The sequence below is a fragment of the Streptomyces sp. NPDC014733 genome, from assembly GCF_043083385.1.
Classification (GTDB): Bacteria; Actinomycetota; Actinomycetes; order Streptomycetales; family Streptomycetaceae; genus Streptomyces.
The window spans coordinates 1-57671 of sequence record NZ_JBIBYO010000016.1 but is presented as its reverse complement, the minus strand read 5'-3'; the positions used below and the strand labels follow the sequence as shown (position 1 = coordinate 57671).

The following is a 57671-nucleotide window of genomic DNA, read 5'->3' as shown; positions in this document are numbered from 1 at the left end:
AGGCCGGCACCACCGTCGCCGCCGCCCTGCTGCTCACCGGCATCCTGCTCTTCGCCGCCCAGCGCCGCACCGAACCACCGGTCACCGCGCCCGACCCGGCCGGCGCCCGCCCGGCCCGCTCCCCGCTCCGTACGCCGGGCCTGCCGCCGCTGCTGGCGGTCTTCACCGCGACCGGCGCGGTCTTCGGCTCGATGGAGGTGGTCACCGTCGCATACGCCGACGGGCACGGCGCGCGGTCCGCCGCCGGGGCGATGCTGGCGCTCCAGGCGGCCGGGTCCTGCGTCGCGGGGCTGCTGTGCGGGCTGCGGCCGCCCGCCGGGAACCCGCGCCGTCGGCTGGTGGCCGCGCTCACCGCGATGGCCGCGCTGCTGACGGCGGTGCCGCTCGCCGCCGCCACCGGACGGCTGCCGCTCGTCGCCGCGGCGCTCCTCGTCGCCGGGATGGCCACCGCCCCCGCCATGATCGCCGGAATGGCGCTGCTGACGGCCCGGACGCCGGCGGCGCGGCTGAACGAGGGGATGACGCTGGCGGTGACGGCGCTGCTGACCGGCATCGCGGCGGGCTCGGCGACCGGCGGCCGCACCGTGGACCTGCTGCCGCCCGGCGCCGCGGGCCCGTACGCCGTACCCGTCGCGGCGGCGGCGCTCGCCCTGGCGGTGGCGCTGGTGACGCTGCGGTCCCCGACTCCGGCGGCCGGGGAAACGACTCAGGCCCCGGCGTCCTGACGGACATCCGGGGCCTGGGCCTCACATGGGAATTGTGGAGATGGCGGGAATCGAACCCGCGTCCAACGGTGCGGAATCAGGGCTTCTCCGAGTGCAGTCCGCTGCGATTTTCTCGGCCCCGGAGATCACGCGGACAAGTCTCCGACGGGCTCAGTCACTGTTTGATTTCCTTCTGACCCCCGTGACCGGGATCAGAAGTTTAGTTCCCTAGCTGATGCCAGGATCCGGGTCGGGAACATCCCCGGGCTGACACTTCGCAGGTCGCTACTTAGGCAGCGAGGGCGAAGGAATCGCGCTTGGTGTTGGCGATTATTGGTTGCGACACATGGTTTACGAGATCATTGCCGCTTCCTCGACTCGCTTCCCCTGCTTCGACATCCGCTGTCGAAACCGATCATCCCCATGTTGTTTTTTCAAAAGCACCGCGCCCCGCCCGACGGAAGCCGGACGACGGTCACGGGACCGCACACCCTCCTTGGGGTGCGTGGCCATCGTACGTGAACAACGCGCGACGGTGCCAGCGTATTCCGGGGCCGGCGGCGGGCGGCCGTCCCAGGTCGTCAGCCGCGCTGGCGACGGCGCGCCGCGGAGACCGCGCGCTCCGCCTCACGGCGGTCCTGCTGCTCACGGAGCGTCTGCCGCTTGTCGTACTCCTTCTTGCCCTTGGCGAGCGCGATCTCGACCTTCGCCCGGCCGTCCTTGTTGAAGTAGAGCGCCAGCGGCACGACCGTATGACCGGATTCCTGGCTCTTCGCGTCCAGCTTGTCGATCTCCGCGCGGTGCATCAGCAGCTTCCGCTTCCGGCGCGCCGCATGGTTGGTCCAGGTGCCCTGTGCGTATTCGGGAATGTGCACGTTGTGCAGCCACGCCTCACCGCCGTCGATGTGGACGAAACCGTCGACGAGCGAGGCGCGGCCCTGCCGGAGCGACTTCACCTCGGTACCGCTCAGCACCAGACCGCACTCATAGGTGTCCAGAATGTGGTAATCGTGGCGCGCTTTCTTGTGCTGCGCGACGAGCTTGCGCCCGGGATCCTTGTCCTTGTTCTTTTGCTTAGCCATAGTGCGGCCATTTTCGCACTACGCCCCGGTGCCGAGGCCACTCAATACCGTGACGGCCCGCGCGGTCGCCCCGTCGTCGACCCTGAGGTCCGGTGTGATGCCGTGCCCGTCGACCGTCCGCCCGGCCGGGGTGCGGTAATGGCCGACGGTCAGCTCCGCGACCGACCCGTCCGCCAGTGTGCTCGGCATCTGCACCGACCCCTTCCCGAAGGTCGGCGCGCCGACGATCACCGCCCGGCCGCGGTCCTGGAGCGCCCCGGCCAGCAGCTCGGCCGCGCTCATCGTGCCGCCGTCGACGATCACCACCAGCGGCACCCGGGTGTTCCCGCCGCCGCCCGCGTACAGCGCCCGCTGCCGGCCGTGCACGTCGTATGTGGCGACCAGCCCGCCGTCGAGGAAGGCGGAGGCGGCGGCGGTGGCCTCGTCGACCAGGCCGCCGGTGTTGCCGCGCAGGTCCAGCAGGAGCCCGGCACCCGGCGGTGCGGCGCGCACCGCGTCCCGGATCGCCGCGCCGCTGCCCTTCGTGAACGCCCCGACCCGGATCCGCACCGGGCCCGACGCCCCGGCCGGGCGGTCCGTGGTGACGTCCTGGCTGCGCAGCCGGGCGCGGTGGACGGTCGCGGTCCACTTCCGGGCGCCACGCTGGAACGCCAGCTCGACGGGGGTGCCGACGCGGCCCCGGCCGACCGTGCCGTCGCCGCGCAGCAGGGCGACCACCTCGGTGACCGGGCGCCCCCGGACCGGACGGCCGTCGACCGCCACCAGCCGGTCCCCCCGGGCGGTCCCGGCGCGGTCGGCCGGGCCGCCGGAACGCACCCGCGAGACCTCCATCCGGCCGCCGCGCACCTGCCGCAGCCAGAGCCCGACGCCGACGTAGTCCCCGTCGAGCTGCCGCTGGAAGTCCTCGAACTCCCCCGCGGTGTAGATCGTCGACCAGCGGTCCCCGCTGCGGCTGACCACCTCGGCCGCCGCCTGCGCCCCGGACTTCCCGGCGGCCATCGCCTCGGCCGCCGCCTTCTCGACCGCCGCCCGGTCGGCCGTACGGGTGCCGGTCGCGGCGGACGGCCGGGGGCGGGGGTGCGCGGTGTGGCCGGCGTGCCAGCTGCCCGCGGCGGCGCCGGTCGCCAGGACGGTCGCGAGAGTCAACGCCAGCGCCGTACCGCGACGGATGCGGCGGGGCCTGACGGACAGACACGGGCGCAACATGGCGGTGAGTCTAGGCGACACAAAGGCGCCGCACGGTGAGTTGACCGTACGGCGCCTGGTGTCAGGGGTGGCGGGATGTCACACCTTGAGGTACTTACGCAGAGCGAAGAACGCGGCGAAGGCGGGCATCACCAGGCCGATGAGGAGGATCAGCGGCAGCACGGAAACGACCGAATCCCAGCCGATGAACTCGACGACCTTGATCTTCTCCGCCAGCCAGTTGTTGATCAGGGCGTACTTGCCGCCGACGATCAGCACACAGGCGAACGCGGCGCCGATCAGACCCGCGATGGCCGCCTCCATGATGAACGGCATCTGGATGTAGAAGCTGGAGGCACCGACCAGCCGCATGATGCCGGTCTCCCGGCGGCGGCTGAACGCCGACACCCGCACGGTGTTGACGATCAGCAGCAGCGCGACGACCAGCATCAGCCCCATGACGCAGAGCGCCGCGATCCGCATGCCGTCGAGGAGGTTGAACAGCGGCTCGACGGTGTCGCGTTGGTCCTGGACCTCCTGGACACCGGGCCGCTCCGAGAACGCCGACTTGATGACCTCGTACTTCGTCGGGTCCTTCAGCTTGACCCGGAAGGACTCCGGCAGCTGGTCGGGCGTCACCAGACCGGCGACGGGCGTGTCGCCGAACTGCTGCTTGTAGTGCTTGTACGCCTGGTCGCTGGACTCGTAGAGGACCGGCTTCTGCACGATCGGCAGCCGCTCCAGGTCCGCTTTGATCTCCGCCTTCTGCTGCTCCGTCGCGGCGCCCTTGGCGCAGTTGGCGCCGGAGGGGTCGTTCTTGTTGCAGAAGAAGATGGAGACGTTGACCTTGTCGTACCAGTAGCCCTTCATGGTGTCGACCTGGTCGCTCATCAGCAGCGAGGCGCCGAACAGACCGAGCGAGAGGGCTACGGAGACGATGACGGCGAAGGTCATCGTGAGGTTACGGCGGAGACCGACGCCGATCTCCGACAGGACGAACTGGGCGCGCATCGCGTCCTTTCAGTGCTGGTAGCCGTAAACGCCGCGCGACTGGTCGCGTACGAGCCGGCCCTTCTCGAGTTCCATGACCCGCTTGCGCATCTGGTCGACGATCTGCTGATCGTGGGTGGCCATGACCACCGTCGTACCGGTCCGGTTGATGCGGTCCAGCAGCTTCATGATGCCGACGGAGGTCTGCGGGTCGAGGTTGCCGGTCGGCTCGTCCGCGATGAGGAGCATGGGGCGGTTGACGAAGGCCCGCGCGATGGCGACACGCTGCTGCTCACCGCCGGACAGCTCGCCCGGCATACGGTCCTCCTTGCCGCCCAGACCGACGAGTTCGAGGACTTCGGGGACCGTCTTGCGGATCTGGCCGCGCGGCTTGCCGATGACTTCGAGGGCGAAGGCGACGTTCTGGCCGACCGTCTTGTTGGGAAGGAGCCGGAAGTCCTGGAAGACGGTGCCCAACTGGCGGCGCATCTGCGGCACCTTCCAGTTGGACAGCTTCGCGAGGTCCTTCCCCAGTACGTGCACGGCACCGTGGCTGGCGCGCTCCTCGCGCAACAGCAGCCGCAGGAAGGTGGACTTACCGGAGCCCGAGGAGCCCACCAGGAAGACGAACTCGCCACGCTCGATCTCCAGGGAGACATCCCTGAGTGCGGGGCGGTTCTGCTTCGGGTAAGTCTTGGAGACGTTGTCGAATCGGATCACAGATGCACCACGGTCGACCTGGGTAGGGGCACGGGTTGCCGGGTTGCGGCTCCCGTCGGTGTGCGTGACCCTACGCGAACCTCATTCGGCGGCGTAGTCAGCATCCGCGGTTGGTGCGTTTGCTCACGGCGCCTACGGGACAAAACCAGTCCATTCCGGCGGGACGCGCCGTTCGGTGACCGAGCTGGCACAGTGGTAGAGGGAACACTCACGCCCCCGGGAACGTTGGGGCGGAGGAAGAAGGAGGTCGCATGACGTACGACCGATTGGTGTGCGCCAACTGCGCGGCCCCTGTGAACGAGGGCCGCTGCCCCGTGTGCCGCGCCAGCCGGGAGCGGCTCCAGCAGCAGAGCCTGTTCGCCCAGGTCAACCCGGCACTGCTGGTGGCGCTGCTGGTGGCCCTCGTCGCGGTGGGGCTGCTGCTGCACCAGGCCGTCTGAGACGGCGGGGTGCTCGCGCCCGGAGCGCGGTGACGCCGGGTGAGGTGTCCGATACGGCCCGAGGGCCCGGTGCGCGGTTGCGCTCCGGGCCCTCGGTCGTGGTGCGGGGATCGGCGTCAGGCCGCGGCCGCGCCGCCACCGTTCTTGTTGATCAGGCGGGGCATCAGGCGGAAGCCGATACCACCGGCGATCATCGTCGCGGCGCCCACGAGCAGGAAGGTGGTGCCGGAGGCACCGGTCTCGGCCAGCTCGCCGCCCTTGGGCTGCTGCTTGGCCGGGCCGGGGGTGTCCCCGATCTGCTCGTTGGCCTGGCCCGGCTGCTCGATCGGCTTGCTGCCGGCGTTGTCCGTGCCGGTGCCGTCGCCGCCGGTGGAGCCACCGTTGCCGTGACCGCCGGTGCTGCCACCGTTGCCGTGGCCGCCGGTGGAGCCGCCGTTGTCGTGGCCACCGTTGGAGCCGCCGTTGCCGTGACCACCGGTGGAGCCACCGTTGTCGTGGCCACCGTCGGTCGTACCACCATCGGTGGTGCCACCGTCAGTGGTGCCACCGTCGGTCGTACCGCCATCGGTGGTGCCACCGTCAGTGGTGCCGCCGTCGGTCGTACCACCGTCGGTGGTGCCACCGTCGGTCGTACCACCGTCCGTGGTGCCACCGTCGGTGGTCCCGCCGTCGGTCGTACCGCCATCGCTGGTGCCACCGTCGTCGCTGCCGCCGTCGGTACCGGCGATCGAGCCGCCGTCGGTGCCCGCGATGGAGCCGCCGTCGGAGCCGCCGCTGTCCTGGCCGCCGTCCTCGCCGCCGGTGGTGCCGCCGTTGTCGTCACCGCCGGTGGAACCGCCGCCGTCGTGGCAGAACAGGTGGAGGATGTCCAGCGGGTCACACTGCTTGTTGCTGCTCTGCGCCTCGGGCGTCGCCGCGGAGGCGGCGCCGGCGGCGGTGAGCGACGCACCGGCCGCGATCACCGCACCGGCCGCAATGCGCGCTACGCGCAGCCGCGTCTTCTTGGTCATATGTCTGCTACCCCCAGTAGCTGAACTCGTCATGGAGCACCGCTGTACGGGGGCGCGGACCGGGACGTATACGCATCCGGCACCGCCTCGGCGGGCCTGACGTCTCCCCGTTCGACGCACGCCCCGGACAGACGCATGCCGATCCCAGCCTTCCGAGTTCTCCCTGCATCGTCAAGGTCGAATAAAGTCCCGACGCCCGAAAGAGTAGGAATTGGGCGTTACATGGACGTACGACTGTGACCTAACCGGTGAAAGCAAAAACAACTGCCCTCCGAAGAGGAGCAGTTGTTTCTGCCTCGGAACACTGTGCGGCGGCGACGGCCGCGGGGTGCGGCGGAGCCGGTGAGCGGGGCGCGGTGCCCTACTTCCCGGCCTCCTGCTCCTGCTGCTTGCGCCAGCGGATGCCCGCTTCCAGGAAGCCGTCGATGTCACCGTCGAGGACCGCCGTCGGGTTGCCGACCTCGAACTCCGTCCGCAGGTCCTTGACCATCTGGTACGGGTGCAGGACGTACGAACGCATCTGGTTGCCCCAGGAGTTGCCGCCGTCGCCCTTGAGCGCGTCCATCTTCGCCTGCTCCTCCTGGCGGCGGCGCTCGAGGAGCTTCGCCTGGAGGACGTTCATCGCGGTCGCCTTGTTCTGGATCTGCGAGCGCTCGTTCTGGCAGGAGACGACGATGCCGGTGGGGATGTGCGTCAGGCGGACCGCGGAGTCCGTGGTGTTGACGCCCTGGCCACCGGGGCCGGAGGAGCGGTAGACATCGACCCGCAGCTCGGACTCGTCGATCTCGATGTGGTCGGTCTGCTCGACGACCGGCAGCACCTCGACGCCGGCGAACGACGTCTGGCGGCGGCCCTGGTTGTCGAACGGCGAGATGCGCACCAGGCGGTGGGTGCCCTGCTCGACCGAGAGGGTGCCGTAGGCGTACGGCACCTGGACGGCGAAGGTGGTCGACTTGATGCCGGCCTCTTCGGCGTACGAGGTCTCGTACAGCTCGGTCTTGTAGCCGTGGCGCTCGGCCCAGCGCAGATACATCCGCTGGAGCTTCTCGGCGAAGTCCGCGGCGTCGACGCCGCCGGCCTCGGCGCGGATGTTGACGACGGCCTCACGGGAGTCGTACTCGCCGGAGAGCAGGGTGCGGACCTCCAGCTCGTCGACCGCCTTGCGGACGGCGGTCAGCTCGCTCTCGGCCTCGGCGCGGGTGTCCTCGTCGCCCTCGTCCTCGGCCAGCTCGAAGAGGACCTCCAGGTCGTCGACGCGGCCGCGCAGCTCCTCGGCGCGGCGCAGCTGGCCCTGGAGGTACGAGAGCCGGCTGGTGATCTTCTGTGCGCTCTCCGGGTCGTCCCACAGGGACGGGGCCGCGGCCTGCTCCTCGAGCACGGCGATATCGGCCCTCATCTTGTCGAGGTCCAGGACGGCCTCGATCGACCCCATGGTCGAGGAGAGGGACTTCAGCTCTTCGGAAACATCGACGACTGCCACGCACCCAGCCTAACGGCTGCCGCCGACACTGTGCCCCGGCCCCGTCAGGGAGCGGCGGGATCGGGCTGCTCGACGCCGGGTCCCGCATCGCCCGGATCGGCGTCGCCCGAGGCCAGCCAGGTGCCCAGACCCACCGCGGCGACCAGCGCGGCGGCCGCGGCGCCGAGCCGGATCCGGCGGCGGCGCACCGCCTCCGGTGACGACCGGTGACGGGCCGACCCCGCACGGCGCTCGCCCGCCGCCCGGGGGGTGCGGGCGGTGCCGTGCGCGCCGCCGGCCAGCTCGTCCGGGCCGGGGACCCGCATGCTGGTGTGCGTCTCGCGGTTCGAGTCGGGCGCGGCGCCCTGGACGAGCGCGACGGAGCCGCGCGGCGGGGTGACCTCGCCGGTGGCTGCCGGTCCGGCGTCGGCGTCCTTGGGGGCGGGCTCGTCCTCGGCGCCGCCCGGGCCCTCCTCGTCCTCCGGCTCGTCGATGTCGAGGGGCGGCATCCCGGCGAGCCCCGGGAGCAGCTCACGCAGCCGGGCGGCCAGCTCGGGGGCGCGCAGCCGGGAGGCGGGCGCCTTGGCGAGGCACTGCAGGAGCAGCTGCCACAGCTCGTCCGGGATGCCGGGCAGCGGCGCCACCCGCTCGGTGACATGGCGGCGCAGCACGGCACCGGGGTGCCCGCCGCCGAACGGCGTGAACCCGGCCAGCAGCTCGTACAGGACGGTGGCCAGCGCGTAGACGTCGACGGAGGCGCGCGGCGGGAGACCCTCGATGATCTCGGGGGCGAGGTAGTCGGGGGTGCCGATGACCTTGGCCGAGCGGAGCGCGGCGGTGCCGGAGCCGGATGCGGGCTGCGGCAGGCGGCGCGGGGAGTCGACGAGGCGGGCGATGCCGAAGTCGGTGAGGAGTGCGGGGTGCGCGCCCCCGGGGCCGAGCGGGCCCTGCATGTCCAGGAGGACGTTCTCCGGCTTGACGTCGCGGTGGACGATCCGGGCGGCGTGCGCGGCGGCGAGGGCGTCGGCGACGTCGGCGGCGATGGCGACGGCGGCCTCCGGGGCCAGCCGGCGTTCGCGCTCCAGCCGGGTGCGCAGGTCGGTGCCGCGGACGAGGTCCATGACGAGGGCCAGGTCGTTGCCGTCGACCACCAGGTCGCGTACGCCGACGACCCGCGGGTGGTCCAGGCTCAGCAGCGCCGCCCGCTCCTGGACGAAGCGGCCGACCAGCTCCTGGTCGGAGGCGAGGTCCTCACGCAACAGCTTGATGGCCACGGCCCCGTCGGGGCCCTCGCCCAGCCATACCGTGCCCGCACTGCCGCGCCCCAGGATCTGGTGGGCGGTGTACCGGCTGCCGATCTTCCGTGCCAAGACTGCTCCGACGTGTCGGGCCCCCGAGCGTCCTGCGGGGGCTGAGGTTGACGACAAAGCTACGCGGACGGCGGGGCGTTCCGGGCCCGGGACGGTGGCAACCTTCCGTTCTGGGGGAGAAATCACCGCCGGAAGTCGACAAATCCACTGGCCGGCCCGGGGTGCGGCGCCCGGGGCGGCCGCCGCGGACAGCACGGTGCCCCGGGTGTGTCACCCGGGGCACCGTGCCGCCTCGTCCTCGGACGGCGGTGCTATCCGAGGCCGTTGATGAAGTCCTTGACGTCGTTGTAGGTCGTGCCGATCCAGTCGAAGAAGCCCTGGGTCGTGCCGATCCACTCCTGCGGGATCATCTGCCAGATCAGCCAGCCGGCCACGACGAGGATCACGAGGGTGAACAGGCAGCCCTTGAGGCAGCCGAGGCCCGGGATCCGCATCGGGTTGGCGCTGCGGCGGCGCGGCTCCCGGGGCGGGCGGGGCTCACGGGCCGGCGGGCGCTCCGGTTCGTAGCGCTGCGGCGGCGGCTCCTGGCGGCGCTGCGGGGCCGGCGGGCGCTGCTGCTGCGGGGGCTGCTGCTGCGCGTACGGCACCGGCTGCGGCGGGTACGGCTGCTGGTGCTGCGGCGGCTGCTGCGGGGCCGGGCGGCGCTGCGGGCGGCGGCGCAGCGGGTCCTCGCTCGGGTCGAGGTACTGGACCTGCGTCTGGTCGTTGCGGTCGCGTGCGGCCCGCATCTGGGACTCCCAGGGGTGCGGCCCGTCGGGCTCCTGGGGTCCGCCCGCGGGGGGTGCGCCGGGCATCGGCGGCACCGGCGGCATGGCGCGCGTCGGGGCGGGGCCGCCGGTCGCGGGCAGCACGCTGGTGGCGGCGGCCGGGTCGACGGCGGCGGCGCCGGTGGGCAACACCTGGGTGGGGTCCGCGTCGCCGTTGCCGCCTTCCGTGCCGGGGACCTGCGCCGGGGACGGGTCGGGGGCGAGCAGCGCGGCGACGCCGAGCGCCGCCTCGGCCTGCTCCGGGGTGGCGTGCGCGCCGACACCCGAGGCGACGGTGCGCAGCGCACGCGCGAGGTTCTCGGCGCTCGGCCGCTCCTCGGGGCGCTTGCGCAGACAGCGCTCGATGACCGTCCACAGCGGCTCGGGGACGGATCCGGGGCGCTGCGGCTCCTCGCTGAGGTGGCGGTGGAGCACCTCCAGGGCGGTCGAGCCGGCGAACGGCGGGCGGCCGGTGACCAGTTCGTAGAGGAGGATGCCGGCGCCGTAGATGTCGACGGCGGAGGTCTGCGGGCGGCCCTCGGCGGACTCCGGGGCGACGTAGGCGGGGGTGCCGACGAACTCGTGGGTGCGGGTCAGGCCCGGGGAGTCGGCGAGGCGGGCGATGCCGAAGTCGGTCAGCATCGGGTGCATCTCGCCGTCGCCGTCGGACCCGGAGAGCAGGACGTTGGCGGGCTTGAGGTCGCGGTGGACGACGCCGTCGGCGTGGCTGGCGGCGAGGGCGTCGGCGATCTGCGCGGTGAGCAGGGACGCGGCCACCGGGCTGAGCGGGCCGTTGTCCCGGAGGTAACGGTGCAGGTCGGGGCCGTCGACGAGATCCATGACCAGGGCCAGCAGATCGCCTTCGACCACGAGGTCGCGGGTGCGGACGATGTTGGGGTGGGTCAGACGGAGCAGGACGGAGCGCTCCCGCAGGAAGCGCATCACCACGTCCGCGTCGTTCGCCAGCTCCTCCTTGAGGACCTTGATCGCGACCGTCTCGCCGGGCTCACCGGCGACGGCCGCCTCGGCGCCCGCCGTCTCCCGCTGGCGCGCACGCCAGACGGTGCCCGTGGCGCCGCGTCCGAGCGGCTCCTCGAGCAGGTACTTGCTGCCTACCGGCCGCACGTCATGCGCTCCCTGGTCGGTGATCAACTGTTCCCGGTCCGCTGGGTCGTCCGCGGCCCGTCGCCCCACTGTAGTTGCCGCCGCTCCCGCGGTCCGCGTTGCGCTGCCGCGTCGCCCGTGGCGGGCCGGTCACGTGGTGGCTCGTGGGGAAGACGCGAGGTGGGGACGGATGGTTGCGCGGCGGGTCCGGGGGTGGCCGCGCCGTGGCGGGGGCGGTTTTCGGCCGGACCGGGCGGGCCGGGGCGGGGCCGGAGCCCGCCGTCATCCCCCGCCCACACGGCGTCACAGGCGCGCCGAGCAAGATCATTACGCCCCGGTCGGCGGACGGGATGTCGGTGGCAGGTGCGAGGATGCACCCAGCACACGTGCCGTGGGCGACGTTCCCGCCCGCGGCGTGACGGGTGGGACTTGTACGAGCCGATGCGCTCGGGCGTGGTGGGGGGTTGAGCGGACCCGTCACCGAACTCCCCGGGCAGAAGGGACCGTTGACGGCGATGCAGATCCGGCTGACCGTCCTGGGGCCGCGCGGCGGCCACCCCGCGCGCGCCTGTGACGTGCTCGTGACGGCCCCCGCCGGGACCGCGCTGGCGGCGGTGGCCACCTCGCTCGCGGCGGCGGTCGCCGGGCCCGGCGCGGACGCCGGCGGCGCGGTCGTGCTGTACGCCGGGGCCGAGCGGCTCGACCCGCAGCGGGCGGCGCTCGGCGAGCCGCCGCTGATCGACGGCGCGGTCCTCTCCCTCCAGTCCCCCGGCCCCGACCCCGCGCACGGCCTGCCGCACGGTCCGGCGCGGCTGCGGGTGGTCTCCGGGCCGGACGCGGGCGGTGTCCATCTGCTGCACGGCGGTCAGATCCGGGTGGGCCGCTCCGCCGACGCCGATGTGCCGCTGGACGACCCGGACGTCTCCCGGATGCACTGCGCGGTGGCGGTCGAGCCGGACGGCTCCGTCTTCGTCGCCGATCTGCGCTCCACCAACGGCACGACCGTGGACGGCGCCGAGGTCACCGGCGGCCCCGCGCGGCTGGGCCCGGGCGCCCTGCTGCGCGTCGGCGAGTCGGCGCTGCTCCTCCAGCCGCCGGGCGCCACCCCCGATCCCGCGCTGGCGACGACGCCGGACGGCGAGGGCCATCTGCGGCTGCGGCCGGGCTCCTCGTCCGGTCCCGCCGGTTCCGCCACGGGCGGGCAGGGTCCCGTGCTTCCCGGGGGCGGCACGGCACCGACGGTGTACGGCCGGGGCGCGGGCGCGCCCGCCCGGGGCGGCCACGGCGCGCCGGAGGTGTTCGTGCCCGGCAGCCGCAGCCCGGAGCCGGTGCCGTCCGCCGAGGCCCCGACCGGGTACGGCTACGACGCGTACGGCGTGCACCACCCCGGCGGCACGGCGCCCGAGGACGGGCCGGAGCGGTCCCGGCAGCGGCGGGACACCCCGTTGCACGGCACCCGCCCGGACGCCTTCGGCCCGTCGGACGCCACCGCGTCCGGTGAGGGCACCCACGGCGGGCAGCTGTCGCTGGCGCCGCCCGACGAGGCGGCGCGGCGGGCCGGGCGGCGCGGCGGGATCGGTGCCTGGGCGCGGCGGCTGGCCGGTGGCCGTCCGGCGGTGGACGGTCCGGAGGAGCCCGGCGCCCCGGAGCCGCTGCCGGGCGCCGAGGCCGCGGCGGAGCCCGTGCCCGCGGATCCCGGTGCGGCCGAGCGGTGGCCGGACGCCGCCGCGGTGCTGCTGACGGCGCTCGGCCCCGGACCGCGCCTGTGGGAGCGCGACCGGGACCATCCGGACGCGCTCACCGTCCGCCTGGGGACGGCCGCGCGCGCCGGTGGCCGGGTGGCGGAGCCGGTCGCCGTGGAGCTGCGGCGGGCCGGTTCGCTGGGGCTGGCCGGGCCGCGGGAGCGGCTGGCCGGGCTGGCGCGTTCGGCCCTGGCCCAGCTGGCCGCGCTGCACGCCCCCGGCGCCCTGGAGATCGTGCTGCTCAGCACGGACCGGGCGCGCACCGCCGAGGAGCGGGTCGCCGACTGGTCGTGGCTGGGCTGGCTGCCGCACGTCCGCCCGGCCCACGGTCAGGACTGCCGGCTGCTGCTGGCGTACGACAGGGAGCAGGCCGCGGCGCGTACGGCGGAGCTGGTGCGGCGGCTGGACGACGGGCCGCTGGGCCCGGGCTGGGCGAGCGCCGAGCGGGCGGAGATCGCCGCGGCGGCCGCGCAGCACCAGGGGCCGTTCACCGTGGTGCTGGTCGACGGCGATCTCGGGTCGTCGGCGCTGCGGGAGACCGCGGCGCGGCTGGCGGCCGGGGGTCCGGCGGCCGGTATCCACCTGCTGTGTCTGGCCGAGACGCCCGCGGCGTCCCCGGCGTTCCCGCTGGCCGCGACGTACGAGGCGGCCCGGGTGGCGTCGCCCGCGTTCGGGGAGTGCGGGGCGGTCGCGGTGCTCAGCGGCGATGTGGCGACGGCGCTGCGGGTGGTCCAGCCGGGTTCGGGTCCCAACGGCACGGTCGCCGCGCTGGACGCGGTCTCCGTCGCCTGGGCGGAGCGCCTCGCGCGGGCGCTGGCGCCGCTGCGCGAGACGGACGCGGCGGCCGGCGACCGGGCGGCGCCCCGGGTGGCGGCGCCGCTGCCGGATTCCTCCCGGCTGCTGGACGAGTTGGGGCTGGCTCGCGCCACCCCGGCGTCGCTGCTGGCCCGGTGGGCGGCGGCGCTCGACGGCGGGGCGTCCGGGGCGGCGGCGGTGCTCGGCGCCGGGCCGCACGGTCCGCTCGCCGCCGATCTCGCCGCCGACGGCAGTCATCTGCTGCTCGAAGGCGCGCCGGGCACCGGCAAGACGGAGCTGCTGCGGTCGCTGGCCGCCTCGCTGGCCGCCGCGGACCGGCCCGATCTGCTGTCGTTGGTGCTGGTGGACGGCGGCGGCACCGAGCGCGGCGAGGGCCTGCGGCTCTGCACCGAGCTGCCGCACGTCACCACGTATCTGGCGGCGTCGGATCCGGTACGGATGCGGGAGTTCGCGCAGGCGCTGTCGTCGGAGCTGAAGCGGCGCGCGGAGATCCTGGGCGGCACGCCGTTCGCCCAGTGGCGGGCGAAGCATCTGCCCGCGCCGCGGATCGTCGCGCAGCGCCGTACGCCCGAGGGCGCCGAGCCGGACCCGTCGCCCACCGGCACGCTGCGGCTGCGCTCGCGCGGCGGGGTGCCGTCCGGGGAGGCGGCGTCGGATGTGGCGCCGATGCCCCGGCTGTTCGTGCTGGTCGACGACTTCGACGCGCTGGTCGCGCCCGCGCTGGGCAGTACGGGCCGCCCGGCGGCGGGTTCGGTGGTGCGGGCCCTGGAGGCGGTGGCGCGGGCCGGTGCGGAGCTGGGCGTCCATCTGGTCGCCGCGACGGGTCATCCGGAGCGGACGGCGGAGACGGCGACCGGCGAACGGGCCGCGCTGCGGGTCGTGTTGGGTGAGCCGGAGGATCCGTCGGAGCCGGTCCCGCCGGGCCGCGGTGTGCTGCGCCGCACCCGCGACGGCTCGGCGACGCCGTTCCAGGCGGGCCGGGTGACCGGTCGGATACCACGTACGGCCACGCTCCGCCCGACGGTCGTCCCCCTGGAGTGGGCCCGGATGGGCGACCCGCCGGCCCGCCGCCCGCTGCGCGAACTGGGCAACGGCCCCACGGACCTGGCCCTCCTGGCCAGCGCCCTGCAACGCGCCGCCCAGTCCCTGGGGGCGGCGGAAGGGCCGCCGCTGGTGTGAGGCGCGGGCAGGGCTGCGCCCTGCCCGCGCCCGCCCGGCCCGGCGCGAGTGGGCGCGACTCCCCGCGCCGCTTTGGCCGGTGCGCCCGCGCTCGCCCGGCCCGGCGCGCAACGAGACTCAACACCCCCTCCCCTCAAGGGGGTTGAGGGAGAGGATGAGGCGACAGGCGGTCTCCCGGTCGACGGACCAGCCCGTGGACCGGCCCGTTGCCCGGCGTGACGTCGCCGCCGGGCGCGCCCCGGCCCACCGGTTCCGTACGCCCCATTTCTCGCCACCTTCCGTTCACTTCGCGCCGCCTACGATGACGGCCGCGTCGCGGCGGCGGGTTCCTGGCACCGCCGCGCGCCGCAGGCCGTAACGCCGTCGGAAACCCGACCGTCTGGAGACGGACCGCCCATGACTGCTCCCCTCGCGGACCACCGTGCACCGCTTCCGCGCCCCACCCGTCTCTCCGAGGTCAAGGGGTGGTTCTTCACCGCGGACCAGCTGCTCTTCGACTTCTTCCTCAGCCACCAGCGGACCGCGGGGCACCGCGGTGACCTGCTCGAACTCGGCGCCTATCTGGGCAAGAGCGCCATCTTCCTGGGCGCCCGGCTCGGGGACGGCGAGCGGTTCACCGTCTGCGACCTGTTCGACTCGCCCGCCGAGGACGCCTCGAACACCAAGGAGATGGCGAAGTCCTACGCCACGCTGACCCGCCGCGCCTTCGAGGCCAACTACCTCGCCTTCCACGACACGCTGCCGGACATCGTCCAGGGCCTCAGCTCGCGGGTGCGCGACCACGTCGCCGAGGGCAGTGTCCGCTTCGCCCACATCGACGCCTCGCATCTGTACGAGCACGTCCACGGCGACATCCTGGCCGTCCGCTCCCTGCTGACCGGCACCGGCGTCGTGGTGCTGGACGACTTCCGCGCCGAGCACTGCCCGGGGGTGGCCGCGGCGACCTGGCAGGCGGTGACCAACGAAGGGCTGCGCCCGGTGTGCATCACCGGCACCAAGTTCTACGGCACCTGGGGCGACCCGGAGCCGCTGCGGACGGCGCTGCTGGCGTGGCTGGCCGGGCGGGACGGCGTCTGGCACGAGGTGCAGCAGGTCAACGGCGCGCCGCTGATCCGGATCAGCGCGAAGGACGCGCGGGAGCCAGCGCATCCGGTCTCCCGGTACCGCCCGGCCCCGGGGACCCGGGAGGCCCGGGCGCCGGAGCACGTACCGGGGCCCGGGCGGCGGGGCCGGGCGCGGGGGCCGTTGCGGCGGCTGGCGGCGGACTGGCTGCCGCCGGCCGTCACCCGGGCGCTGGTGGCGGCGCGGCGGGAGCGGGCGGCGCGCCGCTGAGCGCCCCGGCGCGCCCCGGCCCGGCCCGGCGCGGCCCGGCGCGCCCCGGCCCGGCCCGGCCCGGCGCGCGCGGCCGTCCGCGCGCCCCTCCGGGGCCGGGGCGCGCCCTTCGGGCTCAGCCCGGCAGCCGCTCCATCGGCACCCGGGCGGCCAGCACGAACGCGTTGGCGCCCAGGACCTTCCCGGCGGGGCGGGGCAGCGGGAAGGAGTAGGTGCGGCGGACCGAGAGGCCGGCGGATTCGGCGTAGGCGCGCAACAGCGTGAAGTCGGTGAACCGTCCGGCGCCGCGGTGGCCGGCCTCCTGCGGGGTGATCAGCACGACGCCGCCGCCCGGCCGTACGTACGGCAGATAGGCCCGCAGCAGGCCCTCGACCTGTTCGTCGTCGAGGTGCTGGAGGACCTGCGCGGACAGCAGCGTGTCGAAGCCGCCGGGCCGGGCGTGGGCGCTGGTGAGGAAGGCGTCGGCGGTGTACGCGGTCAGGCCGCGGGCGCGGCAGATGTCGGCGGAGTGCGCATCGTGGGCGATCCCGACGCTGCCCGGCGCGCAACCGGCCAGGGTGTCGCCGGTGCCGCAGCCGATGTCCAGCACCCGCCCGGCGCCGATGCGGCGCAGCGCCCGGCGGTAGGGCGCGCGCGGCACACGCAGCCAGGGCAGCAGCGGCCGCGGGGTGTCCTGGGCGCGGGCCGGTGGGCCGGTGCGGACCGGCGGGGCGGCGTCCGCGGCGCGGCGGGAGGCCGGTGTCCGGCGGACGGCGGGAGCGGTGGGGGCGGCGGGGGTTTCGGTCCGTCCGGGCATCCCGGGCATCGAGGTCACCTTTCCCTGGGGACCCGGCGTGGACCGGGCCCGCTACGGCATCGGCTCCGGTCTACGGCATCGCCCCGGGCCACGGCACACACCACGCCGACCGGGGCCGGGCGGTCCCCGCCCTGGCGGCGTCGGGGCCCCGTGGGGGCGAAGGCGCCCGGGTCCGGCGGCGCCCGCGCCCCCGGACCCGCCGCACGCCGCCGGGGCCGGGCCCCGGGCGAGGGCTCTCCCGGCCACCGGCCCTCACCCTTTCAGCGCAGATCCGGTGACCGGGGCGGCGCCGGGTGAGTTGTCCACCTCAGTACCCGCCCCGGGGCCGGCGCGGGGGTTCCGGTGCCGGACCGCCCGGTTCCGGGCCGCCCGGGTTCCCCGTTCGGAAAGGCTTGGTCGCGCGCATGAAGCCACGGCTCACCGTCGTCGTCCCGGTGCACCGCACCGCAGGGCCCCTGCGGCACACCGAGGAGTGCCTGGAGTCGATCGCGGCGCAGACCCCGGCCACGCTCGACGTGGTGATGGTGGACGGCGCGCCCGAACCGGACGGGCCCGCTGCCGCGCTGGCCCGCCGGTTCACCGCCCGCGACCCGCGCTTCCGCCTGGTCCGCGCCGCCGGGGCGGGCCCCGGCGCGGCCCGTAACGCCGGGGCCCGGCACGCCTACCCGGACACGCCGTACCTCGCCTTCCCCGGGCCCGACGGCCTCCTGCTGCCGCGCGCGTACGAGGAGCTGCTCGCGCGGCTCGACGCGTCCGGCGCGGACCTGGCGACCGGCGGCGTCCGGCTGCTGGGGGCCGACGGGCGGCCCGCGGCGCGGCAACCGGCCGACCGGACCGGGGCGACGCGCACCCACATCGCCGAGGACCGGACGCTGCTGTCCGACACGGCCGCGGGCAACAAGGTGTTCCGGCGCGCCTTCTGGGACCGGCACCACCTCGCCTTCCCGGAGGGCGGCAGCTGCGACGACGCGGTGGTGACGGTGCCCGCGCACTTCCTCGCCGACGCCGTCGACGTGCTGCGCGCCCCCGTCTGCCGGCTGCGGACGCCCGGCGCCGGGGACCGGCCGCTGCCGGACGCGCGGACGGTCGCCGAGCGGTTCGCGGCGCTCGCGCGGATCGGTGAGTTCCTGGCCGATCCGGCGCGCACCCGCGGGGTGTCCTGCCGCGCGGAGTACGACCGGGCGCAGCTCACCGGGGGGCTGGACGATCTCCTCGACGCGCTGCCCGCCGCCGCGCCGGAGGTCCGCACCGCGTTCCTGGAGCACGCCCGCGGCTACCTCTCCCGGGTCGACCGGCAGCTGCCGGCGGCGCTCCCGGTGGAGCGGCGGATGCTCTGGTACCTCGTACGGGCCGGACGGGCGGAGGAGTTGCTGCGGCTGCTGGCGTACCGGCGGCGGCAGGAGGCGGCGTTCCTGGTGACCGGGGTGCCGCTGCGCCGCCGGGCCGCGCTGCCGCTGGACCCGCCGCTGCGGCTGCCGTCCGCCGTCACCCGGCTGGGCCGCGGCGACTTCCCCGTACGGGCCCGCGTCCAGGAGGCGGTCTGGCGCGACGGGCTGCTGTTCCTACGGGGCTACGCGTACATCCGCAACCTCGGCGCGCCGCACCGGCACAGCTATCTGGGGACGCTGGTGCTGGCGCAGGGGCGGCGGCGGATCGTGCTGCCGCTGCGACCGGTGGAGTCGGTCGCCGCGACCGCCGAATCCGGTCAGGAGCTGCACTGTTACGACTGGTCGGGGTTTGAGGCGGTGCTCGATCCGCGGCGGCTGCGGCGGCTCGGCCGCCGGCAGGACGGCGACTGGCGGGTCACCGTCACCCGCACCGCGGCGGGCCTGGTGCGTACCTCCGGGCTGCGCCCCCCGGAGTCCGGTACCGCGCCGCGCACCTACGACACCGGGCAGGGCGTCCGGATCACGCCCCGGTACGTGGACGGGCTGCTGCGGCTGACCGTGGAGCCGATCGGCTACCGGCTGACCGCCCGGGAGGCGACGGGCGGCGCCCTCGCCCTGATGGTCGCCGCGCCGCCCGGCGCCGCCGCCCCCACCGCCCTGCGGCTGACCGACACGGAGACCGGCACCGTCGTGGCGTTCCCGGCCGGCCCGCCCCGGCCGGAAGCCGCCCCGGCCCGCGCGGAGGAGCCCGAGGGGGGCGCGCGGGAAGGCGCGGGCGCCCCTGAGGGGGAGGGTGCGGACGCCCCGGAGACGGCGGACGCGGACGCCGCGGGTACCGCTGCCCCGCCGGCCCGGGCCACGGACACCGCCGGCGCCGCCGGCGCCACCGACGCGGGCGCCCCGGGTCCGCAGCCCCCCGACGCCGCGGCTCCGGAAGGCGCGGTCGCCCCGGACACCGGGCACGCCCCCGGAGCGGACCCCGCTCCCCCGCCCCCCTGGAAGCCCCGCCGCCCCGCCGCCGGGCACACCGTGCGGATCCTCCCGGACGTGGTGGCGGCCGCCCGGCCCGTACCGGACGACGGCGGCGCGGGCGGGACCGCGGCGTACGCCCCCGCCCTCTCCGCCACCTGGGCGGTGAGCCTGGTCCTGCCCGGCGGTGCGACCGCGCCCGTCGCCTGTTCGCCGACGCTGGCGCCGCTCGCGCTGCCGCCGGTACGCGGCCGGGAGCTGGTCGCCGCGGGGACCGCCGCCGGGCATCTGGTGATCCACGACCGCGTGCCGCAGCCGTACGCGGACCGCGTCGTGTGGCGGATCGACGGGACGTTGCTGCTGGCCGGGGTGTTGCCCGCGACCGCGCCGCCCGCCACCGAGCTGGTCCTCGCGCACACCGCGCACGCCGCCGAGTGGGCCTTCCCCACCACCCACGACGGCGAGCGGTTCCACTGCGCGCTGCCGCTGGCCGCGCTGCCCTCGCCCGGCGGACCGCTGCCGCTGCCCGCCGGGCGCTGGGCGCTGCGGCTGCGGGCGGCGGGCACCGACGCCCCGGACGTGCCGGTCCGCTTCGCGCCGTCCGTCCACGACGGGCTGCCCGCCTCCCGCGCGGTCCGCGGCAAGCCGTTCACCCTCGACCGGCGCGACCACGACGAGGCGTTCCTCACCACCGGGGCGACGCTGCCGGTCACCGACCGGGGACCGTACCGGCGGCGGGTGCTGCGCGAGACGCACTACCCGCTGCACCGCGGCCGTCCGCTGCGCGACGCGATCCTCTACAGCAGCTTCGGCGGCCGCGCCTACGGCGACTCGCCGCGCGCCGTCCACGAGGAGCTGGTCCGCCGCGGGATGGGCGCGGAACACCTGTGGGCGGTCCGCGACGGGCAGACCACCGTGCCGGACACCGCGCGCGCCGTCGTCGTGGGCAGCGCCGAGTGGCACGGCGCGCTGGCGCACAGCCGCTGGGCGATCACCAACACCCAGCTGCCGGGGTTCTTCCGCCGCCGCCAGGGCCAGCTCGTCGTCCAGACCTGGCACGGCACCCCGCTGCGACGGATCGGCGCGGAGCCGCACGGTGTCCACGGGCCGGTGCGCCCGGAGGCGGCCCGGCAGTGGAGCGTGCTGCTGTCGCCCAACGCGCACAGCACGCCCGTCCTGCGCGAGGCGCTCGGCTTCCCCGGCGAGCCGCTGGAGAGCGGGCTGCCGCGCACCGACGCGTTCTTCGCGCCGGACCGGGAGGAGCGCGCCGCGGCGGTCCGCGCCCGGCTCGGCGTCGACGACGGCCGCACCGTCGTCCTGTACGCCCCGGCCGTCCGCGGCCACCTCGCCTACGACCGCCACCACCACCGGCTGCATCTGCCGCTGGACCTGACCGCGGCCCGGCGGGCGCTCGGCGACGACCACGCGCTGCTGGTCCGCGGGCATCCGCTGGTCGCCGACCGGCTCCCGGCCCGCCATGCGCCGTTCGCCGTCGACGTCACCGCGTACCCGGACGCCACCGAGCTGCTGCTCGCCGCGGACGTGCTGGTCACCGACTACTCCTCGCTCGCCGCCGACTTCGCGAACACCGGCCGCCCGATGCTGTTCCTCACCCCTGACCTGCCGTACTACCGCGACACGCTGCGCGGCTTCACCGTCGACTTCGAGGCGGTGGCGCCGGGCCCGCAGCTCGGCTCGACCGGTGAGCTGATCGACGCACTGCGGGATCTGGACGCGGTCGCCCGGGCGGGTGCGGGGGCGTACCGGCGGTTCCGGGAGGCGTTCTGCCACCGCGACGACGGGGCGGCCGCGACGCGCGCCGCCGACCTCCTGCTGCGGTGAGCGGAGGGGAGCCGAGGTGTCCGGCGGCGGTCGGGACGGTGGAGGTTCGGCGGACACCGGCATCGAACGGCGGGACCGTCGTTACACCGGTACACGGGCGCTCCGCCCGCGCCAAGCAGCCGCCAACACCGGATGTCCCACCCGTTAACGGACGGCAATGACCCGTAAAAGCAGGACAGCGGGCGCAACCGCGCGGCGGGAATCCCCCTCTGAAGCAGAGACAGAGGAGACCGGAGGCCGCTCGCGCACAGAGATGCCGTCGACACGGAATGTAGATGTAGTGACTGTGAAAGAAGCCCTTGAGCCGTCGCCGGGGCCCACCCTCACTCCGGCAGCGCAGATCAGCATCGTCGTCATCGCCTACAACGACGTCACCCACGTCGCGCAGGCCGTGCGTTCCGCGCTGGCCCAGGAGACGGACGGCGCCGCCGTCGAGGTGATCGCGGTGGACGACGCCTCCACCGACGGCACCGGCGCCGCCCTGGACGCCCTGGCCCGGGAGGACCCGCGGCTGCGGGTGCTGCACCGCGCGGAGAACAGCGGCGGCTGCGGCACCCCCCGCAACGACGGGCTGCGCACCGCCACCGGCCGCTTCGTGATGTTCCTGGACAGCGACGACGTGCTGCCGCCGGGTGCCGCCCCGGCGCTGCTGCGCGCCGCGCTCGCCGAGGACGCGCCGGTCGCGTCCGGCGCCTGCGTCCGCCGGGAGCTGCCGGCCCGCCGCGACGTGCCCTGGCAGCCGGCGCTCTACCGCGACCGCGCCGTGCACACCGCGCCGGGCGCCAGCCCCCAGCTGGTGCGCGACACGCTGTGCGTCAACAAGCTCTACGACCGGGCGTTCCTCGCCGAGCACGCCATCGTCTTCCCCGAGGGCCGCTTCACCTACGAGGACTTCGTCTTCACGGCGCGCGTCCTGGCGGCCGCGCCGCGGCTGGTGACGATCCCGGACAGCGTCTACATCTGGCACGTCCGCCGCGCCGCCGCCCGCCAGTCGATCTCCCTGGACCGCAAGGCCGTCACCAACTGGCAGGCGCGCATCGGCGCGCACCGCGACAGCGTGGCGATCCTCCGCGACGCCGGCCGCACCGAGCTGGCGCGCGCCGCGCGGACCAAGTTCCTCGACCACGACCTGCGGATGTACGTCCGCGAGCTGCACACCCGCGACTCCGCCTACCGCGCGGAGTGGTGGCGGCTGACCCGCGCCTACCTGGCGGACTTCGACGAGGCCGAGCTGCTGGCGGCGCGGGCGCCCGCACGCTGGCTGGCCCGGGTGGTGCGGGCCGCGCCCGAGCCCCCCGCGGAGCTGGACCGGCTGACGCAGCTGGCGGCGCGGCCCGGCCGGCTGCTGCCACCGTACGCCCGGGACGACGCGGGCCGCCCGGTGTGGTCGCCGGAGCTGGCGCAGGTCGAGCTGGACGCGATCGACTCCAAGCCCACCCACCGGCTGCCGGTGACGATCGACGCGGAGCCGGTCATCGGCCGGCGCAGTGTGCTGCGGCTGCGGATGCACGAGATGTACGGCCGGCTGGCCGCCGCCGGTCCGGTCTCCGTGGACGTGGAGTGGCGGCGGCGCGCCGACGACCGGCGCGGTCCGGTGCAGACCGCCACGCTGACGCCGGGGCCGGACGGGATCTGGACCGCCGAGGTGGCGATGGATCTGCCGGCGCTCACCGACCGCGGGCCGGCCGAGGACGCCGGGCCGGTGGCCTGGGACCTGATGACGCAGGTGCACTGCGCCGACGGCTCCGGCTTCCGCGCCTCGCTGCGCGCCGTCGGCCCGGGGCTGCGCCGCCGGGTGCTGCCCAGCCGCCGCCACGCCGTGCTGCTGGTGCAGCCGTACGCGACGACCGGCGGCGCGCTGGCGCTGCGGGTCGCGGGCGGGGTGCGCAGCGTATGGCGGATCGCGGCGGCCCGACTGCGCCGTTGAATTTGCCCCGATCTCTCCCCTCCCACCCTAGGATTGGCGCCATGACTTACTTGATCACGGGCGGTGCCGGGTACATCGGCGCCCACGTCGTACGGGCCCTGCGGCAGGCCGGGGAGGCCGCCGAGCGGCCTCGCGTGGTCGTGCTGGACGACCTGACGACGGGGGTCGCCGCCCGGCTCCCCGAGGACGTGCCGCTGATCGTCGGCTCGACCCTGGACCGGGCGCTGCTGGACCGCACCATCGCCGAACACGGCGTGACAGATGTGGTGCACCTGGCGGCGAAGAAGCAGGTCGGCGAGTCGGTGGAGATGCCGCTGCACTACTACCGCGAGAACGTCCACGGGCTCCAGACGCTGCTGGAGGCGATGGCCGCCGGCGGCGTGGGCCGCCTGGTGTTCTCCTCGTCCGCCGCGGTGTACGGCATGCCGGACGTCGACCTCGTCACCGAGGACACGCCGTGCGTGCCGATGAACCCGTACGGCGAGACGAAGCTCGTCGGGGAGTGGATGGTCCGCGCGGCGGGCAAGGCGCACGGCATCTCCACCGCCTGCCTGCGGTACTTCAACGTCGCGGGCGCGGCCACCCCGGAGCTGGCCGACACCGGCGTCTTCAACATCGTGCCGATGGTCTTCGAGAAGCTCACCGAGGGCGCCGCGCCGCGGATCTTCGGCGACGACTACCCGACGCCGGACGGCACCTGCATCCGTGACTACATCCATGTCGCGGACCTCGCCGAGGCGCATGTGGTGGCCGCGCGGAAGCTGGCCGAGCACGGTCCGGTGCGGGATCTGACCCTCAACATCGGCCGCGGTGAGGGCGTGTCGGTGCGCGAGATGGTCGACCTGATCGCGGAGGTGACCGGGCACACCGACGTCACCGCCGAGGTGACGCCGCGGCGGCCCGGCGACCCGGCGCGGGTGGTCGCCGCCGCCGACCGGATCACCGCCGAGCTGGGCTGGAAGGCACACCACGACGTCCGCGAGATGATCACGTCGGCGTGGGCCGGGTGGCAGCACCACCACCCCGAGGCACGCTGAGACGGACGACGAGAGGCGCCCCGCACCGGAATCCGGTGCGGGGCGCCTTCGGTCGTACCGGCCGGCTCAGCGCTCCAGGAAGGCGAAGAGCTCTTCCCAGCGGCGGGTGATGCGGTCGGTGGAGTAGCGCTGGACGTTCTCCCGGGCGGCGGTGCCGAGCCGGTCGCGCAGCTCCTGGTCGGTGAGCAGGGTCTCCAGATGGGCGGCGAGTTCGTTGATGTTGCCGGGCCGGGCCAGCAGTCCGTCCTCGCCGTCGCGGACGATCTCGTGGACGCCGGGCGCGCAGTCGAACGCCACGCACGGCACCGCCGCGGCCATCGCCTCCATCAGCGACAGCGGGAAGCCCTCGGCGCGCGAGGACTGCGCGAAGACCGCGGCGCCGCGCAGCGCCTCCGGTACGTCGTCGGTGCGGCCCATGAACTCCACCGACCGCTCCAGGCCCAGCGCCTCACGCTGCTTGAGCAGCAGTTCCTCGTCCTCGCCCGAGCCGTAGATCCGCAGCAGCCAGTCCGGGTGGCGGGGGGCGACCAGCGCCCAGGTGTCGAGGAGCAGGTCGACGCCCTTCTCGTCGGAGAGCCGCCCGATGGAGGCGACGACCTTCTCCGTACGGGCCGAGGGGACCTCCGGCATGACCGGCAGCGGGTTCGGCATGAAGTCGGCGTTGTCCATACCGGCCCGGATCCACAGGTCGGCGTCCTCACGGGTGAGGGCGAGGAGCCGGTCGACGCCCTCGTAGTAGCGCTTGACGCGGGCGAAGCGGGAGGAGGCGCGGCAGGCGGTGAACGACTCGTGGCTCATGCCGATCACCGGCATCCCGGCGGTGTCGGCGAGCGTCACCCACTCCATCGCCCACACCTGGGTGCAGATGACGACGCCGCCGGGGCCGGCGGTGGCGAAGCGGGCGGAGAGCCGGTCGGCGGCCTCCCGCATCCCGGCGTCCTTCACGGCGCGGCGGCGCCGCTCGGCGAGGTTGAGCCGGCCCTTGACGCCGCGCGCCGGGCCGGTCTTCGGCGGGTGCTCGGTGTAGAGGGTTTCCGTGGGGTAGGGCAGTTCGCCCAGGTCGGCGCGGAGTTCCGGGGCCGCCGGGACGATGCCGACGATGTGCGGCCGGTGGCCGCGCTCCGCGAAGAGCCGGGCCATCTGGTGGGTCCAGGTGGTCACCCCGCCCATCTCGTCGGTGTTGTTGCAGACGAAGTAGATGTCGCGGCCGGTCACTTGGCGTCTCCTTCGCGCTCCGCGGTGCCGAAGAACTGATCGACGACGCGGCGGGCCGCGTCCCCCCGGTCGTACTCGCCGTAGGCGGCGGTGAACCGCTGCCGGGCCTCGCGGTGTTCGGCGTCCGCCGACTTGAGGTGGTCGAGGGCGTCGAAGAGGGCGTCCTCGGTCTCGACGAACGGGCCGGGTGCGGTGGCCTTGAGGTCGAAGTAGGTGCCGCGCGCCTCGGTGGCGTACTCGTCGTAGTCGTAGGCGTAGAAGACCATCGGCCGGTCGAGGAGGGCGTAGTCGAACATCACCGAGGAGTAGTCGGTGATGAGGCCGTCGGCCAGCTCCATCAGCGGGGTGATGTCGTGGTGGCCGGTGACGTCGATGACGGTGCCGCGGACGGACGGCGGCAGCACCACGTGGTTGAGGTAGTGCGAGCGGATCAGCAGGACGTAGCGGTCGCCGAAGCGGGAGGCGAACGCGTCGACGTCGAAGGGCAGCTCGAAGCCCTTGACCTTGCCGTTCTCGGCGGCGCGGAAGGTCGGCGCGTAGAGCAGGACCGTCTTGTCGGCGGGGATGCCGAGTTCGGCGGCGAGCGGGCCGCGGGTGCGGGCGCCGGACGTCTCCTCGGCGCGGCGGGCGGCGACCAGCGCGTCGTTGCGCGGGTAGCCGGTGCGCAGCAGCACCTCGGGGCGGAGGCGGAAGGCGCGGGCGAGGGTGCGCTCGTCGTGCTCGGAGCGGATCAGGAAGTGGTCGAAGCGGTCGAGGACTTCCTGGTAGGCGTCCTTCGCGGCGCGCGGCTGGAGCCGCAGCCGGGGCTCGTCGAAGCCCATCCGCTTGAGCGCGGAGCCGTGCCAGGTCTGGAGGTAGGTGGTCTCGGGGCGCTTGGTGAGCTTGAGCGGGAAGCCCTGGTTGTCGATCCAGAACTCCGCCTGGGCCAGCGCCCGCAGGTACTGCCAGCTCCAGCGCTTGACGAGGGTGGCGTCCTCGGGGAAGCCGTCGGGCTTCTTCCCGGCGTAGCTCCACACCGCCTCGAACGCGATGCCCTGGCGGCGCATCTCCTCGTAGATCGCGCGGGGGCTGTCGCTGTACTGCTTGCCGAGGTGGCTCTCGAAGACGACGAGTCCCTTACGGAGCGGGAGTTTGCGGAACACCTCGTGGTAGACGCGGAGCTTGGTCTCGCCGGAGTTCAGCTCGCGCTTGGCCTTCCGGGCCTTGCGGATGCCGGTCTTGGCGAGAGCGGCTGCGGGGCTGCGCAGCGCCTCGCCGAGCAGCTTCTGCGTCCCGCGGCTGGCGCGGCTCTCGGCGCGCAGCACGAAGGTGAGGTGGCCGCGCTTGGAGGGGGCGGGTTCGATGCGGTCGGAGACCAGGCGGGTCAGCCGGGGGCGGACGCGCAGCGCGTGCGCCGCGTCGAGGTCGACGCCGCCGACGGTCAGCCGGGTGCGGGTGAGCTCGCCGCCGGCGTCCAGGATCAGCCGGACGTCCCAGACCGCGTCGATCACCCCGAGCGGGCGCAGCTTGCGGGCGAGGTCCAGCTCCGCGTCCCACACGATCCGGTCGCCGTCGAGCCGCAGGGTGCGCAGCGGGAAGGAGAAGGTCTGCAGGCTGCGGCGGCGGGCCTTCAGCTCGATACGGCCGCGCAGCGGGGTGGCCGGGGTGACCGCGCCGAGCGGGTTGACGACCGCGCCGGACAGCTCGACGGTGCCGCGGCCGTCGTCGGTGTAGCCGGTGAGCTGGTTGCGGAGGAAGAGCTTGCCGAGCGGGCGGGTGTGGTACCCGGCGTCGGTGACGTCGAGGACGCGGCGGCCCTCGGGGTCGTCGAGATGGCGGTCGGTCCAGTAGACCCGGCCGTCACGTTCGGTGAGCGGGGCGGAGAGCTTGTCGCGGTTGATGAGGGTGTCGACCGCGGGCATCAGCGTCGGCCAGTCCTCCTTGCCGAGGAGGTAGGCGCAGATGGCCTGTATCGGCTGGACGCGCTCGTACGCCTCGGGGGCGATCCCGGCGAGGTAGCCGTTGGCCATCTCGGCGAATTCGCGGCGGTATCCCTCGTCGAGCAGCGGCAGGTCCCGCAGGTGCAGGACGAGGTCGTGCTTGAGGAATTTGACGTCCTTGTGGAACTTCAGGTCGTCCAGGCCCTCGGCGGCGAGGAGTTCGTCGACGCGCCGGTGGATTTCCATGCGGTGCGCGAAGTTGGCGATTTCATGGCGCCGGTTGCTGATCGATTTCGTGGCCGCCTTCTCGAAGACGTTCCAGAAGTAGACGTGGTTGGGGATCAGCGTGATCCGGCGGGCGGCGACATATGCCTGCGCGGAGAAGAGCAGGTCCTCGTAGTGGATGCCGACGGGGAATTCCAGTCCGGCCTCGCGGAGGAATTCCCGGCGGTAGCACTTGTTGGTCGACAGCGTGTCGAAGACCAGCAGATCGGGGAGCTCGGAGATCGATTCGAGGGTCCGGGTACGGTCGTAGAGCCACGGGTACCACTCGACGGTCTTCTTGGTGCGGGTGTCGACATGGACCCGCACACACATGCCGGAGACCAGGTCGGCGCCGGTGCGCTCGGCGGCGTCGAGCATGTTGCGGCAGGCGTTGGGCTCCAGGGCGTCGTCGCTGTCGAGGAACATCACGTAGTCGCCGCGGGCGTGCGCGACGCCGTGGTTGCGCGGGGCGCCGCAGCCGCCGCTGTTCTCCGGCAGCTGGAGCGCACGGACCTTGCCGGGGTGGGCGGCGGCCAGTTCCTGTGCGACGGCGAACGATCTGTCCGTGCTGCAGTCGTCGACGATGACCACTTCGACACCGTGCAGCGTCTGGTCCACGGCGGACCGGACGGCGGTCGGCAGTCGTTCTGCGTCGTTGTAGACGATCACGACTACGGAGACGTCAGGCACGGGCACCCCTATCCTCTGTTTCCTTGCCGTACGAGCCATCAAAACTACCCCGCCGGGCCGCTCGTGCCGTGGCTTACGGGACAGGCAACGGCGGTAATTCCTACGGTTATTCGTGCGCCGGACCACCCGTCCGTGGCACGCACCACGGGCGGGTCACCCCGCGGCGGCGACGCCCGGCGGGCGGACCGCCGCGCGCTCCGGACGCCCCGGCGCCTCCCCTGTGTAGAGGCGCGCCGCTCCGGTCCGGTTCCGCCGCCCGCCGTGAGGTGGCCCACGCGCGCGGACGCCCGTACGCGGGCAGTCAGGGAGTTCGGAGACTACGTACGGCGGTTGCGCGAAACTGGCGACATGCCCGCCCTTGCCCCGTTATGTAATGAGGGCCACAGAACTTTCCGGTAACGGGCAGCAACCCTTTCCGGTGAACTCCAGTCATACAACTGGCGCAGATATGCCTTCCGTAGGGATTTTCCCCACCGTCCGCGCCTGGTTCGTCACGAGGAGTAGCCGCCACATGTCCGAAGCAGTCACCGGTTCCACCCCCCGTTTCAGCGTCATCGTGCCCGTGTACAAGGTCCAGGGTTACCTGCGGGAGTGCCTGGACTCGGTGCTGTCACAGGACTTCCCCGACTTCGAGGTGATCGCGGTCGACGACCGCTCACCCGACGGCTGCGGCGCGATCCTGGACGAGTACGCGGCGCGCGACGCGCGGGTGATCGCCGTGCACCACACGGAGAACGGCGGGATCGGCCAGGCGCGCAACACCGGTGTGGAGCGGGCGCGCGGCGATTACCTGCTCTTCCTCGACAGCGACGACACCTTCGCACCCGGCTCGCTCCGGGCGATGGCCGACCGCATCGAGGAGACCTCGGACCCGGAGATCCTGCTCTTCGACCACGTCCGTACGTACTGGTGGGACAAGGTCCAGCCGAGCGCCAGCGGTGAGCTGCTGGCCCAGGTGGGCACCGAGACCTTCCGCCCGGCCGACCGGCTGGAGTTCCTCAACCTCTTCGCGGTCGTCTGGAACCGCGCCTTCCGCCGCGACTTCTTCACCGGCAACGGCTTCGCCTTCACCGACGGCGTCTACGAGGACGCGCTCATGGTCTACACGACCATGCTGACCGCCGAGACCGTCGGCTGCCTGGACCAGGTCTGTGTGGAGTACCGCCAGCGCCGCCAGGGCAACTCCATGAAGACGCCGGGCCGCACCCACTTCACGATCTTCGCGCAGTACCGCCGGCTCTTCGCCTTCCTCGACACCCGCCCGGACCTCGACCGCGTCCGCCCGCTGATGTTCGAGCGGATGGTGAGCCACTTCCTCTTCACCTTCGCCCGCGAGAACCGCGTCACCCCGGCCGACCGCCCGGAGTTCTTCCACCGCGCCGCCGCGATGTACCGGCAGCTGGAGCCCGCCGGTTTCGTGGTGCCGCCCGGCATCGACGGCGCGAAGTACCAGGCGCTGCGGCGCGGCTCGTACCAGGCGTTCCAGGCGCTGAAGCTGGTCAACGGCGCCCGCATCGCCGGGCGCGACCGGCTGCGCAAGACCCGCCGCACCCTGGGCAAGCAGGCGTTCCACCGCTTCTACCAGCTCCAGCTGCGCCGCCCGGTCGACGAGAACCTCGCGGTCTACTCCTCGTACTGGAACCGCACGCCCGCCTGCAACCCGCTCGCCGTCTACGAGAAGGCCAAGGAGCTGGCGCCGCACGTGCACGGCGTCTGGGTGATCCGCAAGGGCGCGGAGGACACCGTCCCCGCCGGGGTCGACTTCGTGGTCGCGAACTCCCCGCGCTACTGGGAGGTGATGGCCCGGGCCAAGTACCTGATCAACAACGTCAACTTCGCCGGGGAGATCGTCAAGCGCCCCGAGCAGGTGCACCTCCAGACCCACCACGGCACGCCGCTGAAGCGGATGGGCATCGACCAGCAGAAGTACCCGGCCGCCGCCAAGGGCATGAGCATGCGCAAGCTCCTGGAGCGCGCCGACCGCTGGGACCTCTCCCTCACCTCCAACCAGCACTCCGCCGAGCAGTGGGAGCGGGTCTACCCGTGCGCCTTCCGCTCGCTCGACGCCGGCTACCCGCGCAACGACGTCTTCTACCGCGCCACCGCCGAGGACGTCCTCGCGATCCGCGAGCGCCTGGGCATCGCCCCCGGCCGCACCGCGGTCCTCTACGCGCCGACGGTCCGCGACTACCAGGCCGGTTACGTCCCGCGGATGGACCTGGAGCGCGTCACCCGCGAGCTGGGCGAGGACGTCGTCCTGCTGGTGCGCACCCACTACTTCTACGGTGCGGACCCCCGTCTCGAAGAGCTCCAGGAGCGCGGCGCGCTGATCGACGTCTCCACGTACCCGGTCGTCGAGGACCTCTGCCTGGCCGCCGACGCGCTGATCACGGACTACTCGTCGATCATGTTCGACTACGCCAACCTCGACCGGCCGATCATCACCTACGCCGACGACTGGGACGTCTACGTCCGCTCCCGTGGCGTCACCTTCGACCTGCTGTCCGGCGAGCGGGGCGAGACGCCCGGCGTGATCGCCACCGGCGAGGACGAGCTGATCGAGGCGTTCCGCAGCGGCCGCTGGGACGGCGCGGAGGCCACCGCGCTGCGCGCCGCCTTCCGCGCCCGCTTCTGCCAGTGGGACGACGGCCACGCCGCGGAGCGCGTGGTGCGCGCGCTCTTCCTGGGACAGGAGCCCACGCCGGCGCCGCTGCCGCTCGACCGGCGCACCGTGGCTCCGTCGCCGCGGGAGGCGGCCGCGGCGATGCCGGGCGGCGCGGTCGAGGTGACGGGCGCCGAGGTCCGCGCCGACGACGTGGAACTGGCCGGCTGAGCCGCCGCCGGGCCCGTTCGGCGGGCCCGGCGCGTGCACCGCGGCGCCGCGGACCGGCCTCCGGTCCGCGGCGCCGCGGCGTTTTCCGGGCGGCCGCGGGAGGGCCACCGCCTCCTCGGCCGCCGCCTCCCGCCGCTACCGCCCGCCGCCCAGCGCCCCCGTCACCGCGTCCGCCAGCTCGTCCAGGTAGCCGTCGGGCAGCTCGTCGCGGGCGACCACCAGCCGCCAGTACAGCGGCCCCGTCATCAGGTCCAACGCCAGCCGGCCACCGGCGTCCGCGGGCAGTTCGCCGCGCTCGACCGCGCGGGCCACCATCGCCGCCGCCATGCCCTCCTGGCTGTCGTGGAGCGCGGCCTTCAGCGCCTCCGCCAGCTCCGGGCTGCGGGCCGCCTCGGCCAGCAGGTCCGGGATGATCTGCGAGGCCATCGGGTGACGCAGCGCCCGCGCCGCCACCTCCAGGAGCATCCGCACATCGCCGCGGAGCGTGCCCGTGTCGGGCGTCGGCAGCCCCTCGGCGGCCAGCGCCGAGACCACGTCCAGCACCAGATGGAGCTTGGAGCGCCAGCGCCGGTAGACGGCCGTCTTGCCGACCCCGGCCCGCCGCGCGATGCCCTCGATCGACATCCGGGCGAACCCCACCGCGGCCAGTTCCGCGAAGACCGCGGCCCGGATCGCCGCGGTCTTGTCCTCCCGCAGCACGGCCGCCCCGGCCGGGGCCCGGCGTGCCGTCGCGGACGCGTTGTCGCTCCCGTTCTTTGCCATGGCTTGAGCATAGCGTCACGACGCTACGGTTGCGTCTCGACGTCGCTTCGCCCTAGTCTCGCTCCGACGTCACGACGAAACGGTCCCGTTCCGACGTAGGCGCCGCGGTCCGCCGTACGCCGACCCCGTACGGCACCCGGCCCCTCCGGCCCCGGACCTCCCGCTCCACCCGACCCTCCCCGCCGTCCGCCCCGCGCACCCCGCGCGCCGGACCCCGTCGCCCCTCGGTGCGCACCGGACCCGCTCCGCGCCCGTCGGCCCGTACGAAAGCGGCCCCATGCCCCAGACCCTCGCTCCCCCCGCACCGGCCGGACCGGACACCGCCCGGCTCCCCGGCCCCGGCGCCGCGCCCGATCCGCAGCTGCGCGAACTGGCCGCGCGCCACGGGCTGACGCTCAGCGGCGCCCGCCCGGCCCTGCCGGAGTACACCCGCCGGCTCTGGGCCCGGCGCCACTTCATCGGCACCTTCGCCACCGCCCGGCTCACCGCGCTCTACACCACCGCGCGGCTGGGCCAGCTCTGGCAGGTGATGACGCCGCTGTTCAACGCCGGGGTCTACTACCTGATCTTCGGGATGCTGCTCCACACGGACCGCGGGATCCCGGACTTCATCCCGTTCCTGTGCACCGGCATCTTCGTCTTCACCTTCACCCAGTCCACCGTGCTCGCCGGTACCCGCGCGGTCTCCGGCAGCCTCGGGCTGGTCCGCGCGCTGCACTTCCCGCGCGCCTGTCTGCCGATCGCGTACACCCTGATCCAGCTCCAGCAGCTGATCTTCTCGATGGGCGTGCTCGCCGCCATCGTGCTGCTCTGCGGGGTGCCGCTGACCTGGCACTGGCTGCTGATGATCCCGGCGCTGCTGCTCCAGTCCGTCTTCAACACCGGACTCGCGATGATCATGGCCCGGATCGGCGCCCGCACCACCGACACCGCCCAGCTCATGCCGTTCATCCTGCGCACCTGGATGTACGTCTCGGGCGTCTTCTACAACCTCTCGGTCTTCACCCGGCACGCCCCGGAACTCGTCGCGGCGGCCCTGAACGCCAACCCCGCACTGATCTACATCGACCTGATGCGGTACGCCCTGATCGATTCCGTCCGCGCCTCCGCACTGCCCGCCCACGTCTGGCCGATGGCCCTGGGCTGGGCGCTGCTCTCCGGCGCCGTCGGCTATGTCTTCTTCTGGAAGGCGGAGGAGGAGTACGGCCGTGGCTGACACCACCACGCACCCGGAGCACACCGGAACCACCGCCGGCGCGGCCGACGACCTGGGCCGGCCGCCCGCCGCCGCACACGCCGCACCCGACGACCGCGTCCCCACCGTCATCGCCGACAACGTCCACATCGTCTACAAGGTCCACGGCGCCGGCAGCGGCCGCGGCAACGCCGTCTCCGCGCTGCGCCGGATCGTCCGCCGCACCACCACCGCCGGGACCCGCGAGGTGCACGCCGTCCGCGGCGTCACCTTCACCGCGCACAAGGGCGAGGCGATCGGCCTGATCGGGTCCAACGGGTCCGGGAAGTCCACACTGCTGCGGGCCGTCGCCGGGCTGCTGCCGCCCGCCGCCGGACGCGTCTACACCGACGGCCAGCCCTCGCTGCTCGGCGTCAACGCCGCGATGATGAACGACCTGACCGGCGAGAAGAACGTCATCCTCGGCGGCCTCGCCATGGGCATGAGCCGCGAGGAGGTCCGCGCGCGCTACCAGGGCATCGTCGACTTCTCCGGCATCAACGAGAAGGGCGACTTCATCTCCCTGCCGATGCGGACGTACTCCTCCGGCATGGCCGCCCGGCTGCGGTTCTCCATCGCCGCTGCCAAGAACCACGACGTGCTGATGATCGACGAGGCGCTGGCCACCGGCGACCGCGCCTTCCAGAAGCGCTCCGAGGCCCGCATCCGCGAACTGCGCGAAGAGGCCGGCACCGTCTTCCTCGTCAGCCACAACAACAAGTCGATCCGCGACACCTGCGACCGCGTCCTGTGGCTGGAGAAGGGCGAACTCGTCATGGACGGCCCGACCGAAGAGGTCGTCTCGGCGTACGAGGCGCACAGGTAGCCCTCCCGCCGACGGGCCGTTGCCCGTCCCCACGCCCCTGCGGCGACGGCCCCGGAGCGAGGTGCTCCGGGGCCGTCGCCGTGCGTGCGGGCCGGGGCCCGTCGCATCAGCCGGGGATCAGCTGTGCGTCCGCATCAGGGTGCGCATCGTCCGCATCGCGACCGAGAGGTTCGCCAGGTCGAACCCCTCCGACCCGTGGATCTCCTCCAGGGTCGCGCGGGCCCGGCCCAGGATCGCGGCGTTCTTCTCCTCCCACGCCGCGAACCGCTGCTCCGGCGTGGCGGAGGCATCGCCCTCGGACAGCACGTCCGAGGTGAGCGCGGCGTGCGCGGCGAACAGGTCCTCACGGATCGACGCACGCGCCATCGACTGCCAGCGGTCGTCACGCGGCAGCTCCAGGATGCGGTCCAGGAGCTGGTTGATCCGCAGCCGGTCGCCCAGGTCGTAGTAGACCTCGGCGACGGCCAGCGGCTCCTTGCCGGTGCGGTCGGCGACGGCCACGATGTCCAGCGCCGGGAAAACCGCCGAGAAGCCGGACACCTGGACGGCCAGCGCCTCCGGCACACCCGCCTCGGTCAGCTCCGCGAGGTTCGCCTCGTACCAGTCACGGGCGCCGCCCTGGAGCAGCTTCGGCAGCTGCTCCCAGACCGCGGCGACCCGGTCGCGGAAGAAGTCGATCGTCTCCGACAGCGCCAGCGGCTGCGGGCGGTTGTTGAGCAGCCAGCGGGTGCCGCGCTCGACGAGCCGCCGGCTGTGCAGCCGGATCCGGGTCTGGACGGCGGCCGCGACGCGGTTGTCCAGCGCCTCGACGTCGTCCCACACCTGGTTGAGGCGGAAGATCGCCCGGGCCGCGGTGTGCGCCCGCACGACCTCTTCCAGCGAGGCGCCGGTCTCCTCCCGCATCCGGTGCAGGAAGCTCGTCCCACCGGTGTTGACGGTGTCGTTGACCATCACCGTGGTGACGATCTCGCGGCGCAGCGCGTGGCCCTCGATCTGCTCGGCGAACTTCTCGTGCAGCGCGGACGGGAAGTACGCGTTGAGCAGGTGCTGGAGGTACGGGTCGTCCGGCAGCCCGGTTTGGATCAGCGCGTCGGCCACCGTGATCTTGGTGTACGCGAGCAGGACCGCGGTCTCCGGCTGGGTCAGACCCCGGCCGGCGCTCAGCCGCTCGCGGATCTGCCGGTCGGTGGGCAGGAACTCCAGCGCCCGGTCGAGGTGACCGTCGCGCACCAGGCGGCGCAGGAAGCGCTGCTGGGCGTGGATCATGGAGCCGGACTGCGCCTGGGCCAGCGCCAGCGCGGTGTTCTGCGCGTAGTTGTTGCGCAGCACCAGCGCGCCGACCTCGTCGGTCATCGCGGCGAGCAGCTTGTTGCGCTGCTTGACCGTCATGTCGCCGTCGGCGACCACGGCGTTGAGCAGGATCTTGATGTTCACCTCGTGGTCGGAGGTGTCCACACCGGCGCTGTTGTCGATCGCGTCGGTGTTGATCTTGCCGCCGTTGGTGGCGAACTCGATCCGGCCCAGCTGCGTCAGACCGAGGTTGCCGCCCTCGCCGACGACCTTGGCGCGCAGCTCGTCGCCGTTGACGCGGATCGCGTCGTTCGACTTGTCGCCGACGTCGGCGTGCGACTCGGCCGACGACTTGACGTAGGTGCCGATGCCGCCGTTCCAGACCAGGTCCACCGGCGCCTTGAGGATGGCCTTCATCAGCTCGGCGGGCGTCATCTTCTTGACGCCTGCCTCCAGCCCGAGCGCCGCGCGGATGTGCGCGTTGATCGGGATGGACTTCGCCGTCCGCGGGTGGACGCCACCGCCCTGGGACAGCAGCTCGGTGTTGTAGTCCGCCCACGACGACCGCGGCAGCTCGAACAGCCGGCGGCGCTCGGCGTACGAGGTGGCCGCGTCCGGCTTCGGGTCGAGGAAGATGTGCCGGTGGTCGAAGGCGGCGACCAGGCGGATGTGCTCGCTGAGCAGCATGCCGTTGCCGAACACGTCACCGGACATGTCGCCGACGCCGACGGTGGTGAAGTCCTGGGTCTGGGTGTCGTGGCCCAGCTCCCGGAAGTGGCGCTTGACCGACTCCCAGGCGCCGCGGGCGGTGATGCCCATGCCCTTGTGGTCGTAGCCCGCGCTGCCGCCGGAGGCGAAGGCGTCGCCCAGCCAGTAGCCGTACGACTCGGCGACCTCGTTGGCGATGTCGGAGAAGGTCGCGGTGCCCTTGTCGGCGGCGACGACCAGGTAGGTGTCGTCGCCGTCGTGGCGGACGACGTTCTGCGGGTGCACGACCTCGCCGCCGACGAGGTTGTCGGTGATGTCGAGCAGACCGGAGATGAAGGTGCGGTAGCAGGCGACGCCCTCGGCGAGCCAGGCGTCACGGCCCTGCGACGGGTCCGGCAGCTGCTTGCCGACGAAACCGCCCTTGGAGCCGACCGGCACGATGACGGTGTTCTTGACCATCTGCGCCTTGACCAGGCCGAGGATCTCCGTACGGAAGTCCTCCCGCCGGTCCGACCAGCGCAGACCACCGCGCGCCACCTTGCCGAAGCGCAGGTGCACACCCTCGACCTTCGGCGAGTACACCCAGATCTCGAACGCCGGGCGGGGCGCCGGGAGGTCCGGGATCGCCTGCGGGTCCAGCTTCATCGACAGGTACGCGTGCGGGCGGCCCGCGTCGTCGCGCTGGTAGTGGTTGGTGCGCAGCGTCGCCTTGATGACGGTGAGGAACGAGCGCAGGATGCGGTCCTCGTCCAGCGAGGCGACCTGGTCGAGCGCGCCGTCCAGCTCCTCCAGCAGACCGTCGATCAGCTCCGTGCCGGCGCTCTGCCGCTCCGGCGAGAGCCGCGCCTCGAAGAGCGAGACCAGCAGCCGGGTGGTGTGGACGTTGTTGGCGAGCGTGTCCTCCATGTACGTCTGGCTGAAGGTCGACCCGGCCTGCCGCAGGTACTTCGCGTAGGCCCGCAGCACCATCGCCTGACGCCAGTCGAGACCGGCGCGGAGCACCAGCTCGTTGAAGCCGTCGCTCTCGGCGGCGCCGGTCCACACGGCGGTGAAGGCATCCTGGAACCGCTCGCGGGCGTCGTCGCCGTTGACCTTCTCCGGCATCCGCAGGCCGAAGTCGTAGACCCAGGCCAGCGTGGAGTCGGAGCAGGGCAGCTCGTACGGGCGCTCGTCGACGACCTCGACGCCCAGGCGGTTCAGGCCCGGCAGCACCTTGGAGAGCGAGACCGGCTCACCGGTGCGGTAGATCTTGAAGCGGCGCTCGTTGGGTGCGGCGCCGACCGGCTGGTAGAGGCTGACCGCGAAGTCCTTGCCGGGGTCGGCGGCGAGCTTCTCCAGGTGCTGGATGTCGGCGACGGCGCTGCGCGGGGAGTTGTCGGCCTTGTAGCCCTCGGGGAAGGCGTGGCCGTACCGGCGCAGCAGTTCGGCGGCGCGCTCCTCACCGACCTCGGCGGTCAGCGCCTCGGCGAAGCCGTCGGCCCAGGAGCGGGCGGCCTCGACCAGGCGCGCCTCGATGCGGTCCACATCGGCGTCGGTCAGGTCCGGCAGCGTGGCGCCGGGCTCGACGCGGACGACGAAGTGCAGCCGGGAGAGGATCGACTCGGTGTTCCAGGCGGTGAAGTCGACGCTGGTGCCGCCCAGCTCCTCCTTGAGGATGTCGATCAGCCTCAGCCGGACGCCGGTGGTGTAGCGGTCGCGCGGGAGGTAGACCAGCGCGGAGTAGTAGCGGCCGTACTCGTCCTGGCGGAGGTAGAGCCGCAGGCGGCGGCGCTCCTGGAGGTAGAGGACGCTGGTGGCGATGGAGCGCAGCTGGTCGACGGGCGTCTGGAACAGCTCGTCGCGCGGGTAGGTCTCCAGGATCTGCATCAGGTCACGGCCGTCGTGGCTGTTCGGCGAGAACCCGGCGCCCTCCAGCACCTCGGCGACCTTGCGGCGGATCACCGGCACCCGGCGCACCGACTCGGTGTACGCCGCCGACGAGAAGAGGCCGAGGAAGCGGCGCTCGCCGATGACGTTGCCGTCCTTGTCGAACCGCTTGACGCCGACGTAGTCGAGGTAGGACGGGCGGTGGACGGTGGCGCGGCTGTTGGCCTTGGTGAGGATGAGCAGCTTGTGCTCACGGGCCTTGGCGCGGGCGTCGGCCGGCAGGCGGTTGAACGACGGGGAGACGGGGTGGCCGTCGTCCTCGGCGTGCACCGGGTCGGCGCGCAGGATGCCGAGGCCGGTGCCGGGCACCGCGGAGAGGACGTCTTCCTCTACGCCGCCCTCGCCGGGGGCGGCGATCAGCTCGTACTCGCGGTAGCCGAGGAAGGTGAAGTGGTCGGCGGCGAGCCAGCGCAGCAGCTCGCGGGCCTCCTCGATCTCCTGGTCGCGCAGATCGTCGGCGGTCGGCTCGGACGGCAGCTCATCGGCCATCCGCAGCGCGGCGCCGCGCATCTTCTCCCAGTCCTCGACGGCCTCGCGGACGTCGGAGAGCACCCGGAGGAGGTCCGCGGTGATCTGCTTGAGGTCCTCGCGGTCGGTCTCGCGGTCCATCTCGACGTGGATCCACGACTCGGTGACCGCGTCGTGCGGCAGCTCCGGCTCGGCGGCGGCCTTGGCCTTGGCGGTCCGGCCCTTGCCCTTGGCCGCGGGCTTCGCGGCGGACTTGGCGGCGGGCTTGGCTGCGCCGCCGGCCTCGCCGGGGTCCAGGACCTCCAGGAGCTTGCCGGTGACGTCGCGGCGGACGGTGACCTGCGGGTGGATCACCAGGTGGATGCCGCGGCCCTGCCGGGAGAGCTCGTTGGTCACCGAGTCGACGAGGAAGGGCATGTCGTCGGTGACCACCTCGACGACGGAGTGGCTGGAGGTCCAGCCGTTCTCCTCGACGGTCGGGGTGTGCACCCGGACGTTGGCGGTGCCCTGCGGGCGGTTCTCGGCGAGGCGGAAGTGCGAGATCGCGGCGCCGAACACGTCCACCGGGTCCCGGTCCGCGAGGTCCTCGGTGGCGGTGTGCAGGTAGTAGCGCTGGAGATAACCCGTGAGGGTCTCCTGGTCGAGACCTCTGACCGGCTTCTTGCTCCCGGCCGGGCTGCTTTCAACGACCCGGGCCGCCCGTTCGAGCAGCTCGGTCTTGGCTTCATCCAGCTTGTTCTGCATGTCCTCTGGCTCCTGTCGCGCGCCGTTGCGTGACGTCGTGGAAGAACTCCGTGGATGCTGCACAACGCCGCGGTGACGCGGGGTGTCCTGTCGCTGCCGACGCTATGCCGCGCTGAGCGCGGGCCTGGGCGCGGTCGAAGACTGTTGACGTAGTCGTCACGCGCTCGTGGCCGCAGAGACCAGCGGCCGCCCGGTCACATCCGTGTCCCGGGCGCAGGGCGGGGACCTCGATGCCCCCGCGAGTTATCGCGCTGATCACGCTGCAAGGCTATCGCTCTTCGCTTCGGTGCCGTCATCGGCCTTACACGTCCAAATCTCTCCCTCGAACTTAGACCTTCTGGACAACGAGCTACCGGAGAGTCTGTGCGTGGGGACGACCGGGCGGGGCCCGGCCCGGGGCCCCGGAGGGCACGGCCGGGGGCGCCGAAAGACCAGCTGGGGGCGCCCGACACCGGGCACCGCCTCGCCCGAGCCGAGCCGCGGCGCCGGGTCCCGGGCTCAGGAGGCCGGGCACGGACGGGCGCGGACGCCGGACGGGACGCCGGGCCCCGCCCCACCCGGGCCGGGAGCCGCGAGGTTGGGTCCCGAGTCACAGGACCGGGGCCCGGCGGGCCGGGATCCCCGTCACCGTGACTCGGCTCACGCCACCAGGTTGCCGGCCACCTCGACCGCCTCGGCGAGGGTGTCGACGATCGGGACGCCCGCCGCCCGGAGCCGGTCGCGGCTGTGCGAGCCGCCGGTGTAGAGCACCGCCTGCGCCCCCGCGTGGCGGGCCGCCACCGCGTCGTCCACCGCGTCCCCGATCACGACCGTACGGTCCGGGTCCACCGACTCCAGCGCGGCGAGATGGCGCACCATGTCCTCGCTCTTGCCGCCGCCGGAGGGCCCCTTGCGGCCGTCCACCCGCAGGAAGTGCGGCTCGATGCCGAAGCCCCGCACCAGGGGTATCAGCTCGTCGTGGCCGAACATGCTCAGGATCGACTGGCTGCCGCCGGCCTCCCGCCACCCCGCCAGCAGCGTGTCCGCGCCGTCGGTCAGCCCGCAGCGCCCCCGCCGGTCGCTGTAGTGGCGGTGGAACGCCTCGTCCATCACCAGCCACTCGGCGTCCGTCGGCATCCGGCCCATCAGGTGCTCGTAGAACAGCGGCACGGGTACGCGGTACAGCTCGCGGTAGCGCTCCAGTGTGATCGGCTCCATGCCGACCTCGGCGAATGCCGCGTTGGTCGCCCCGATCACGGCGTCGATGTCGTGGAACAGCGTGCCGTTCCAGTCCCACACGAGATGCGTCGCGCGCTCGCTCATTCCTGCCCCCTGTCCGCTCCACCGCCCTGCGCCGGGCACACGAAAAACCGTACCCGGCCCCACTGACAGCACCCCCGCGACGGCACCCGCTCCCGGGGCACACACCGGGCGCGACGCCTCACACCCGGGGCGCGGAACCGCGCGCCCGGCTCCGGACAGCCACCCCCGGCCGCTCACCTCACGCGCGCCCGCAGAGGGGTCCGCCCGTACGGCCGTGCCCGCGACCGTCGTCTCAGCCGAGCAGGCCCGGGATCTCCTGGACGCCGAACCACATCAGGTCGTGGTCCTCCGCGCCCTCGACCGTCCGCAGCGCGGCCTCGTCGCCCCCGTCGGCGGCGGCGAGCGCGGTCGCGGCGGCCGTGACGGCCTGCTCCGCGTCGGACGCGTCCACATGGACCGCGGCCGCCTTCTTCATCGGGACCGGGCCGGTCACCCGCACCGCGGCGGGGTCCTCCGCACCGCCGGGCGCGACCGCCACCGCCGCGTCCGGTACGTCCACCGCGACCACGACCCGCCGCCGGGCGGCGTCCGGCCGCGCCGCGAGCTGCCGCAGCGACGCCTGGGCCGCGTAGCCCAGGGTGGTGTACTCCAATTCCTCGATGTCGTCGGAGAGCCACTCCCGCAGCGCCGGGGTGACGGCGTACGCGTCCAGCGGGCCGGGGCCCAGCTCCCCCTTGCCGTGTACCTCGGCGAGCCCGGGAAGGGTCAGGGGGACGTAGACGCGCATGACAGCCGCTTTCACTCAATTCACGCAATTTCATCGAGCCCGGAGAGGTACCCGGCGCCCGGCAGGGCGCCAGCCAGCATACGGGCGCGCGTCCCCTTTCGAGGGGCGCCCCCACGGCCCGGACGACGCCGTTCCGGCACCCCGGGACCCGCTTCCCGGGGCCTGTTCACGCCTCCGCCACCCGGAACGGTGAACTTTCCGGCGGCCCCGCGGCGGCGAGCGGCGCATTGCCCGCGCCCCGGTCCGTAGGTAGAAGAGCCCCACCGAAGCTACTGCCCGGTAACGGACCGGGCCCGGCAGAACGGGGGCGACCGCATGACCGGCACCACGACCACCCTCCCGACCCGCACCACCCCCTCCTCGGAGCCCGCCCCGCCCGGCTCCCCCGCCGACGCCTTACCGACCGTCCCGCACCCCCGCCGCGCGACGCGGCCCCGCACGCCTTCCGGCGCCTCGGTGACGCCCGCACCACCCGGCACACCGGCCCCCGGCGGCGCCGGCACCCAGGCACGAGGCACCGCCGCAGCGCCCGCCCCCGGCGGCGCCCCGCCCCGTTCCCCGGCGGGCCGCAGGCCCACGGGGAACGCCGGAGGCTCCCGCCCGGGCCCCGGCCCCCGGGGGCGCGCGGGTGCCCGGCCGACCGGCCGCGCGGGCTCGGGCCCCGCCGGCCGCGCGGGCACGAGGCCCACCGGGCACCCGGGGGCGAGGCCCACCGCCGGACGCACTCTTCCCGGGCGCTCCGTGACCGCTGCGGCCGCGGTCAGCAGGCGGACGGCGGGCGGTGCCGCGCTGCCGTCGCCCGGTGCCCAGCGGCGCGCTCAGGAGCGTCGGCCGCATCAGTGGTTCGCCCGGCAGCTGCTGCTCACGCTCACCGGCGAGCTGCCCGTCCACGCCCTCCTCGGCCATGCGCTGCCCGCCGCCTACGACCGGCTGATCGAGCTGGCGCCGCTCGCCCCGCTGCGGGGCACGTGGCCGCACACCGTGCCGACCCTGCGGGAGTGCGGGCTGAGCAAACCGTGCGACGGCGTCATCGAGGCGTTCGCCCGGATCGCCCACGGTGAGCGGCTGCGCGCCCTCGCCTTCCGGCTGGAGCTGGGCGCCGACGCCCGCTGGCGCTGCGCCGCCCTGGACATCGGCCCGGCCCCGGACGGCCCGGGCACCGGCCTGGGCTGACCGTGCCGCACGCCACCGGCGGCCCCGCCACGCCCGTACGCGCACCGGCCGTCCCTGCCGCGGCCGTACGCAACCGGCCGTACGCAACCGGGCTCCCGCGGTCGGCCGACGCCTGGGCCCGGAAGGCGTCCGGGGCACAGACGACGGCGGGGCCCCGAGGACGCGTCCTCGGGGCCCCGCCGGCACGGCTCAGGTCACTTCTTGCGGCGCCGGCCGCCCTTCTGGGCCTTGCGGCGCTCGGCGCGGGTCAGACCGTCCGACTCCGAACGGGCCGGGGCCTCGTCGCTGGCGAAGTCGCCCTCGATCACGCCGCCCTCGCCGTCGACCGTCGGTGCCGAGAAGTGCAGCCGGTCCGGCCGCTGCGGCGCCTCCAGGCCCTTGGCGTGGATCTCGGGACGGCCCGCACCGGCGGGAACCGCCTCCGGGGCCTCCTTCTCCAGGGACGTCGCCGCGCCCTCCGCCACCGGGACCTCCTCGACCTGCTGCTCGACCTGGACCTCCAGGTTGAACAGGTAGCCGACGGACTCCTCCTTGATGCCCTCCATCATGGCGGTGAACATGTCGAAGCCCTCGCGCTGGTACTCGACCAGCGGGTCCTTCTGGGCCATCGCCCGCAGGCCGATGCCCTCCTGGAGGTAGTCCATCTCGTAGAGGTGCTCACGCCACTTGCGGTCCAGGACGGACAGCACCACGCGGCGCTCCAGCTCCCGCATGATGTCGGAGCCCAGCTGCTCCTCGCGGGCGGCGTACTGCTGGGCGATGTCGTCCTTGACCGCCTCGGCGATGAAGTCGGAGGTGATCCCGGCGCGGTCGCCGACCTCGTCCTCCAGCTCCTCGACGGTGACCTTCACCGGGTAGAGCTGCTTGAACGCGCCCCACAGGCGGTCCAGGTCCCACTCCTCGGCGAAGCCCTCGACCGTCTCCGCCTGGATGTAGGCGTCGATGGTGTCGTCCATGAAGTGCTTGATCTGCTCCTGGAGGTCCTCGCCCTCCAGGACGCGGCGGCGCTCGCCGTAGATGACCTCGCGCTGGCGGTTGAGCACCTCGTCGTACTTCAGGACGTTCTTCCGCGTCTCGAAGTTCTGCTGCTCGACCTGCGACTGGGCGGAGGCGATGGCCCGGGTGACCATCTTGTTCTCGATCGGGACGTCGTCGGGGACGTTGGCCATGGCCATGACGCGCTCGACCATCTGGGCCTTGAACAGCCGCATCAGGTCGTCACCCAGGGAGAGGTAGAACCGCGACTCGCCCGGGTCGCCCTGACGGCCGGAGCGGCCGCGCAGCTGGTTGTCGATCCGGCGCGACTCGTGGCGCTCGGTGCCCAGGACGTAGAGCCCGCCCAGCTCCTTGACCTCCTCGAACTCCGCCTTCACGGCCGCCTCGGCGCGCTCCAGCGCGTCCGGCAGGGCGGCCGCCCACTCCTCGACGTGCTCGACCGGGTCGAGGCCGCGGCGGCGCAGTTCGGACTCGGCGAGGTCGTCCGGGTTGCCGCCGAGCTTGATGTCCGTGCCTCGGCCGGCCATGTTCGTGGCCACCGTCACGGCGCCCTTGCGGCCGGCCTGGGCGACGATCGACGCCTCCCGCTCGTGGTGCTTGGCGTTGAGGACCTCGTGGTCGACGCCGCGCTTCTTGAGCTGCTGCGAGAGGTACTCGGACTTCTCGACGGAGGTGGTGCCGACCAGGATCGGCTGGCCCTTCGCGTGCTTCTCGACGATGTCGTCGACCACCGCGTCGAACTTCGCGGGCTCGGTGCGGTAGATCAGGTCGGCCTGGTCCATCCGCTGCATGGGGCGGTTGGTCGGGATCGGGACGACGCCGAGCTTGTAGATCTGGTGGAACTCGGCGGCCTCGGTCATCGCCGTACCGGTCATACCGGAGAGCTTGTTGTAGAGGCGGAAGAAGTTCTGGAGTGTGATCGTGGCGAGCGTCTGGTTCTCGTCCTTGATCTCCACCCCCTCCTTCGCCTCGATGGCCTGGTGCATGCCCTCGTTGTAGCGGCGACCGGCGAGGATACGGCCGGTGTGCTCGTCGACGATCATGACCTCGCCGTCGATGACGACGTAGTCCTTGTCGTTCTTGAACAGCTCCTTGGCCTTGATGGCGTTGTTGAGGTAGCCGACCAGCGGGGTGTTCACCGACTCGTAGAGGTTGTCGATCCCCAGCCAGTCCTCGACCTTGCTGACGCCGGACTCGTGGATACCGACGGTGCGCTTCTTCTCGTCGATGTCGTAGTCGCCGGTCTCCTCGATGCCGCGCTGCGGGTTGGCCGCCTCGCCCTTCTTCAGACGGCGCACCAACTTGGCGAAGTCGCCGTACCACTTGGTGGCGGAGTCGGCCGGACCGGAGATGATCAGCGGCGTACGGGCCTCGTCGACGAGGATGGAGTCGACCTCGTCGACGATCGCGAAGTTGTGGCCCCGCTGGACGAGTTCATCCTGCGACCAGGCCATGTTGTCGCGGAGGTAGTCGAAGCCGAACTCGTTGTTGGTGCCGTACGTGATGTCGCAGGCGTACTGCTCACGGCGCTGCGCCGGGGTCATGTCGGCGAGGATGCAACCGACCCTCAGCCCCAGGAACTTGTGGACCCGGCCCATCATCTCGGAGTCGCGCTCGGCGAGGTAGTCGTTGACCGTGATGAGGTGGACGCCTTCGCCGGAGAGGGCGTTCAGATACGCCGGAAGGGTGCCGACGAGGGTCTTGCCTTCACCGGTCTTCATCTCGGCGACGTATCCCAGGTGAAGGGCCGCGCCACCCATCAGCTGGACGTCGTAGTGGCGCTGGCCGAGCACCCGCTTGGCCGCCTCGCGGACCGTGGCGAACGCCTCGGGCAGCAGGTCGTCCAGGCTCTCGCCGTCCTTGTAGCGCTCCTTGTACTCATCGGTGAGCGCCCGCAGCTCGGCGTCGGAGAGGGCCGCGAAGTCCTCTTCGATGGAGTTGACCTGCCCCGCGATGCGGTGCAGTTTGCGCAGGATCTTTCCTTCGCCTGCACGCATGAGCTTGTTGAAGACGGACACTTGGGCTGGTCTCCTTGCCGGTCGGGCCTGCACGGTCGAGTGCGCGGGCGCGGCATTTTTCCAAGGGGCAGGCCCCGCCGCAACGGCCATCGTAAAGGAGGACGCCGTCCGGTCGGGAGGTCCGCCGCAGCGAACCCTGCCGACCCCCCTTCCCATGAACGCGCGAGCCCGCGAGAAGGTGCCGGGCCGGGCGGTGAAATCCCTTCGCACCCGTGCCCCGGGGGCCGCAGAATCCCTCCATGAGACCCGTCACCCTCACCACGGAGCGCCTGCTGCTGCGCCCGTTCCGGCCGTCGGACGCGTCCGCGGTGCACGCCGCCTGCCAGGATCCGGACATCCCGCGCTGGACCAGCGTCCCCTCCCCGTACACCGTCCGGGACGCCGAGCACTTCACGGGCGCGTTCTCCCCGCAGGGCTGGCGCGCGGACACCGATCTGTCGTTCGCGGTACTCACCCGGGACACGAATGTGCTGGTCGGAGCGGTGGGGCTGGTCCGTCTGGAGCGTCTGCGCACCCCGGAGCGCCAGGCCGAGCTGGGGTACTGGACCGTCCGGGAGCACCGCGGCAAGGGCTACACCTCCGAGGCCGCCGCCGCGGTGGTGCGCTGGGCCTTCCGTGATCTGGGCGTCGAGCGCCTGGAGTGGCGCGCCGAGGCCGGCAATCACGGCTCGTGGGCGGTCGCCCGCCGCACCGGCTTCCACCGGGAGGGCACGCTCCGCGGCGAGCTGGTCCGCGCCGGTACCCGCCGGGACGTCTGGATCGGCTCGCTCCTCCCCTCCGACCTGCCGGACCTCGACGCCCCTTCCGGGGAGCCCGCGACGCGGACGCCGTATCTGCCGTACGGGGAGTGAAGCGGCGGCCCGGACCGGAACGCGCGGCTCCGCCCGGTGCGGGCCACGGCGGCCGGGGCGTTGTCAGTGGGCACCCCTACTCTGTGCCGCATGACCGCCGTGACTCCGCAACCGCACTCCGTGACCGCGCTCTCCCGTGACGAGGCGCGGCGGCTGGCGCTGCGCGCCCAGGGCCTGCTGGGGGCGGACGGCCGCCGCGCCGGGGTCCGCGGGGTGCTGCGCCGCCTCGGCTCGGTGCAGCTCGACACGATCTCGGTGCTCGCCCGCTCGCACGAGCTGATCCCGTACAGCCGCCTCGGCGCCGTCGACCGTACGGAGATCGAGTCCGCCTACTGGAGCGGCGAGCGCAGCTTCGAGTACTGGTCGCACGCCGCCTGCATCCTGCCCGTCGAGGAGTGGCCGCTCTTCGCCTTCCGCCGCCGCGCCTACCGCTCCCGCCCGCACTGGCACCACGAGCTGTCCCCCGCCGCCTACGACGCCGTCCTCACGCAGCTGCGGGAGCGGGGCCCGCTCACCGCGAGCCAGCTGGGCGGCGCGAAGAACGGCGGCGAGTGGTGGGACTGGAGCGCGTCGAAGATCGCCGTGGAGCGCGCCCTGATGTACGGCGAGGTGGTCTGCACCCGGCGCAGCGGCTGGAAGCGGGTCTACGACCTCGCCGAGCGCGCCGTACCGGCCCCGCTGCTGGCGGACGAGCCGGCCGACGACGAGTGTGTGCGCCGGCTGGTGGCGCAGGCGGGCGCGGCGATGGGCGTCGCCACCCGCGCCGATCTCGCCGACTACCACCGCCTCAAGGCCGCGCAGGTCGACGCCGTGGTGGCCGACTCCGGGCTGGTGCCGGTCGAGGTCGAGGGCTGGTCCAAGCCCGCCTGGGCCGACCCCGCGGCGCTCGCCACGCCGCCGCGCGGCCGTCACCGCACGACGCTGCTCTCCCCGTTCGACTCCCTCATCTGGGACCGCCCGCGCACCGAGCGGATCTTCGGCTTCACCCACCGCCTGGAGGCGTACGTCCCGCGCGCCCGGCGGATACACGGCTACTTCGTGATGCCGCTGCTGTCCGGGGGACGGCTGATCGGCCGGGTCGACCCGGCCCGCGAGGGCACCACGCTCGTCGCCCGCCAGGTCTCGATGGACGACACCGAGGCCGCTCGCCCGATGGCGCAGGCGCTGTACGAGGCGGCGGGCTGGGTGGGGTGCGACACCGTCCGGGTGGAGCGCTGCGACGACCCGGCGCACGCCGCTGCGCTGCGCCGGGAGCTGATACGCCTGGGCGGCTGACCGCCGGGGCGGCTCGCGTCGGCCGGGCCGTGCGTGCGGGGACGCCGTCCCTGCGCCGGGACCGCCGCCCGCCCGGCCTCACCGGATTTCGAGGATCTTCTCCCGCATCGCGTAGACCACCGCTTCCATCCGGGAATGCAGCTGGAGCTTCTCCAGGATGTTGCGGACGTGGTTCTTCACGGTGTTCTCGGAGATGAAGAGTTCCTTGGCGATGTCGCGGTTGTTCATACCGGTGGCGACGAGCTTGAGGACCTCCAGCTCCCGGTCGGTGAGGCGGGGCGCGGGCACCAGCCGTCGCTCGTCAGTGCGCTGGATCATCGACTTGAACTCGGTGAGCAGCTTGGACGCCATCGAGGGGCTGATCTGCGACTGCCCGTCCGCGACGGCCCGGATGGCGGTGGCCACCTCGTCCGTGGAGATCTCCTTGAGCAGATAGCCGGTGGCCCCTGCCTTGATCGCCTCGTAGAGGTCGGCCTCCTCATCGCTGATCGTCAGCATGATGATCTTCGCACTGGGGGCCACCTCCTTGATGGCGGTGCACGCCTCGATGCCGCCGCGCCGGGGCATCCGTACGTCCATCAGCACGATGTCGGGCAACAGATCGGCGGCCTTCTCCACCGCCTCGGTGCCGTCCCCGGCCTCGCCGATGACCTGGATGTCCTCCTCCTGGGCCAGCACGATCTCCAGGCCCCGCCGGAAGAGGGCGTGGTCGTCGACGACCAGCACCCGGATCGGTTCCTTGCGTGACGGCTCCGCTCCCCTCCCGAACGCGTCACCGGCGCCGCTACCGCCGTCGTCCGCGTCGCCGCGCACGGGTCCGAAGCTGTCCCCCATCGTCCCTCCCCGTCAACTGCCCGGCCCGATGGCCAGAGCTTGGACACAAGGCTGGTTGACAACAGCCCCCGCGGCCAGCCCGATCAACGCCATACGGCCGCGTCCCCGGCACCCCAGGTGCCCCCGCGCCATGGCCCGGCACCAACTCTATACGGCATCAACTCCTCCCCCTTGCAGGCACGATGGTGCCCCCGGGCGCACGCCGGGGGCACCGTGGGGATGAGGTCAGCCGCCGAGTGCGCCCCCCGCGCCCCCGGCTCCTTCCTCCCCGAACGAATCGGGGTTCAGGTGGATGACGCCGTAGTCGTAACCGTGCCGCCGGTAGACGACACTGGGCTGCTTCGTCTCGGCGTCGACGAAGAGATAGAAGTCGTGACCGACCAACTCCATCTCGTAGAGCGCCTGGTCGAGTGCCATGGGCGCCGCGGAGTGGGTCTTCTCGCGGACGACCAGCGGGCCGTCCCCCCGGACCTCCAGCGACGCCACCTTCTTGGTGGGCACCTGCTCCTCGGACATCACGTCCGTCGCGAGTTCTCCGTTGGGCTTGAGGTTCGCGGCGTCGGGGACGCTCACCGCGACGTCGCTGGCCGGGATCCGGCCGCTGCCCCGACGGGAGAAGCGCTTGTCGTGCTGCTTGCGCAGCCGTGCCTCCAGCTTCGCGGTGGCCAGATCCAGCGCCGCGTACGGATCACCTGCCGCCGCCTCGGCCCGGACCACCGGGCCGCGGGAGCGAAGGGTGATCTCCACCCGGTCGGAACGGTCGGCCTGCCGCGGGTTCGGCTCCTTGGACACTTCGACGTCCAGGCTGATCACCTTGCCGTCGAGCTTCTGGACCTTATCCAGCTTCAGCTTCTCGGCCACGTGCTTGCGGAACCGCTCGGGCACCTCGGTCTTGCGGCCCTTGACGACGATGTCCACGCAGAACTCCGTTCCCGGATCGCTCCGCCCGGAAGGCGGTGCGATTCCTTCTTGCACCAGGCTCCGGTGAGTGCCGAAGCCTCGGACTTGGCGACTTTCACCTCCTCCTCCCCCGGGGACGGGCTCTCCACTCTCCTGATTTCAGGGTCGCGGCAAACGGCCTCATACGCACCCAGCACGACATTCGAGGCAAAGCGTCTGCCAAGTCCTCACAACCGAACATAGCTCGCTCCGGCGGGTGTCGGCACCCCCTCACGGCAACCAGCTACGTTCGAGTGGATTTCACCTCTCCGGAGTCGTCCTGTCACTGCCGTTCCCTGTCATACCGGGAACGTCCGGTTTCCCGCCCCGGTTCCGCTCCGCGGCGAACGCCGCCCCCGGCGCGGCCACCACGGCCGCCCCCGGCGCCCGACCGCCCGCCGCCGCCACCGCCCGCCCGGCCTCGGCGAGCGTCGCCCCCGTGGTCACCAGGTCGTCCACCAGCACCACCCGCTCCGCCGCCACCGGCCCGCCGGCCCCGCCCCGGACCTCCAGGGCCCCCGCGAGATTGGCGCGCCGCTCCCGGGCGCCCAGCCCCGCCTGGTCCGCCACCGGTCTGCACTGCCGCAGCCCGGCCCACACCCGCGCCGCCCGGCCCGTCCGCCGCAGCTCGCGGGCGGCGGCGTACGCCAGCCGCCGCACCGGGTCGTGCCCGCGCCCGGCCACCGCCCGCCGCGCCGACGGCACCGGGACCAGCACCACCGGACCCGCACGCGGACCCGCGGCGCCCTGCCGCCCGCACAGGCCCCGTACCGCGCCCGCCAGCGCCGCGCCCAACGGCTCGGCCAGCCGCAGCGCGCCCCGTTCCTTGTGCGCGAGCAGCACCGCCCGCACCTCGTCGGCGTAGACCGCTCCCGCCCACACCTCGGGCAGCCCGGCCGGCGGCGGGTCCGGGCGCACCCGGGCCGCCCCACGGCCGCCGCGCGCCAGCTGCCGACGGCACGGCCCGCACAGCTCCGTCCGCGCCGCCCCGCACCCGGCGCACTCCACCGGCAGCACCAGCCCGGCCAGCTCCCGCCACATCCCGCGCATGGCTCCACTGTCACGCCCGGGACGGCCCGCCGCCAGCCCTGTGGACAACCCCTCCGGGCGCACCGGCCCCCGGCCGCGTCACCGCGCACTCACCCCGGGTAGACCGGTGCCGTACCGTCCTTCGCCACGGTCTTCCAATTGGCGTCCGGCGGCAACCGGACGATGCCGTCGACGGCGTCGGCGATCAGCGGGCGGGTCTCGTCCTCGGACGCGGCCACCGCCTTGACGCCCGTGACGCCGGGCAGGCTCGGCACGTTCGACGCGGATCCGTCGGTCTCCATGAACTGCATCTGCTGCACGCCGCCCGACTCCCGGCCGACGACCACCAACCGGCTGCCGCCCGCCCAGGACGCCGCGACCACGTCCTCCAACTGCGGTGCGATCGGCCGCAGTTCCTCGACCGACAGCAGCGGGCGCGCCGACGAACCGCCCCGCTCGACCCGGCCGAGCTGCAGCGTCGTCCGCCCGCCGTCCTCCACGAGGATCGCTATCCGGATGCCGTCCGCGGCCATCCGGATCGCCTTGATCCGCCGGTCGCCCAGACCGGGCACCGCCACCTGCTCCGGATCGCCCTTGCCCTCACGCATCCGCAGCAGCCGCGAACCGTGGGCGGTGCGCTCGGCGATCCACAGATCACCCAGACCGTCCCAACTGGGCGCCGTCAGACCGTCCTTGACCGCGCTGGTCAGCATCGGCCCGCCCCGCTCCGTACCGTCCTCCAGCGCGGCGACGTACAGCGCCCTGCCGTCGGCCGACACGCCGGCGGCGGTGCGCTCGTCCCGCGCGACCGCGACCGAGCCCAGCGGGGTCTTGCCCGTACCGAACGGACCGCGCACCGGCGACGCCTCGGCCGCGGTGTCCGACAGCGCGACGAGCCGGTGCTGGGCGTCGAGGTAGTACTCGTCGGCCGGTCCGCCGGTGCGCGGCTGCGGCGCGAAGTCCCGCTCCGCCCGGCTCTGGCTCAGGACGCACAGCGAGTTGCCGTTGTCGTCCTGCAGCTCCACCTCGCTGATCTTCGACGCCCGGGTCATGTCCTGGACGGTGAAGAACAACTGAGCAGCCATCCGCCGGCACTGCCCGGTGTCGGTGCTCACCGCCTCCTTGGTGAGCTTCACCCGCAGCGCGTTGGAGTCGTCGAGCGACAGACTGCGGCTGGCCAGCCGGGTGCGGGAGGGGAACTGCGAGACGGTGACCTGGTTCAGCCAGTTGCTCGGCCCGTCCAGCAGCGCCTGCACGCTCGCGGTGATCGGATCTATCCGTCGCCGCAGGTAGACGGGGTCGGCGACCAGGACGTCACGGCGCGCCTTGGGCTCCTGGGACTCCGTCTTGTAGGACGCGAAGTAGTACTTGTTGACGGACTGGTAGATGCGCTGGAAATCGGACTGCCCGAGCACCAGCCCGTTGGGCAGCCGGTCGATCCGCCACTGCCCCTTCTCCTTGATGAGGTGGATCGTGCGGTGGTACGGCTTCTCCTCCGGCGTGTACGCGTGCGCGGCGTCCACCGTGGCGACCTGACTACCCGACAGCGTGACGGTGTATCCGTCGCGGTCCCCGCGGATCTGCGGCCCGTTCTCCGGTTTGGGGCGCTCCTGGAGCACGTTCGTCACCAGGAACGGCCGCCACGTCTTCTTCGCCGACTGCGCCAGATACTGCGTGGCCGTCCGGAAATCCGCCTCGTCGCTGGTGGTCGCGTCCAGGAAGCTGCGGACGATGTTGGTCGGCCGCGCACCTGCCTGCGGCGGCACGCCGTACACCCGCACCTGCGAATCGCCGTCCGCGCGCGGCGACTGATCGACCGCCTTGACGTCCCCGCTCTCCGGCATCGACGCACAACCGGCCAGCACCAGCGCCGCGGACCCCAGCAGCGCGACACCCCGGACCCGGCGCCGCCGCGCCCCCGGGGCGGCCCGGGGACGCGACACCTCGCCGCCCGCCCCCGCCGGCCCCGCGGCGCCCTCGCCCCGGCCCCTCCGGGAGACCGCGGCCTCCCGCTGTCGCTCCTGCTCAGCGCCCACGCAGCTCACCTTCCCGGTCCCCGCCCCGTACGCCGTCGGCCGGGTCACCGGACCGGGCCACCTCACCGGCGCGCACCTGCGCCCCGCGCGCCGCCTCGTCCTCCCGTACGCCCTCCGGGGACGCGCCGCCACCGGACGGACCGGCGGGCAGCGCCCGGCGGGACGCGGGCGGAAGGGCGGCCGGGGTGCGGCCGCCGGGACGGCTCGTGGCCGCCGCCGCGCGGTTGCGCCGCGAATCCTCCGGCTCCAACGGGATCGGCGAACCCCGCAGCGCCTCCCCCGCCATCCGCGGCAGCGTCAGCCGGAACTGCGAACCACCGCCGGGCTCGCCCCATGCCTGGAGCCAGCCGCCGTGCAGCCGCGCGTCCTCGACGGCGATCGACAGGCCCAGGCCCGTACCGCCGGTCGTCCGCGCCCGCGCCGGGTCCGCGCGCCAGAAACGGTTGAACACCCGGGCCGCCTCGCCCGGCTTCAGACCCACGCCGTAGTCGCGCACCGCCACCGCCACCGCACCGCCGCTGGGACCGCCGGCCGACGCCAGCCGCACCACCACGTCACGGCCCTCACCGTGCTCGACGGCGTTGACGACGAGGTTGCGCAGCACCCGCTCGACCCGCCGGGAATCCGCCTCGGCGATCACCGGCTGTTCGGCGCCGCGCACCACGATCCGGGTCCCGGTCCGCTCGGCCAGCGGCTCGGCGCCCTCGATCACCCGCTGGACCACGTCCCGCAGATCGACCGGCCCGGCCTCCAGCGCCGCCGCACCGGCGTCGAACCGGCTGATCTCCAGCAGCTCCGCCAGCAGCGACTCGAAGCGGTCCAACTGACCGCGGAGCAGCTCCGCGGAGCGCTTGGTGGCCGGGTCGAAGTCCTCGCGCGCCTCGTGGATGATGTCCGCCGCCATCCGGACCGTCGTCAGCGGCGTCCGCAGCTCGTGCGAGACGTCCGAGACGAAGCGGCGCTGCATCCGGGACAACTCCTCCAGCTGCTGAATCTTGAGCTGGAGGTTCTGCGCCATCTTGTTGAACGATTCACCCAGACGGGCGATGTCGTCCTCGCCGGAGACCTTCATCCGCTCCTGAAGCAGCCCGGCCGCCAGCCGCTCGGAGATCCCCGCGGCCATCCGCACCGGCGTGACGACCTGCCGGACGACGAGCCAGGCGATGGCGCCGAGCAGGATCACCACGAACACCCCGGCCGTCGCCAGCGTGCCCGTCACCAGCTTCAGCGTCTCCGCCTCCTGCGTGAACGGGAAGAGGTAGTAGAGCTGGAACTGGTTGCCGTTCACGTCGTTGAGACGCTTGCCGATGATCAGCGCCGGCCGGGCCTCGTCGGAGCCGATCCGCTTGATCTGCGTGTACTGCCGGAACGTGCCCGCCCTGGCGTCCAGCTTCCGCCGCAGCTCCGGCGGCACGCTCGCCTCCGGATCGACATCCCCGGAGGCACGCGGCCCCCGGGTGCCCCGGCTGGCGTCGCCGAACGGCTCGTCGGAGTCCGAGCTGAGCGCCACGACCGAGAACACGCCCTGGCCGCCGCTGGCCAGCTGCTCGACCAGACCGGTCAGCCAGGTCGCGGAGTCCTGGGCGCCGCGGCCTCCGGAGCGCCCGGTGTCGTCACCCGCGGTGGCGCCGGTGCCCGTCCCCGCGCCGTCGGCGAGCTTCTGCGCCACTCCGAACCCGCCCGCCGCCTGGCTCTGTGCGGCCTGCGCCTTCGCGGTGAGCAGACCGTTGCGGACCTGCCCGACGACGACCACGCCGAGCAGCAACACCACGACCAGCGACATCAGCAGCGTCGAGGCGACGACCCGGAGCTGGATGTTGCGCCGCCACAGCCGCAGCGCGGGCAGCAGCGGCCGCCGTACCCACCGGCTGAACAGCCGCAGCAACGGATGTACCGGACCGCTGACCGCGCCGTCGGGCAGCAGCTGCCCGCCACGGAGCAACCGCGCGAACACCCTCGCCGAGAGAGACGTCCCGCGTACCGAGTCGGTGGAGCGCCCCCGCTTCTCCTCCGGGGCCGCACCGGTCCGGCTCATATCAGCTGGGCCCGGCCTTGTAGCCGACGCCGCGCACGGTCACCACGATCTCGGGCCGCTCGGGGTCCTTCTCGACCTTGGAGCGCAGCCGCTGCACATGGACGTTGACGAGCCGGGTGTCGGCGGCGTGGCGGTAGCCCCACACCTGCTCGAGCAGCACCTCACGGGTGAACACCTGCCACGGTTTGCGGGCCAGCGCCACCAGCAGGTCGAACTCCAGCGGTGTCAGCGCGATCGACCGCCCGTCCCGCTTCACCGAGTGCCCGGCGACATCGATGACCAGGTCACCGATGGCCAGCTGCTCGGGCGCCGGCTCCTCCGACCGCCGCAGCCGGGCCCGTATCCGGGCGACCAGCTCCTTGGGCTTGAACGGTTTGACGATGTAGTCGTCCGCCCCCGATTCGAGGCCGACCACCACATCCACGGTGTCGCTCTTGGCCGTGAGCATCACGATCGGCACCCCGGACTCGGCCCGGATCAGGCGGCAGACCTCGATGCCGTCCCGTCCGGGGAGCATCAGGTCGAGCAGCACAAGATCGGGCTTGGACTCGCGGAAGGCGGCGAGCGCCTTGTCACCGTCCGCCACGAACGACGGTTCAAAGCCTTCGCCACGCAGCACGATGCCAAGCATCTCTGCCAGTGCGGTGTCGTCGTCGACGACAAGGACGCGTCCCTTCATTCGGCCATCATCCCATTACCTGATCGTGACGTACTCCAACGTGACGTGGAACACAACTCCGCGAGGCCGTCCCGGTCCACCGGCGAGACCACCCCCGCCTCCGTCACGATCGCCGTCACCAGCTCCGCGGGCGTCACATCGAACGCCGGGTTGTACGCCGGCGCCCCCGCCGGAGCGACAGGAAGTCTCCCCGCGAACTCCGTCACCTCGCTCCCCGGACGCTGCTCCACGACGATGTCCGCACCCCGCTCCGTCCCCGGATCCACGGTGCTCAACGGCGCCACCACCACGAACGGCACCCCGTGGTGCCGGGCCAGCACCGCCAGCGGATAGCTGCCCACCTTGTTGGCCACCGAGCCGTCCGCCGCGATCCGGTCCGCCCCGATCAGCACCGCGTCCACCTCCCCCGCCGCGAACAGCGACCCCGCCGCCCCGTCCGCCAGCACGGTGTACGGCATCCCGGCCCGCCCCGCCTCGTACGCGGTCAGCCGCGCCCCCTGGAGCAGCGGCCGGGTCTCGTCCACCCACAGTCTGCGCAGCGCGCCCCGCCGGTGTGCGGCGAGCACCACCGCCAGCGCGGTCCCCTCGCCGCCGGACACCAAGGCGCCCGTGTTGCAGTGGGTGAGGATCCGGTGCCCGCCCCCGGGCCGCAGCTCCTCCAGGAGCGCCAGGCCGTGGCGTGCCATCCGCTCACTGGCCTCGGCGTCCTCGACGTGCACCGCGCGCGCCTCGGCCAGCGCCGCCGCCGCGGCCGCCTCCGGACCCGCACCGGCATCCACCGCGGCGCGGTGGGCACCGGCTGCGCGCCGCACCCCGTAGCCGAGGTTGACCGCGGTGGGCCGGGCGTGCGCCAGCTCCTCGGCCGCCGCCGTCACGTCGTCACCGCGCGCCGCGGCCAGCGCCACGCCGTACGCACCCGCGATCCCCAGCAGCGGCGCCCCGCGCACCGCCAGCGTCCGTACCGCCCGTACCAGCTGCGGTACGTCAGCGCAGACCAGCTCGGTCTCCTCGGCGGGCAACCGGGTCTGGTCCAGCAGCACCACCGCGGGCCCTTCGGGCGGGTCCGCCCACTTCAGCGACGGGACGACGGGCGCCGCGGCGCCCGGCTCGGGTACCTCGTGACGTTCGGCCATCCGCCCAGTCTGCCGCCGGACGCCGCCCGGACAGAACCTCACCGCCCTCCCAGGCCACAGGCACCGGGCCACACCCGCCATGACACGATGACTGCCACCGCTGACGCCGGTCCCCGACCGTCACGGCGGCGGCCGGGAAGCATGAAGGAGCGACGATGAACAACTCTCCGGGCTGGGCCTCGCCCGGATCCGCCCCCTCCGACGAACCGGACCGCGGCGACCGGGACCGACCCGACCCCGCCTCCGCACCGGACGACCGCCCCGGCGAGGAGGCATCGGCACCGCCACAGTGGTCGAAGCAGCAGCCGCCCGCCGGTACGTGGTCCCCGCCCGCGGGCGTCCCCGGCCCTAGGGGACGCGCCACCGCAGGTCACGGCCCCGGGGGCCAGGTACCGGGTGGTCCGCCCTGGGGCGGCGGCTGGGCACCGCTGCCGCCCGCCGCGAAGCCGGGCGTCATCCCGCTGCGGCCCCTGCGCGTCGGGGAGATCCTGGACGGCGCGCTCTCGACGCTCCGCGCCCACTGGCGCACCGTCATCGGGATCTCGCTGGCCATCGCCGTCGTGGCACAGGCCGCCATCACCCTCGTGACGGGCCTGTGGTTCCCGGAGAGCGGCCGCACCCCCGTGCTGCGCGGCGAATCCACCGAGGCGGTCACCGAGGCCTTCCGCGACCTGGGGAAGACCCTCCTCGGCAGCGGCATCACCTCGCTGATCGGGCTGCTCGCCACGATCTTCGCGACCGGCCTGCTGACCATGATCGTCAGTCGTGCCGTCCTCGGCCGCCCGGTCACCGCAGGCGAGGCCTGGCGCGACGCCCGCCCCCGGCTGCCCCGCCTCTGCGGCCTCCTCTTCCTGCTGACGCTGCTGCTCACCGCCGTGATCCTGGTGTGCACGCTGCCGGGCGGCATCGTCCTCGCGCTCGGCTCCGCACCCGCCGGATTCGCCCTCGGCTCGCTGGGCCTGCTGGCCGGCGGCGCCGTGGCCATCTGGCTGTGGGTACGGTTCAGCCTCGCCCCGCCCGCCCTGATGCTGGAGAAGCAGGGCGTCCTCGCCTCGATGCGCCGCTCCGCCAAGCTGGTACGCGGCTCCTGGTGGCGCGTCCTGGGCATCCAGCTGCTGATGTACGTGATCGTCGGCGTCGTCGCGTTCCTCGTCCAGATCCCCGTCACGCTGATCGCCTTCATCATCGACGGCGACACCCTCCTGAGCTGGATGAGCGGCACCGCCGATGCCACGGGCTGGACGTTCCTGACCGTCCTGGGCGTCGGCTCAGTCATCGGATCCGCCCTCACCTTCCCGCTCAGCGCGGGCGTGACGGCCCTCCTCTACATGGACCAGCGCATCCGCCGCGAGTCCCTCGACATCGAACTCGCCCACGCCGCCGGCCTCACCGACTACGGCACCCCGGGCCCCACGCCCACCGTCCCCAGCCAGACCGCCGACGGAAACTGACACACCGGCGCCAAGGCCCGCAAAGCCCCAGGCGCTCCCCGGCCCGGCACACCGCGCCGCTTCCCGCCCCGTCTCCCTCCCAGGGAGGCGGGGCGGACGTGTTTCTGCTCCCCCATTCCCTCTTCCTCTTCCTGCCCACAGCCGGTCCCTGCCGCATCCGCCCGAACCTCCCCTCAGCAACCCGTACGACACTGCTGAGCCCCCGGCCTGTGGCCGCCACCGCGCTGCCGCACTGCCTACGACCCGCCCTACGAACAGGGGGACAGAAGAGGGGGAGAGGGCGGCAATGAAGACCGAAAGAGGAATGCCGATAGCTCAGAACGACGCGAAGAGCGCCCCCACGGGCTCTGTGCACTCTCGCTCCACGAACAGCGCCACCATCACCTGTGGCCGAACGCAAAAAAGCTCCGGTCTCCGGAAACCATTCACTGGTTCCCGGAGACCGGAGCTGAAAAATTGTTCGGCGGCGTCCTACT

Annotated in this window: 37 protein-coding genes and 1 other RNA gene (1 of these 38 running past the window's edge); 14 read left to right on the top strand and 24 right to left on the bottom strand. The window is 73.4% G+C overall.

What is annotated here, in order from left to right:
- Positions 1-725: the 3' portion of an MFS transporter gene (locus ACF1BH_RS27355; RefSeq protein ID WP_391646645.1), read on the top strand. It extends 574 nt beyond the left edge of the window; 725 of the gene's 1299 nt are visible here — the last part of the coding sequence; its start codon lies beyond the left edge, outside the window; its stop codon occupies positions 723-725.
- A 32-nt stretch (positions 726-757) separates the two neighbouring features.
- Here ACF1BH_RS27355 and ssrA read toward each other — a convergent pair.
- The 5 genes from ssrA to ftsE all read right to left on the bottom strand — a co-directional run bounded on the left by ssrA (position 758) and on the right by ftsE (position 4681).
- Positions 758-1127: a transfer-messenger RNA gene (ssrA, locus tag ACF1BH_RS27350) on the bottom strand.
- A gap of 158 nt (positions 1128-1285) precedes the next feature.
- On the bottom strand, positions 1286-1786 hold the full coding sequence (gene smpB / locus ACF1BH_RS27345) for an SsrA-binding protein SmpB (RefSeq protein ID WP_391646643.1): 501 nt from the start codon (positions 1784-1786) through the stop codon (positions 1286-1288).
- Positions 1787-1804: 18 nt separating this feature from the next.
- The gene (locus ACF1BH_RS27340; protein WP_391646641.1) at positions 1805-2992 is read right to left on the bottom strand and encodes a S41 family peptidase; all 1188 of its coding nucleotides are present in this window, start codon (positions 2990-2992) and stop codon (positions 1805-1807) included.
- 78 nt (positions 2993-3070) lie between these two features.
- Positions 3071-3982 (bottom strand): permease-like cell division protein FtsX, encoded by a 912-nt coding sequence (gene ftsX, locus ACF1BH_RS27335; RefSeq protein WP_391646639.1) that lies wholly within the window; start codon positions 3980-3982, stop codon positions 3071-3073.
- 9 nt (positions 3983-3991) lie between these two features.
- Positions 3992-4681, bottom strand: coding sequence for a cell division ATP-binding protein FtsE (ftsE, locus tag ACF1BH_RS27330; RefSeq protein ID WP_030287586.1), 690 nt, complete (start codon positions 4679-4681; stop codon positions 3992-3994).
- A gap of 251 nt (positions 4682-4932) precedes the next feature.
- Here ftsE and ACF1BH_RS27325 point away from each other — a divergent pair, with 251 nt between their 5' ends.
- Complete coding sequence (locus ACF1BH_RS27325) at positions 4933-5121, top strand: hypothetical protein (protein ID WP_030287589.1); 189 nt, start codon at positions 4933-4935, stop codon at positions 5119-5121.
- Positions 5122-5237: 116 nt separating this feature from the next.
- Here the strand turns inward: ACF1BH_RS27325 and ACF1BH_RS27320 are convergent, their stop codons facing one another.
- The 4 genes from ACF1BH_RS27320 to ACF1BH_RS27305 form a co-directional block, all read right to left on the bottom strand.
- The gene (locus ACF1BH_RS27320; RefSeq protein WP_391646636.1) at positions 5238-6131 is read right to left on the bottom strand and encodes an LPXTG cell wall anchor domain-containing protein; all 894 of its coding nucleotides are present in this window, start codon (positions 6129-6131) and stop codon (positions 5238-5240) included.
- A gap of 361 nt (positions 6132-6492) precedes the next feature.
- Positions 6493-7611, bottom strand: coding sequence for a peptide chain release factor 2 (gene prfB, locus ACF1BH_RS27315; protein WP_391646634.1), 1119 nt, complete (start codon positions 7609-7611; stop codon positions 6493-6495).
- Between the two features lie 44 nt (positions 7612-7655).
- On the bottom strand, positions 7656-8960 hold the full coding sequence (locus tag ACF1BH_RS27310) for a protein kinase (RefSeq protein ID WP_391646632.1): 1305 nt from the start codon (positions 8958-8960) through the stop codon (positions 7656-7658).
- A 251-nt stretch (positions 8961-9211) separates the two neighbouring features.
- Positions 9212-10831, bottom strand: coding sequence for a serine/threonine-protein kinase (locus ACF1BH_RS27305; RefSeq protein WP_391646630.1), 1620 nt, complete (start codon positions 10829-10831; stop codon positions 9212-9214).
- A 494-nt stretch (positions 10832-11325) separates the two neighbouring features.
- On the opposite strand from ACF1BH_RS27305, the gene ACF1BH_RS27300 reads away from it, so the two are divergent.
- Together ACF1BH_RS27300 and ACF1BH_RS27295 are read left to right on the top strand one after the other, a co-directional pair.
- On the top strand, positions 11326-14547 hold the full coding sequence (locus ACF1BH_RS27300; protein ID WP_391646768.1) for an FtsK/SpoIIIE domain-containing protein: 3222 nt from the start codon (positions 11326-11328) through the stop codon (positions 14545-14547).
- A gap of 396 nt (positions 14548-14943) precedes the next feature.
- A complete protein-coding gene (locus ACF1BH_RS27295; protein ID WP_391646628.1) occupies positions 14944-15879 on the top strand; it encodes a class I SAM-dependent methyltransferase in 936 nt (311 codons plus the stop codon).
- Between the two features lie 115 nt (positions 15880-15994).
- Here the strand turns inward: ACF1BH_RS27295 and ACF1BH_RS27290 are convergent, their stop codons facing one another.
- Positions 15995-16684: a class I SAM-dependent methyltransferase gene (locus ACF1BH_RS27290; RefSeq protein WP_391646626.1), complete on the bottom strand. Its 690-nt coding sequence runs from the start codon at positions 16682-16684 to the stop codon at positions 15995-15997.
- 395 nt (positions 16685-17079) lie between these two features.
- On the opposite strand from ACF1BH_RS27290, the gene ACF1BH_RS27285 reads away from it, so the two are divergent.
- The 3 genes from ACF1BH_RS27285 (at position 17080) to galE (ending at position 23838) form a co-directional block, all read left to right on the top strand.
- Positions 17080-20874 carry a CDP-glycerol glycerophosphotransferase family protein gene (locus ACF1BH_RS27285; RefSeq protein WP_391646624.1) on the top strand — a complete coding sequence of 1265 codons (3795 nt, stop codon included), beginning with the start codon at positions 17080-17082 and terminating at the stop codon, positions 20872-20874.
- Between the two features lie 286 nt (positions 20875-21160).
- On the top strand, positions 21161-22801 hold the full coding sequence (locus ACF1BH_RS27280) for a glycosyltransferase family 2 protein (RefSeq protein ID WP_391646766.1): 1641 nt from the start codon (positions 21161-21163) through the stop codon (positions 22799-22801).
- Positions 22802-22842: 41 nt separating this feature from the next.
- Positions 22843-23838, top strand: a complete 996-nt coding sequence (gene galE / locus ACF1BH_RS27275) for a UDP-glucose 4-epimerase GalE (protein ID WP_391646622.1) — start codon at positions 22843-22845, stop codon at positions 23836-23838.
- A gap of 66 nt (positions 23839-23904) precedes the next feature.
- Here galE and ACF1BH_RS27270 read toward each other — a convergent pair whose 3' ends face one another.
- Positions 23905-25053 carry a glycosyltransferase gene (locus tag ACF1BH_RS27270; protein ID WP_391646620.1) on the bottom strand — a complete coding sequence of 383 codons (1149 nt, stop codon included), beginning with the start codon at positions 25051-25053 and terminating at the stop codon, positions 23905-23907.
- The gene (locus ACF1BH_RS27265) at positions 25050-27965 is read right to left on the bottom strand and encodes a CDP-glycerol glycerophosphotransferase family protein (protein WP_391646618.1); all 2916 of its coding nucleotides are present in this window, start codon (positions 27963-27965) and stop codon (positions 25050-25052) included. Before ACF1BH_RS27265 ends, ACF1BH_RS27270 begins: the two co-directional genes overlap by 4 nt.
- 472 nt (positions 27966-28437) lie before the next feature.
- On the opposite strand from ACF1BH_RS27265, the gene ACF1BH_RS27260 reads away from it, so the two are divergent.
- Positions 28438-30759 carry a CDP-glycerol glycerophosphotransferase family protein gene (locus ACF1BH_RS27260; protein ID WP_391646616.1) on the top strand — a complete coding sequence of 774 codons (2322 nt, stop codon included), beginning with the start codon at positions 28438-28440 and terminating at the stop codon, positions 30757-30759.
- 135 nt (positions 30760-30894) lie between these two features.
- On the opposite strand, the gene ACF1BH_RS27255 is transcribed toward ACF1BH_RS27260, so the two are convergent.
- The gene (locus ACF1BH_RS27255) at positions 30895-31521 is read right to left on the bottom strand and encodes a TetR/AcrR family transcriptional regulator (protein ID WP_391646614.1); all 627 of its coding nucleotides are present in this window, start codon (positions 31519-31521) and stop codon (positions 30895-30897) included.
- Between the two features lie 277 nt (positions 31522-31798).
- On the opposite strand from ACF1BH_RS27255, the gene ACF1BH_RS27250 reads away from it, so the two are divergent.
- Both ACF1BH_RS27250 and ACF1BH_RS27245 read left to right on the top strand, forming a co-directional pair.
- Positions 31799-32737, top strand: a complete 939-nt coding sequence (locus tag ACF1BH_RS27250) for an ABC transporter permease (protein WP_391646612.1) — start codon at positions 31799-31801, stop codon at positions 32735-32737.
- Positions 32694-33581, top strand: a complete 888-nt coding sequence (locus ACF1BH_RS27245) for an ABC transporter ATP-binding protein (protein WP_391646610.1) — start codon at positions 32694-32696, stop codon at positions 33579-33581. The genes ACF1BH_RS27250 and ACF1BH_RS27245 overlap by 44 nt, the downstream gene beginning before the upstream one ends.
- Positions 33582-33698: 117 nt before the next feature.
- Here the strand turns inward: ACF1BH_RS27245 and ACF1BH_RS27240 are convergent, their stop codons facing one another.
- The 3 genes from ACF1BH_RS27240 to ACF1BH_RS27230 all read right to left on the bottom strand — a co-directional run bounded on the left by ACF1BH_RS27240 (position 33699) and on the right by ACF1BH_RS27230 (position 40746).
- Entirely contained in the window at positions 33699-38717 is a 5019-nt protein-coding gene (locus ACF1BH_RS27240; RefSeq protein ID WP_391646608.1) for an NAD-glutamate dehydrogenase, read from the bottom strand.
- Between the two features lie 639 nt (positions 38718-39356).
- Positions 39357-40019 (bottom strand): HAD family hydrolase, encoded by a 663-nt coding sequence (locus ACF1BH_RS27235; protein ID WP_391646606.1) that lies wholly within the window; start codon positions 40017-40019, stop codon positions 39357-39359.
- A gap of 232 nt (positions 40020-40251) precedes the next feature.
- A complete protein-coding gene (locus ACF1BH_RS27230) occupies positions 40252-40746 on the bottom strand; it encodes a DUF6912 family protein (protein ID WP_391646604.1) in 495 nt (164 codons plus the stop codon).
- Between the two features lie 741 nt (positions 40747-41487).
- Between ACF1BH_RS27230 and ACF1BH_RS27225 the strand changes: the two genes are divergently transcribed.
- A complete protein-coding gene (locus ACF1BH_RS27225; protein WP_391646602.1) occupies positions 41488-41919 on the top strand; it encodes an Rv3235 family protein in 432 nt (143 codons plus the stop codon).
- Between the two features lie 194 nt (positions 41920-42113).
- Here ACF1BH_RS27225 and secA read toward each other — a convergent pair whose 3' ends face one another.
- On the bottom strand, positions 42114-44933 hold the full coding sequence (secA, locus tag ACF1BH_RS27220; RefSeq protein WP_391646600.1) for a preprotein translocase subunit SecA: 2820 nt from the start codon (positions 44931-44933) through the stop codon (positions 42114-42116).
- A 239-nt stretch (positions 44934-45172) separates the two neighbouring features.
- Here secA and ACF1BH_RS27215 point away from each other — a divergent pair, with 239 nt between their 5' ends.
- Together ACF1BH_RS27215 and ACF1BH_RS27210 are read left to right on the top strand one after the other, a co-directional pair.
- Positions 45173-45784, top strand: a complete 612-nt coding sequence (locus ACF1BH_RS27215) for a GNAT family N-acetyltransferase (RefSeq protein WP_391646598.1) — start codon at positions 45173-45175, stop codon at positions 45782-45784.
- Between the two features lie 90 nt (positions 45785-45874).
- Positions 45875-47059 carry a winged helix-turn-helix domain-containing protein gene (locus ACF1BH_RS27210; protein ID WP_391646596.1) on the top strand — a complete coding sequence of 395 codons (1185 nt, stop codon included), beginning with the start codon at positions 45875-45877 and terminating at the stop codon, positions 47057-47059.
- Positions 47060-47137: 78 nt separating this feature from the next.
- Here ACF1BH_RS27210 and ACF1BH_RS27205 read toward each other — a convergent pair whose 3' ends face one another.
- The 7 genes from ACF1BH_RS27205 to mtnA all read right to left on the bottom strand — a co-directional run bounded on the left by ACF1BH_RS27205 (position 47138) and on the right by mtnA (position 55744).
- Positions 47138-47893: a response regulator gene (locus ACF1BH_RS27205; RefSeq protein ID WP_391646594.1), complete on the bottom strand. Its 756-nt coding sequence runs from the start codon at positions 47891-47893 to the stop codon at positions 47138-47140.
- Between the two features lie 225 nt (positions 47894-48118).
- Positions 48119-48811, bottom strand: coding sequence for a ribosome hibernation-promoting factor, HPF/YfiA family (hpf, locus tag ACF1BH_RS27200; protein ID WP_391646592.1), 693 nt, complete (start codon positions 48809-48811; stop codon positions 48119-48121).
- Positions 48812-49093: 282 nt separating this feature from the next.
- Positions 49094-49882: a ComF family protein gene (locus tag ACF1BH_RS27195; RefSeq protein ID WP_391646590.1), complete on the bottom strand. Its 789-nt coding sequence runs from the start codon at positions 49880-49882 to the stop codon at positions 49094-49096.
- Between the two features lie 89 nt (positions 49883-49971).
- Entirely contained in the window at positions 49972-51804 is a 1833-nt protein-coding gene (locus ACF1BH_RS27190) for an LpqB family beta-propeller domain-containing protein (RefSeq protein ID WP_391646764.1), read from the bottom strand.
- A gap of 82 nt (positions 51805-51886) precedes the next feature.
- Positions 51887-53932: an MtrAB system histidine kinase MtrB gene (gene mtrB / locus ACF1BH_RS27185; protein ID WP_391646588.1), complete on the bottom strand. Its 2046-nt coding sequence runs from the start codon at positions 53930-53932 to the stop codon at positions 51887-51889.
- Between the two features lies 1 nt (position 53933).
- Positions 53934-54611 (bottom strand): two-component system response regulator MtrA, encoded by a 678-nt coding sequence (gene mtrA / locus ACF1BH_RS27180; protein ID WP_391646586.1) that lies wholly within the window; start codon positions 54609-54611, stop codon positions 53934-53936.
- Complete coding sequence (gene mtnA, locus ACF1BH_RS27175) at positions 54608-55744, bottom strand: S-methyl-5-thioribose-1-phosphate isomerase (RefSeq protein WP_391646583.1); 1137 nt, start codon at positions 55742-55744, stop codon at positions 54608-54610. Before mtnA ends, mtrA begins: the two co-directional genes overlap by 4 nt.
- A 155-nt stretch (positions 55745-55899) precedes the next feature.
- On the opposite strand from mtnA, the gene ACF1BH_RS27170 reads away from it, so the two are divergent.
- Positions 55900-57195: a hypothetical protein gene (locus ACF1BH_RS27170; protein WP_391646581.1), complete on the top strand. Its 1296-nt coding sequence runs from the start codon at positions 55900-55902 to the stop codon at positions 57193-57195.
- Positions 57196-57671: the final 476 nt, after the last annotated feature.

Excerpts from the sequence above, each read along its gene's own strand:
- smpB (WP_391646643.1), bottom strand. The coding sequence starts at position 1,786 with ATGGCTAAGCAAAAGAACAAGGACAAGGATCCCGGGCGCAAGCTCGTC.
- ACF1BH_RS27340 (WP_391646641.1), bottom strand. The coding sequence starts at position 2,992 with ATGTTGCGCCCGTGTCTGTCCGTCAGGCCCCGCCGCATCCGTCGCGGT.
- ftsX (WP_391646639.1), bottom strand. The coding sequence starts at position 3,982 with ATGCGCGCCCAGTTCGTCCTGTCGGAGATCGGCGTCGGTCTCCGCCGT.
- ACF1BH_RS27325 (WP_030287589.1), top strand. The coding sequence starts at position 4,933 with ATGACGTACGACCGATTGGTGTGCGCCAACTGCGCGGCCCCTGTGAAC.
- ACF1BH_RS27320 (WP_391646636.1), bottom strand. The coding sequence starts at position 6,131 with ATGACCAAGAAGACGCGGCTGCGCGTAGCGCGCATTGCGGCCGGTGCG.
- ACF1BH_RS27300 (WP_391646768.1), top strand. The coding sequence starts at position 11,326 with ATGCAGATCCGGCTGACCGTCCTGGGGCCGCGCGGCGGCCACCCCGCG.
- ACF1BH_RS27295 (WP_391646628.1), top strand. The coding sequence starts at position 14,944 with ATGACTGCTCCCCTCGCGGACCACCGTGCACCGCTTCCGCGCCCCACC.
- ACF1BH_RS27290 (WP_391646626.1), bottom strand. The coding sequence starts at position 16,684 with ATGCCCGGGATGCCCGGACGGACCGAAACCCCCGCCGCCCCCACCGCT.
- ACF1BH_RS27285 (WP_391646624.1), top strand. The coding sequence starts at position 17,080 with ATGAAGCCACGGCTCACCGTCGTCGTCCCGGTGCACCGCACCGCAGGG.
- galE (WP_391646622.1), top strand. The coding sequence starts at position 22,843 with ATGACTTACTTGATCACGGGCGGTGCCGGGTACATCGGCGCCCACGTC.
- ACF1BH_RS27265 (WP_391646618.1), bottom strand. The coding sequence starts at position 27,965 with ATGGCTCGTACGGCAAGGAAACAGAGGATAGGGGTGCCCGTGCCTGAC.
- ACF1BH_RS27260 (WP_391646616.1), top strand. The coding sequence starts at position 28,438 with ATGTCCGAAGCAGTCACCGGTTCCACCCCCCGTTTCAGCGTCATCGTG.
- ACF1BH_RS27255 (WP_391646614.1), bottom strand. The coding sequence starts at position 31,521 with ATGGCAAAGAACGGGAGCGACAACGCGTCCGCGACGGCACGCCGGGCC.
- ACF1BH_RS27250 (WP_391646612.1), top strand. The coding sequence starts at position 31,799 with ATGCCCCAGACCCTCGCTCCCCCCGCACCGGCCGGACCGGACACCGCC.
- ACF1BH_RS27245 (WP_391646610.1), top strand. The coding sequence starts at position 32,694 with ATGTCTTCTTCTGGAAGGCGGAGGAGGAGTACGGCCGTGGCTGACACC.
- ACF1BH_RS27240 (WP_391646608.1), bottom strand. The coding sequence starts at position 38,717 with ATGCAGAACAAGCTGGATGAAGCCAAGACCGAGCTGCTCGAACGGGCG.
- ACF1BH_RS27235 (WP_391646606.1), bottom strand. The coding sequence starts at position 40,019 with ATGAGCGAGCGCGCGACGCATCTCGTGTGGGACTGGAACGGCACGCTG.
- ACF1BH_RS27230 (WP_391646604.1), bottom strand. The coding sequence starts at position 40,746 with ATGCGCGTCTACGTCCCCCTGACCCTTCCCGGGCTCGCCGAGGTACAC.
- ACF1BH_RS27215 (WP_391646598.1), top strand. The coding sequence starts at position 45,173 with ATGAGACCCGTCACCCTCACCACGGAGCGCCTGCTGCTGCGCCCGTTC.
- ACF1BH_RS27210 (WP_391646596.1), top strand. The coding sequence starts at position 45,875 with ATGACCGCCGTGACTCCGCAACCGCACTCCGTGACCGCGCTCTCCCGT.
- ACF1BH_RS27205 (WP_391646594.1), bottom strand. The coding sequence starts at position 47,893 with ATGGGGGACAGCTTCGGACCCGTGCGCGGCGACGCGGACGACGGCGGT.
- ACF1BH_RS27195 (WP_391646590.1), bottom strand. The coding sequence starts at position 49,882 with ATGCGCGGGATGTGGCGGGAGCTGGCCGGGCTGGTGCTGCCGGTGGAG.
- mtrB (WP_391646588.1), bottom strand. The coding sequence starts at position 53,932 with ATGAGCCGGACCGGTGCGGCCCCGGAGGAGAAGCGGGGGCGCTCCACC.
- mtrA (WP_391646586.1), bottom strand. The coding sequence starts at position 54,611 with ATGAAGGGACGCGTCCTTGTCGTCGACGACGACACCGCACTGGCAGAG.
- mtnA (WP_391646583.1), bottom strand. The coding sequence starts at position 55,744 with ATGGCCGAACGTCACGAGGTACCCGAGCCGGGCGCCGCGGCGCCCGTC.
- ACF1BH_RS27170 (WP_391646581.1), top strand. The coding sequence starts at position 55,900 with ATGAACAACTCTCCGGGCTGGGCCTCGCCCGGATCCGCCCCCTCCGAC.